The 57,671-nt window shown below is 56.0% G+C and carries 46 protein-coding genes, 4 tRNA genes and 1 riboswitch (1 of these 51 running past the window's edge); of the genes, 47 read left to right on the top strand and 3 right to left on the bottom strand.

What is annotated here, in order from left to right:
* The 15 genes from ACE418_RS03615 to ACE418_RS03545 all read left to right on the top strand — a co-directional run.
* On the top strand, positions 1-1,461 hold the 3' portion of the coding sequence (locus ACE418_RS03615; RefSeq protein ID WP_416449362.1) for a sensor domain-containing diguanylate cyclase. It extends 189 nt beyond the left edge of the window; only the last 1,461 of its 1,650 coding nucleotides appear in the window; the start codon falls outside the window, past its left edge; it ends in the stop codon at positions 1,459-1,461.
* A 77-nt stretch (positions 1,462-1,538) separates the two neighbouring features.
* The gene (locus ACE418_RS03610) at positions 1,539-2,576 is read left to right on the top strand and encodes a DUF2399 domain-containing protein (protein ID WP_416449361.1); all 1,038 of its coding nucleotides are present in this window, start codon (positions 1,539-1,541) and stop codon (positions 2,574-2,576) included.
* Positions 2,554-4,032, top strand: a complete 1,479-nt coding sequence (locus ACE418_RS03605; RefSeq protein ID WP_416449360.1) for a hypothetical protein — start codon at positions 2,554-2,556, stop codon at positions 4,030-4,032. The genes ACE418_RS03610 and ACE418_RS03605 overlap by 23 nt, the downstream gene beginning before the upstream one ends.
* A complete protein-coding gene (locus tag ACE418_RS03600) occupies positions 4,022-4,768 on the top strand; it encodes a DUF6063 family protein (RefSeq protein WP_298590905.1) in 747 nt (248 codons plus the stop codon). Before ACE418_RS03605 ends, ACE418_RS03600 begins: the two co-directional genes overlap by 11 nt.
* Positions 4,752-9,203, top strand: a complete 4,452-nt coding sequence (locus tag ACE418_RS03595; RefSeq protein WP_416449359.1) for a hypothetical protein — start codon at positions 4,752-4,754, stop codon at positions 9,201-9,203. Before ACE418_RS03600 ends, ACE418_RS03595 begins: the two co-directional genes overlap by 17 nt.
* Before the next feature lie 223 nt (positions 9,204-9,426).
* Positions 9,427-10,773 carry a Trk system potassium transporter TrkA gene (gene trkA / locus ACE418_RS03590; protein WP_298590901.1) on the top strand — a complete coding sequence of 449 codons (1,347 nt, stop codon included), beginning with the start codon at positions 9,427-9,429 and terminating at the stop codon, positions 10,771-10,773.
* 3 nt (positions 10,774-10,776) lie between these two features.
* Positions 10,777-12,231 carry a TrkH family potassium uptake protein gene (locus tag ACE418_RS03585; protein ID WP_416449358.1) on the top strand — a complete coding sequence of 485 codons (1,455 nt, stop codon included), beginning with the start codon at positions 10,777-10,779 and terminating at the stop codon, positions 12,229-12,231.
* 10 nt (positions 12,232-12,241) lie between these two features.
* The gene (locus ACE418_RS03580) at positions 12,242-13,696 is read left to right on the top strand and encodes a TrkH family potassium uptake protein (protein WP_416449357.1); all 1,455 of its coding nucleotides are present in this window, start codon (positions 12,242-12,244) and stop codon (positions 13,694-13,696) included.
* A gap of 92 nt (positions 13,697-13,788) precedes the next feature.
* On the top strand, positions 13,789-13,938 hold the full coding sequence (locus ACE418_RS03575) for a hypothetical protein (RefSeq protein WP_298590894.1): 150 nt from the start codon (positions 13,789-13,791) through the stop codon (positions 13,936-13,938).
* Between the two features lie 110 nt (positions 13,939-14,048).
* Complete coding sequence (locus ACE418_RS03570; RefSeq protein WP_416449356.1) at positions 14,049-15,092, top strand: GspE/PulE family protein; 1,044 nt, start codon at positions 14,049-14,051, stop codon at positions 15,090-15,092.
* Complete coding sequence (locus ACE418_RS03565; RefSeq protein WP_416449355.1) at positions 15,086-16,051, top strand: type IV pilus twitching motility protein PilT; 966 nt, start codon at positions 15,086-15,088, stop codon at positions 16,049-16,051. The genes ACE418_RS03570 and ACE418_RS03565 overlap by 7 nt, the downstream gene beginning before the upstream one ends.
* Positions 16,048-17,097 carry a type II secretion system F family protein gene (locus tag ACE418_RS03560; protein WP_416449354.1) on the top strand — a complete coding sequence of 350 codons (1,050 nt, stop codon included), beginning with the start codon at positions 16,048-16,050 and terminating at the stop codon, positions 17,095-17,097. The genes ACE418_RS03565 and ACE418_RS03560 overlap by 4 nt, the downstream gene beginning before the upstream one ends.
* A 17-nt stretch (positions 17,098-17,114) precedes the next feature.
* Positions 17,115-17,480 carry a competence type IV pilus major pilin ComGC gene (locus ACE418_RS03555; protein ID WP_416449353.1) on the top strand — a complete coding sequence of 122 codons (366 nt, stop codon included), beginning with the start codon at positions 17,115-17,117 and terminating at the stop codon, positions 17,478-17,480.
* Between the two features lie 4 nt (positions 17,481-17,484).
* On the top strand, positions 17,485-17,937 hold the full coding sequence (locus ACE418_RS03550) for a prepilin peptidase (protein WP_416449352.1): 453 nt from the start codon (positions 17,485-17,487) through the stop codon (positions 17,935-17,937).
* Positions 17,931-18,356: a hypothetical protein gene (locus ACE418_RS03545; protein WP_416449351.1), complete on the top strand. Its 426-nt coding sequence runs from the start codon at positions 17,931-17,933 to the stop codon at positions 18,354-18,356. The genes ACE418_RS03550 and ACE418_RS03545 overlap by 7 nt, the downstream gene beginning before the upstream one ends.
* On the opposite strand, the gene ACE418_RS03540 is transcribed toward ACE418_RS03545, so the two are convergent.
* Entirely contained in the window at positions 18,313-18,645 is a 333-nt protein-coding gene (locus ACE418_RS03540; protein ID WP_416449350.1) for a hypothetical protein, read from the bottom strand. The genes ACE418_RS03545 and ACE418_RS03540 overlap by 44 nt on opposite strands.
* Between ACE418_RS03540 and ACE418_RS03535 the strand changes: the two genes are divergently transcribed.
* The 24 genes from ACE418_RS03535 to gatB all read left to right on the top strand — a co-directional run bounded on the left by ACE418_RS03535 (position 18,644) and on the right by gatB (position 49,494).
* Positions 18,644-19,177, top strand: a complete 534-nt coding sequence (locus ACE418_RS03535) for a hypothetical protein (protein ID WP_416449349.1) — start codon at positions 18,644-18,646, stop codon at positions 19,175-19,177. The genes ACE418_RS03540 and ACE418_RS03535 overlap by 2 nt on opposite strands.
* Positions 19,174-19,608: a hypothetical protein gene (locus ACE418_RS03530; RefSeq protein WP_416449348.1), complete on the top strand. Its 435-nt coding sequence runs from the start codon at positions 19,174-19,176 to the stop codon at positions 19,606-19,608. Before ACE418_RS03535 ends, ACE418_RS03530 begins: the two co-directional genes overlap by 4 nt.
* 15 nt (positions 19,609-19,623) lie before the next feature.
* Positions 19,624-20,379: a hypothetical protein gene (locus ACE418_RS03525; RefSeq protein ID WP_416449347.1), complete on the top strand. Its 756-nt coding sequence runs from the start codon at positions 19,624-19,626 to the stop codon at positions 20,377-20,379.
* 12 nt (positions 20,380-20,391) lie between these two features.
* Positions 20,392-20,910: a hypothetical protein gene (locus ACE418_RS03520; RefSeq protein ID WP_416449346.1), complete on the top strand. Its 519-nt coding sequence runs from the start codon at positions 20,392-20,394 to the stop codon at positions 20,908-20,910.
* Positions 20,885-21,334, top strand: coding sequence for a hypothetical protein (locus ACE418_RS03515; protein ID WP_416449345.1), 450 nt, complete (start codon positions 20,885-20,887; stop codon positions 21,332-21,334). The genes ACE418_RS03520 and ACE418_RS03515 overlap by 26 nt, the downstream gene beginning before the upstream one ends.
* 53 nt (positions 21,335-21,387) lie before the next feature.
* A riboswitch (cobalamin riboswitch) is annotated at positions 21,388-21,565 on the top strand.
* 123 nt (positions 21,566-21,688) lie between these two features.
* On the top strand, positions 21,689-22,303 hold the full coding sequence (locus ACE418_RS03510) for a MotA/TolQ/ExbB proton channel family protein (RefSeq protein ID WP_416449344.1): 615 nt from the start codon (positions 21,689-21,691) through the stop codon (positions 22,301-22,303).
* A 2-nt stretch (positions 22,304-22,305) separates the two neighbouring features.
* The gene (locus tag ACE418_RS03505; protein WP_416449343.1) at positions 22,306-22,719 is read left to right on the top strand and encodes an ExbD/TolR family protein; all 414 of its coding nucleotides are present in this window, start codon (positions 22,306-22,308) and stop codon (positions 22,717-22,719) included.
* The gene (locus ACE418_RS03500; RefSeq protein ID WP_416449342.1) at positions 22,716-25,061 is read left to right on the top strand and encodes a TonB-dependent receptor domain-containing protein; all 2,346 of its coding nucleotides are present in this window, start codon (positions 22,716-22,718) and stop codon (positions 25,059-25,061) included. Before ACE418_RS03505 ends, ACE418_RS03500 begins: the two co-directional genes overlap by 4 nt.
* A 12-nt stretch (positions 25,062-25,073) precedes the next feature.
* Complete coding sequence (locus ACE418_RS03495; protein WP_416449341.1) at positions 25,074-26,030, top strand: ABC transporter substrate-binding protein; 957 nt, start codon at positions 25,074-25,076, stop codon at positions 26,028-26,030.
* The gene (locus ACE418_RS03490) at positions 26,023-27,018 is read left to right on the top strand and encodes a FecCD family ABC transporter permease (protein ID WP_416449340.1); all 996 of its coding nucleotides are present in this window, start codon (positions 26,023-26,025) and stop codon (positions 27,016-27,018) included. Before ACE418_RS03495 ends, ACE418_RS03490 begins: the two co-directional genes overlap by 8 nt.
* Before the next feature lie 3 nt (positions 27,019-27,021).
* Positions 27,022-27,798: an ABC transporter ATP-binding protein gene (locus ACE418_RS03485; protein ID WP_416449339.1), complete on the top strand. Its 777-nt coding sequence runs from the start codon at positions 27,022-27,024 to the stop codon at positions 27,796-27,798.
* A 112-nt stretch (positions 27,799-27,910) separates the two neighbouring features.
* Positions 27,911-29,047, top strand: coding sequence for a cobalt-precorrin-5B (C(1))-methyltransferase CbiD (gene cbiD, locus ACE418_RS03480; protein WP_416449338.1), 1,137 nt, complete (start codon positions 27,911-27,913; stop codon positions 29,045-29,047).
* Positions 29,044-29,844: a precorrin-4 C(11)-methyltransferase gene (gene cobM, locus ACE418_RS03475; RefSeq protein WP_416449337.1), complete on the top strand. Its 801-nt coding sequence runs from the start codon at positions 29,044-29,046 to the stop codon at positions 29,842-29,844. The genes cbiD and cobM overlap by 4 nt, the downstream gene beginning before the upstream one ends.
* Complete coding sequence (locus ACE418_RS03470) at positions 29,841-30,887, top strand: cobalt-precorrin 5A hydrolase (RefSeq protein ID WP_416449336.1); 1,047 nt, start codon at positions 29,841-29,843, stop codon at positions 30,885-30,887. The genes cobM and ACE418_RS03470 overlap by 4 nt, the downstream gene beginning before the upstream one ends.
* Positions 30,888-30,900: 13 nt before the next feature.
* Positions 30,901-31,629: a precorrin-3B C(17)-methyltransferase gene (gene cobJ / locus ACE418_RS03465; RefSeq protein WP_416449335.1), complete on the top strand. Its 729-nt coding sequence runs from the start codon at positions 30,901-30,903 to the stop codon at positions 31,627-31,629.
* On the top strand, positions 31,626-32,330 hold the full coding sequence (gene cobK, locus ACE418_RS03460) for a precorrin-6A reductase (protein ID WP_416449334.1): 705 nt from the start codon (positions 31,626-31,628) through the stop codon (positions 32,328-32,330). The genes cobJ and cobK overlap by 4 nt, the downstream gene beginning before the upstream one ends.
* Positions 32,331-32,471: 141 nt before the next feature.
* Positions 32,472-33,692: a precorrin-6y C5,15-methyltransferase (decarboxylating) subunit CbiE gene (cbiE, locus tag ACE418_RS03455; RefSeq protein ID WP_416449333.1), complete on the top strand. Its 1,221-nt coding sequence runs from the start codon at positions 32,472-32,474 to the stop codon at positions 33,690-33,692.
* Between the two features lie 213 nt (positions 33,693-33,905).
* Entirely contained in the window at positions 33,906-35,312 is a 1,407-nt protein-coding gene (locus ACE418_RS03450; protein ID WP_416449332.1) for a cobyrinate a,c-diamide synthase, read from the top strand.
* Positions 35,302-35,931, top strand: a complete 630-nt coding sequence (locus ACE418_RS03445) for a precorrin-8X methylmutase (protein WP_416449331.1) — start codon at positions 35,302-35,304, stop codon at positions 35,929-35,931. The genes ACE418_RS03450 and ACE418_RS03445 overlap by 11 nt, the downstream gene beginning before the upstream one ends.
* A gap of 417 nt (positions 35,932-36,348) precedes the next feature.
* Complete coding sequence (locus ACE418_RS03440; RefSeq protein WP_416449330.1) at positions 36,349-38,163, top strand: ShlB/FhaC/HecB family hemolysin secretion/activation protein; 1,815 nt, start codon at positions 36,349-36,351, stop codon at positions 38,161-38,163.
* A gap of 72 nt (positions 38,164-38,235) precedes the next feature.
* Positions 38,236-45,993 (top strand): two-partner secretion domain-containing protein, encoded by a 7,758-nt coding sequence (locus ACE418_RS03435; protein WP_416449328.1) that lies wholly within the window; start codon positions 38,236-38,238, stop codon positions 45,991-45,993.
* Positions 45,994-46,290: 297 nt separating this feature from the next.
* Entirely contained in the window at positions 46,291-46,581 is a 291-nt protein-coding gene (gene gatC, locus ACE418_RS03430; RefSeq protein ID WP_416449326.1) for an Asp-tRNA(Asn)/Glu-tRNA(Gln) amidotransferase subunit GatC, read from the top strand.
* A gap of 15 nt (positions 46,582-46,596) precedes the next feature.
* Entirely contained in the window at positions 46,597-48,054 is a 1,458-nt protein-coding gene (gene gatA, locus ACE418_RS03425) for an Asp-tRNA(Asn)/Glu-tRNA(Gln) amidotransferase subunit GatA (RefSeq protein ID WP_416449324.1), read from the top strand.
* Positions 48,055-49,494: an Asp-tRNA(Asn)/Glu-tRNA(Gln) amidotransferase subunit GatB gene (gatB, locus tag ACE418_RS03420; RefSeq protein ID WP_298677117.1), complete on the top strand. Its 1,440-nt coding sequence runs from the start codon at positions 48,055-48,057 to the stop codon at positions 49,492-49,494. It abuts the gene before it with no gap.
* A gap of 185 nt (positions 49,495-49,679) precedes the next feature.
* On the opposite strand, the gene ACE418_RS03415 is transcribed toward gatB, so the two are convergent.
* Positions 49,680-50,417, bottom strand: coding sequence for a type I 3-dehydroquinate dehydratase (locus ACE418_RS03415; RefSeq protein ID WP_416449322.1), 738 nt, complete (start codon positions 50,415-50,417; stop codon positions 49,680-49,682).
* 120 nt (positions 50,418-50,537) lie between these two features.
* On the opposite strand from ACE418_RS03415, the gene ACE418_RS03410 reads away from it, so the two are divergent.
* The 5 genes from ACE418_RS03410 to ACE418_RS03390 all read left to right on the top strand — a co-directional run bounded on the left by ACE418_RS03410 (position 50,538) and on the right by ACE418_RS03390 (position 52,324).
* Positions 50,538-50,614: transfer RNA gene (locus tag ACE418_RS03410), tRNA-Pro, on the top strand.
* Between the two features lie 12 nt (positions 50,615-50,626).
* Positions 50,627-50,700: transfer RNA gene (locus ACE418_RS03405), tRNA-Gly, on the top strand.
* Between the two features lie 8 nt (positions 50,701-50,708).
* Positions 50,709-50,785 (top strand) — tRNA-Arg (locus tag ACE418_RS03400).
* Between the two features lie 7 nt (positions 50,786-50,792).
* Positions 50,793-50,867 (top strand) — tRNA-Arg (locus tag ACE418_RS03395).
* Between the two features lie 230 nt (positions 50,868-51,097).
* Positions 51,098-52,324 carry a Zn-dependent hydrolase gene (locus ACE418_RS03390; RefSeq protein WP_416449320.1) on the top strand — a complete coding sequence of 409 codons (1,227 nt, stop codon included), beginning with the start codon at positions 51,098-51,100 and terminating at the stop codon, positions 52,322-52,324.
* 100 nt (positions 52,325-52,424) lie between these two features.
* On the opposite strand, the gene ACE418_RS03385 is transcribed toward ACE418_RS03390, so the two are convergent.
* The gene (locus ACE418_RS03385) at positions 52,425-53,333 is read right to left on the bottom strand and encodes an AraC family transcriptional regulator (RefSeq protein WP_416449319.1); all 909 of its coding nucleotides are present in this window, start codon (positions 53,331-53,333) and stop codon (positions 52,425-52,427) included.
* A gap of 194 nt (positions 53,334-53,527) precedes the next feature.
* On the opposite strand from ACE418_RS03385, the gene ACE418_RS03380 reads away from it, so the two are divergent.
* The 3 genes from ACE418_RS03380 (at position 53,528) to ACE418_RS03370 (ending at position 57,538) form a co-directional block, all read left to right on the top strand.
* Positions 53,528-54,688, top strand: a complete 1,161-nt coding sequence (locus tag ACE418_RS03380; RefSeq protein ID WP_416449317.1) for a M20 aminoacylase family protein — start codon at positions 53,528-53,530, stop codon at positions 54,686-54,688.
* Between the two features lie 12 nt (positions 54,689-54,700).
* Positions 54,701-55,903 (top strand): diaminopropionate ammonia-lyase, encoded by a 1,203-nt coding sequence (gene dpaL / locus ACE418_RS03375; RefSeq protein WP_416449315.1) that lies wholly within the window; start codon positions 54,701-54,703, stop codon positions 55,901-55,903.
* A gap of 228 nt (positions 55,904-56,131) precedes the next feature.
* A complete protein-coding gene (locus ACE418_RS03370; protein ID WP_416449313.1) occupies positions 56,132-57,538 on the top strand; it encodes an alanine/glycine:cation symporter family protein in 1,407 nt (468 codons plus the stop codon).
* The last annotated feature ends 133 nt before the right edge of the window (positions 57,539-57,671 follow it).

The following is a 57,671-nucleotide window of genomic DNA, read 5'->3' as shown; positions in this document are numbered from 1 at the left end:
GACATTGTCCATTACATCGGCCATACCATTGAACACGAAGTCAAGGACCCGCAGGATTTGCGTGACGAGGCGAACCGCGACCGGCTGGAAGCTTTGATCCGTCGGTCTTTTTATAATGCCGCGTCTGGCATCGACGGCGTCCAGGGCTATTATCTCCATTATAATGAATACCTGGCCGGCGGCCCGGACGGTTTCTGGTATGCCCGCCGCGATGCACGCCATGACTTCACGCCCCAGCCCATTACGCCTGTCACCTATTATGGCGACGCTGACAGAAATCGGACAAACTGGTATTACCAGCCCTTGTATGAGAAAAAAGCCTTGTGGACGGCGCCTTACGTCAATGGCAATAATGGCATGCGCATGATTAGCTACGTCATGCCTATCTTCGTCCAAGGCCAGTTCGTCGCTGTCGTCGGCGTCGATATCGACTTCAACATGCTCTGTGATATCGTCGGCAATATGAAGGTCTATGACAGCGGCTACGGCTTCCTCTTCAAGGACTGGCAGACCTTCTATTTCCATCCCGACGGGAAGAATGCCGTCTATGATTTCAAGCCACGCTTCGACATCGTCCGCTATGGGGACCTGCTGACACAGTCGGCGACGGATGTCCGCCTGATCCATTACTATTATCAGGGGATTCCCATGGCCCTGGGCTTTACGACTTTGAAAAATGGCATGAAACTAGCCGTGACGGCACCGGAACGGGAAATCTACGCCGGCCGCCAGTTCCTGGTTTTCCTGGTTTTAGCCGTGACTGTTGTCGTCGGCCTGTTGTCGACGCTCCTGGCCATCCGGGCGGCAGACCGCATCGTCCGGCCCCTGCAGGATATCGGGGAAGCGGCCCGGCGCCTGGGCCGCGGCGAATATGACCAGCCTCTGGACAGTACAGCTCAAGACGAAATCGGGAAGCTCGCCGGCCATATGAACGATACGATGGAACGGATGCGCAAATACGTCGGCGCCATGCAGAAACAGGCCTATCAGGATGAACTGACGGCTGTCAAGAACGTCGCTGCCTACGACAAGAAAGTATATGATCTCAACCAGAAAATCGCTGCCGGCCAGGCGGCCTTTGCCGTGGTCATGGTCGATTTGAACCAGCTCAAAGACGTCAACGACCGCTTCGGCCACGAAAAGGGGAACATCGCCCTGCAGTGCCTGTGCCAGGCCGTCTGCCACATCTACAAGCACAGTCCCGTCTACCGCATCGGCGGCGACGAATTCGTCGTCATCCTCGAAGGCGAAGACTATGAACGTCGGGATGCCTTGTTCCAGCAGGTCCGTGCCTTTGAACGCATCCGCGACCTAAATGCCGCCCAGCCGTGGACGCAGCTCGCCGCCTCTGTAGGCATGGCCGTCTACGATAAGACACGGGATGCCACGTACCAGGCCGTCTTCAACCGGGCCGACACGAAGATGTACGAACAGAAACAGCACCTGGCGCCGCGGACGTGATTTGGCAAAACAGTAGTATTGGCTGTCAGAACTATGCTATAATAGAATACAATAATCATGGCAAAGGGGAGAGGATTGTGGATGATACAGATGTAGCGGCTGTGCGCCGGTTCTTACAGGATTATCCGAAAAAGACGGTAGACCTCGATATCCTGCAGGCCGCTTTTGCCTCTTGGGATTATGACCGCTTCCGCCAGGCTGTAGCCGCTCTGTTGGAAGACGGCAGCTTGATGGCTGTCCGTGCTGGCGGCGTCGATTTCAGCGGCCTGCCGCGGCGGCTCAAGCGAGTGCTATCCAGGCTCTTTGCCTCGGTATCAGTGATCCAGGCCGAAGCTATCCGCCTGGCCTTGTCGGAAAAGCTCGATTTTTCTTTCTACTACGAACAGCCTTTGAAAGTTTGGCAGGCCGATTTGCCGTATATCGAAAAGCTGAGTGCCTGGCTGGCTCAGGGCATAGGGGAAATGACATCGCTCCAGCAGCGTTCGTGGGATATTTTTGCCGATGAGAAATATCTCCTCGGACCGGGAGCGGCTTTGTTGAAACGAGTGGGCTTGACGGCGGCTGACTTAGGCATCTGTGACCAGCCGGATCCTCTTATGATGGCTGTCCATCCCGGCCATTTACAGCAGCCCGTCTGCCACCATCTGGTCGTCGAGAATAAGGCCCCTTATGGCCGTCTCTTGCCGCATCTGGCAGAGAGCCGGCTGACGTCGCTTATCTTTGGCGGTGGCTGGAAGATTGCTGCCAATCTGGACCTGCTCCCCCAGCAGTGCGGCTGTCCCAATGCCCATCACGTTGTCTGGTATTTCGGTGATTTCGACTGGGAAGGACTGCGTATCTGGCAGGCTGCAGCCAGCTCGAAGACGGTGGAAGTCCGCCTGGCCGTCCCTTTTTATGAAGCCTTCCTGGCTTATGAGTCCCCGCAGGGGAAAGAAAATCAGCAGCGCGAAGAATCGGTGTGGCCGCCCTTTGCCGCGGCCGTCGGCGAAAGCCAGGCCCGTATATTCCGGGACATCTTGGACAGGGGCTGTTATTATCCCCAGGAAGCCCTGACCGAAAGCGACCTCATCAGGGCATTAAAGGAGACATTACATGGAATTAGAACATTTTTCTGAACGAATGCAGCGCATCTTGCTCATGGCCCCTTTGTACCGCCTGGGCCGGCGTCGTTTCAAGGACGCCCAGGGCCAGGAACGGTCGGGCATGGAACTGGGCCTGATGACGCTGCTTTTTTTCTTTGAACAGATGCTCGATGGTAAGAAAGATGCGGGCATCCGCAATCTGTCGGCTTTCCTGGCCGACCAGACGAAGGGCCTCCTCTTTGACGATGCCAAGGGCTATGAACAGCTGGCCCGGGACATCGTTGCCGTCTTCCGGCCGCCGACGGGCAAGCGCAACGAAGAAGTCTTTTTCGACTGGGACCAGGGAAAGGAAGTGCGGGCCCGCTATTCGTATCTGAAAGCCGACCGGGCCGACATCCACTCGAACGAGCAGTATTACGTCCTCGATGAACAGGGGCTGGAGCTCATTTTTGCGACGAAAGAATATTTCAACGAATATCAGTTGTCCATCAATCAGCTCATCCTGCGCAAACAGCTGGAAAAAGGCCAGTTCGTCCTGGCACTGCGGCAGATCGAGGAAATGCGCCTGGACGTCGAGACCCTGCGCAGCCGTATGGCCCGTATCCGTCAGGAAATCCATCGCAACATCGTTTCTGAAGAGACGCTGGCGCGGTACCGGAAAATCGTCGATGACCTCAACCAGCGCCTGAAAAGCGAAGAAGACGCATTCAAAGAGCTGAAGGCCTTCGTCATCGAGACGCGGGACCGGATACGCAACAATGCCGACAAGGACCCGGAACGGCGGGCTTATGACAATATCCTGGAAGTCGAACGGCGCCTGGAATACGTCCACAGTCTGCACCGCAGCCTGCTCAAGGCCGGCATCGACCTGGGGACATCGGCCCTGGAAGCTGCCGAAGAGTCCTTGTATTTTACCGGCATCGACAGTTTCAATTACGAACAGGAAATCACGAGCCGCCTCTTTTCGTCGCCCTTGCCGGTGACGGCGGCCCGGCGCCTGGTCGAGCCCTTCCTGGAACTGCAGCAGTGCCGCGTCTGGTCGCTCCTGGACGTCTTCATGCCCCAGCGGCTGGAACGGCTGGAACGGGAGAGCCGGCAGGAAGATTTCCCCGACGTCGACGATACGGAAGTGAGCGGCGAGAAGCTGGTCAACATCCAGAGCCATTATGCCGCCATCGTCCAGGCCCTGCTGGCCTTCCTCGGCGGCCGGACGGCGACGACCCTGGAGGCATTCTGCCAGTACCTGGAAGACGAAGCCCCTGAGTTATGCCGGAAAAAGCAGTTCTATATCTTCTGGATGCTCATCCACCGCCGCCAGGTCCTCCATGTGAGCGCTGACCTGGCCGGTACGGAATCGGTCTATGCCGCCATTCCCGAAAAGTGTCCGCAGCTGGAAAGCCTGCAGGCCGTCGAAATAGACGGGACCGTGGATATCCTGGATTATACGATCAGTAATATGGAAATAGAGGTGACAGTCCATGCTGGATAACAAGAAAATGATGGCCGCCTTCGATATTTATGCCCGCCTGGCCGCGAACGGTGAAGTCCATAAACTCGATGTGCCCTTGTATTGGGAAGACGAAGACATTGCCGGCCAGGTAGAAATCTATGCCCGCCACGTCAAATGCGTCCTCGTGACCGATGCCGATACGCTGTATCTCCTGCCGGCGGCTGTCGATTCGCCCTTCCACATCAGCAACGATCAGTTCAAGAAGAAATATATGACCGCCAAGTCGGTCAATATGGATATTTATCTTATGTATATGGCCATCATCGTTCTTTTCGGCTGTTTCTACGACAGCTATCAGTCCGATGAGCCCAACGATTTCGTCACCATGCCGCTCTGGCTGGAAGCCATGGACAGCCGCATCGAATCCCTGCGCCACCACGACGAAGCGGTCCTGCGCGAAGCCGAGGGAGACTGCAATTTCAACTGGCTGGCCCTGATGCAGAAGTGGAGCGACATGGACAGCCTCAAGGAGACGGCGAAGAAACAGGATGCCCGGACGAACAGCCGCCTGAGTTTCCTCAACATGACCAAGGCCTTCCTCGTCCATCAGCACCTGGTCCGGGAAATCGGCGAAGGTGAAATGGAACTGACCACCAAGGCCCGGGCCATTTTTGCCCATTATTTCATGGAATCGGCCTATAATCACGGTATCCTCGATTTCATGTATGACTTAGAACAGCGGAAAGGAGATAATCCCCATGCCCTCCATCAGTAGAATCCGTTTCACCAATGTCGTCTATGACAACGGCCACAAACGCTATATCGACACGACCTTCCGCTTCGACGGCTATAATGGCATCTTGCTCCTGGAAAATGGCGCCGGCAAGACGGTCTTCGTCCAGACCCTGATCCAGGCTGTCCTGCCGCGCAAGACTGTGGCCCAGCGCAAAATCCAGGAAACGCTGCAGCTGAACAATGCCATCGCCCACATTGCCGTCGAATGGATCCTCGAAGACCAGCCGCGGCGCTATGCCCTGACGGCCGTATCCCTTTTCATAAACAGCAAGGAACAGCTGGCCAGTCAGGAGTTCGCCCTGGAATATACGCCGTCATCCCAGGTCCGCCTGGATACGCTGCCCTTTGTGCGCCGCGAGAAGGGCAAGGCCCGGCCGGCGACGAAAGAAGAAATGGCGTCGTATTTCCGCGGCGTCGCCGAACACACCATGGCAGCCCGTTTCTTTTCTGAGAACGATACGCTTACGGCTTATGGCCAGTACCTGGAAGAGCACTTCAAGATTATCCCATCGGAATGGAACAAGATTGCCGCCATCAATGAAACGGAAGGCGGCGTCGAAGGCTATTTTGAGAATTGCCGCACGACGAGCGAACTCGTAGACCGGCTGCTCATCCCGACGGTCGAAGAAGGCTGCCTGGCCGCTTCCGGCTCCCAGACGGGCAATGGCTTCGCCGAACTCTTTGAAAGCCAGCGGGACCATGTGAAGCAGCAGCTGCGCCTGGAAAAGCGCATTGATGAAATGCAGGGTGTCCTGAAACAGCTCGAAGCCTATACGGCTGTACAGAAGACCTGTTTCGATGCCGAAGAAGGCCTGCGCGCGCTGAACAGCCGCTTGCGGACCTATTATGGCCGCGTCTGCCGGGACGAAACGGCGCGGCACGATGAAGAAGGGGCCTTGAAGGAAGAACAGGCCGCCCTGGCCGCCCGCCAGGCCGAAACAGAACGCCTCCTGGCCGCCTGTGATGTCGTCGAAGCCAAGGAAAACTGTGATGCAGCCCGCACAGCCAGCGACAGTGCCGAACAGCACTTCCAGCAGGCCGAGACGGAACGCCTGGCCAATATCCGGGAAGGGCAGAATCTGACCTTGAGCCGTTATAAGCGGGACCAGGCTAAGAATGAGGCCCTCCTGGCCGACCGGCAGCAGGCCCTGGCCAGTCTGGAAGCCGATGCGGCTACGCAGCAGCTGCTGGCTGACCTGAAACAGAACAGTGCCGCCCTTCACGGCTGGTTCTGCCAGGCCGAAGCGAAGGAGCAGGAAAACCTGAAGCAGACGGCCGAAGCCATGGAACACGTGCGCCAGCAGCAAGACAGTGTCAAGGCGGAACAGGAAAAGCAGGAAGAAGCTTACCACCGTATCCTCAGTGACGTCAAAAGCGGCGAAGGCCAGATTCGGGAACTCCTGCGGCAGCAAGAAAAAATGGAAAAGGAACTCTTTGCCGATTCGGTCCATCAAGAAGCAGCCGACGTCCAGCGGCGCTGGCAGCGGGACCTGGCCCAGGTCCGCCAGGAAGCGGCGGGCTACGAAAAGAACCAGGCCTTTTATGAAGAAGAAGGTCGTAAGGCCGCCGCTTTCATCGCACCGGCCGAAAAGGAAGAGGCGGCACGACAGCAGGAATTGTGGCAGCTGGGCCTGGCCTTGAGCCAGACCGACACGCTGGCCAGGAATCTCCTGGACCGGCTGCAGCAGTGGCCGCACTGTGCCAATATCGCCGACGATACGGCCAGCCTCTACCGCCGCTCCGATGCCCTTTGCCAGCAGGCCGGTGATGATTTGGTCACGCTGGAAGCGCGGCGCCGTGACTTGGACCTGGCCCGCCGCCGGGCGCACCGCTGGCTCGATATTTATGGCAGTCAGGACCAGTTCCTGGCCGACCCGGTCCTGGCCGATAAAATCGATGCCTGGAGCGGTGATTTCCTCTATCTCAAGAGCGGTGCCGAACTGTTCCGCACGTACAGCGAAACGGCAGAAGGCGGCGCCGAAGGCCTGTACAGCCGGTATCCCTTCTGGGCGGCGTCCGTCGTGACGACGACCGATGAACTGCCGCAGCTTTTGAGCCGATTGGAAAAAGCAGGACGTGACTTTTTCCAGCCCGTCTTCGTCCTGACGGAAGTCGAAGTGCGCCGTCTCGTCGCTGGCCAGAGCCAGCCCTTGCCGACGCGCCAGGTCGTGCCGGCGTATTGGCAGAATATACTGCCTGAAGCCTTCGCGTCGTGGTTGGAAGCCCTGCGGGCCGGTGCCAGTCATGCCGATGCCGCTATGGCCGACAACGACCGGGACTTGACGGCCTTGCGGCCGCTCCTCAGCGATTTGCAGGCCTTTTATGAAAACCAGCCTTTCAGCCAGTACCGCGACCGCCTGGGAAGACAGGGCCAGCTCCAGGAAGACAGTGAGCGCTGCCAGCGGCGCCTGGATGAAGCCCGCCAGACTGTGGAACAATGCCGCCAGAGCGTCGAACTCTACCGCAGCCGCCTGGCTGCGGCCCGCCAGCAGGAAGCTAAGCTTGACACTGCTCTCCGGCGGTTGGGCGATTATTTAGAATTACAGCAGCAGCATCGGGCCATATTGGAAAAGAACGGCCAGCTCATGAAAGAGGCCGACGAACGGCAGCATACGCTCGGCGGGCTGGCCCAGGAAGCCGACCGCCTGCAGGCCCAGTATGAAGAAAGACTGCGCCAGTACAGCCGCATCGAAACGCGTTGCAGCCAGCTGAAACAGCGGTTATATTGGGCGGAAGTCCAAGATGCCGAACCGGTTCCGGATGGACGGGACTATGATGTCCTGGCCGAAGAACGGCGCCGCCTCAAGAGCCGCCTCGACGGAGCCAATGAGAACCGGGGCCGCCTGGAAGCCCAAATCGAAGGGGCCCGCCAGGCAGCGGCCAAGCTGGCAGCCGATATGGAACGATTGCGCCAGTCGGCGGAGCTGCCTTTGGATGAGCACTTCGTTTATCCCGATGATGGCGATGAGCGGGAAGCCGTCCTCCTGCGGGAACGGCCGGGCCTGGTCCAGGCTTGCCGGCTGGCCGATAAAGCCTGGCGGGCGGCCCGCTCGCAGTACGACCAGGCCGCAGGCCGTCTGAAGACGGAAGAAAACCGTTACCAGTCCCGCTATGAAGCCATGCCGGCCCTGGATGCCCCTGTCGCTATTGTCCGGGCCCAGGCCCGGGACCTGGCGAAGTCCCTGAAAGAAGCCATGGCCGCTGCCGTCCGGAAACAGCAGGCGGCCCAGGCTGAAGCCAAAAAATTAGCGGCCCTGCACCAGCAGCTGGCGGTGAAGAACGAACGCCTCCTCTTTGCCGCCGATGACGTGCCCGAAGGGCTCGTCGAAGGGTTGGAAGCCCTGCATACGGTCAAAGAACTGACTCAAGCCGTCATGCCTGTCCTGGAACAGGCCGAAGGCCTCCGCCAGGAAGTGGACGAACGGCGGAGCGCCTGCGACAAACAGCGGGAAACATTCCGGTCGTATTGTGAAACGGCCGTCGCCGATGTCAAGCTGCGCAGCAGTATCGTCGACGGTATCCGCTACAAGCGCGAATATGCGGCATACCTGGAATGGCAGGACAAGAGCCGGGCCCGCCTGGAACGGGTCATTTCCGTTTCCGAAGAAGAAAGGAAGGGGCATTTTGCTCATTTGGAACACATGATCAACCACATGATCCTGCACTTGCAGGACGTCTGCAACGGCCTGGGTGAACTGGCAGCCAAGACGCGCATCAAAATCGGCGAGACGACGAAGGATATTTTCCAGATTCAGGTACCGCCCTGGCAGGAGGCGGCGGCCCGCACGTCGATCCGCACGTATCTCAACGATTTGACGGCCGAGCTCGACCAGGCTGACGACGAAGAAGAAGGGCAGGAAACGAAAGTCCGGGCCCTCTTGGAAAAGAAACTGCGGACCCAGCAGGTACTGCGCTGCATTTTCGGCCATCAGGCCATCAAAGTCCGCTGCCGCAAGGCGACGAGCGGCAATACCTTCTCGGAACGGCCTTTTTCCTGGGAAGAATCGAATAAGTGGTCCGGCGGTGAAATGTGGAGCAAGAACATGGCCCTCTTCCTGGGCTGTCTCAATTATTTGTCAGAAAAGCGCTGCCATCTGCGCCGGGCCAAGTATAATACGCGCGTCGTCATCGCCGACAATCCCTTTGGCAAGGCGTCGAGCGACCACGTCCTCAGTCCGGTCTTCTTTATCGCCAAGCAGCTGGGCTTCCAGATCATCGCCTTGACGGCCCACCAGGAAGGCAGTTTCATCCGCAAGTATTTCCCCGTCGTCTACAGCTGCCGCTTCGCCGATATGGCCAATAAGAAGGGGAAAGTCCTGGTGCCGGACAAAGAAATCAAGACGGCCTTCTTTGAAGAACATCATCCCGAAAGCCTGGCCCGCCTCGACGAATACGAACAACTGGGACTTTTCTAAAGTCTGGCAGCGAAAAGGGAAGATGTACAAAAACGACAAAATGTGATACTATTTGTAGGGCTTGTCACATGAAGGTTTCAGCCGTTATGTGCGGCCTGGTTATTTCAAAAGTTTTTCGTTCGTCGTTCGTTGTTCGTCGTAATGGCTCGTTATTTTTTAGTCTTTGCGACCTACGATGAACGATCTGCGATGAACGTAAAAAGCTCACGAGGAGGTCTTTCCTTTGCGTATCGTTGTCGTAGGCGCCGGCAAGCTGGGGTACAGTATTGCCGAGCTGTTATCGAATGAACAATTCGACGTCGTCGTCGTCGATCATAATGAAGAACGGCTGGAAGTCGTCAAGAATAATCTCGATGTATTGACGGTCCTGGCCAACGGGGCCAGCCCGATTACCATGAACGATCCCGATATCCGCGGTGCCGACATCCTCGTCGCCTGTACGGCTGTCGATGAAGTCAATATGGTCGCCTGTATCATGGCCAAGAAACACGGCATCAAATACACGGCGGCCCGCATCCGGGACATGCAGTTCCTGTCGGAAGCCAAGGATTATCTGAAGCAGAATTTCGACATCGACCTCATGCTCAATCCGGAAATGATTACGGCCCGTGAAATCAACCGCATCCTCATGACGCCGGCAGCGCTCAACGTCGAAGATTTCGCCAATGGCAAGGTCCGGCTCTTTGAAACGAAGGTCCGCCGCCATTCGCCGCTCATCAACATTCCTTTCAAGGATATGAACATGCCGCCGTCCATCCTGGCCGGCATGATTTTCCGCGATCACCGCATGATCATCCCTCATGGCGATGACTGCCTGTTCCCGCACGACAATGCTTATTTCATCGGCGACCCCAAGGCCATCGAGAAATTCAGCGAGAACTTCGTCCCCAGCGACACTAAGATGGTCGAACGGGTCATCATCATCGGCGCCGGCCGGTCCGGCCGCTTTTTGGCTCCCATGCTCGACAAGGAAGGCATCAAGGTCAAGATTTTCGATAAAGACCGCGAACGCTGCCGCCAGGTGGCAGAACTCCTGGACAATGGCCTGGCTATCTACGGCGACGGCACGGATATCGACCTCCTGGAACAGGAAGGCATTGCCGATGCCGACGTCGTCATCTGCCTGACCGATGACGACCGCCTGAACCTCATGCTGGCCCTCATCGCCAAGCACCTGGGCGCCAAGAAGACCATCGTCCGCGTGTCGCGCATCGAATACGGCGACCTCATGGAAAAAGTCGGCGTCGACATCGTCTTGTCGACGCGCCTCTTGTCGGCCAGCGAAGTCCTGGCCTTTGCCCGCCGCGGCGGCGTCGTCTCAGTCTCCCTCCTGGAAGGGGCCAAGGCCGAAGCCGTGGAAGTCATCGTCCAGGACGGCGCTCCCGTAGCCGGCAAGCGCCTCATGGATGTCCGCCTGCCCAAGGAATGTCTGGTCTGCGCCTATGTCCGCGACGGCGAAGCCTATATCCCGAACGGCCAGTCGGTCCTCATGGCCGGCGACCGGATCATCCTCTTCATCCAGACGGAATATTCCAAGAAGGTCATGAAGTACTTCAAAGGCAGGGAATAGATCATGAACCGCAGTATCGTTTTTTATCTCGTCAGCCGTCTGGCCCTGATCAACGGCCTGGTCTTGATCATTCCGCTGCTGACTGCCTTGTGGTGGGGCGAAGAGGGCTTCGTCTATTTTGCGCCGCCTCTGGCAGCCGCCCTGCTTACGGCGGCATTTTGCCGTTACCGCGGCCGCCATCACAAGCGCCATCTGGGACCGGGCGAAGGGGCGTGGTATATGGTATCGGCCTGGTTCCTCCTGGGCCTCCTGGGCATGATCCCCTACGTCATGGCCGGTACCTTCGCATCGCCTGTCGATGCCTTTTTTGAAAGCGTCTCGGCGTTTACGACGACCGGGACGTCGTGCCTAGCTGACGGCGGGGCCGCCCTGCCGCAGTCGCTCTTGTTGTGGCACAGCCTCATGGAATGGCTCGGCGGCCTCAATTTCATCCTTCTCCTGGTATCGGTCATGCCTCAGGTCAGCGGCTGTTTCGGCCTGACCTTGTCCGTCCATCAGAGTGTATCCTTCAGCCCCATGGTGGCCCGCATGCAGGAAGCGGCCCGTCAGGCCGGCCTCATCTACCTGGCCATTACGGTCTTTTCCATGGTCCTCTATGTCCTGGCCGGTCTGCCTTTGGGCATGGCCGTCAATCAGGGCCTCATGACCATGTCCACCAGCGGCGGCGATTCGCTCTTCGATTTTTCCCGCTATGACAGTCTGGCCCTGGAAGCGGCCGGTGCCGTATCCATGCTCCTGGCCAGCGGCAATTTCCTCCTCTATTGGAAGAGCTGGGAACGGCGCGACTTCCAGAGCCTTTTCCGCGATGCCGAATGGCGGACCTTTTTGACCGTCGTCGTCGTTGCGGGCTGCCTCGTATCCTTCCATTTGTGGCGCTTCGGCGTCTACGACGGCTGGGATAACCTGCGCTACGGCTTTTTCCAGGTCCTGTCCTTCATCAGCACCAGCGGTTTTTCATCGGCTGCCTACAGCACCTGGCCGGAATTCGACAAGTACGTCCTCTTTGCCCTGGCCTTCGTCGGCGGCTGTATCGGCTCGGCTACGGGCGGCCTCAAGGTCATGCGCTTCATGGTCCTCTTCAAGATGGCTGCCCAGGAAATGCGCCGGACTTTGCATCCGCACATGGTCATTTCCCTGAAAATCGACGACGTCCCTGTCGACATGAAGATCATCAGCCGTGTCCTCAGTTATTTCTTCCTCTTCATGGCGACGTTCTTCGTCTCCATGCTGATCATTTCCTTGTCCGGCGTCACGCCCATGCAGGCTATGGGCATGGCCGTCGGCTGCCTGTCCAGTGTCGGGTCGACGATGGACCTCTTCGGCGTAGCCGATGTCTCCGTTCTGCCGGCATGGACTAAGCTGTATTGCAGTTTCCTCATGATTTTAGGACGCGTCGAAATCTTTTCCTTCCTCGTCGTCATCCAGACCGCATTCGGGTATCTGCGGCGGCGCTGGTAGGAGGTGCTTTATGAGTATACGAATCGTTTTATTCGTCTTGGGTAAATTGGCTCAGGCTTGCGGGCTGGCCTTGATGATTCCCTTTGGCGTCGCCCTTTTCTATGGGGAAAGCAGCATCGTCCCTTTCCTGGCAGCCATCGTCGTCAGCCTCCTCGCAGGACGCCTGCTCCTGTGGCAGGGCCATCGGCCGACGGACAGCCTGACCGTCCGCGAAGGCGTGGCCATTACGGCCCTGGGATGGATCATGGTCACCCTGCTGGGCATGATTCCCTATGCCGCCGGCGGCTATTTGTCCGTCCTGGACGGCATTTTTGAATGTGTTTCCGGTCTGTCCGGCACGGGGGCGACGGTCATCGACGATATCGAAGCCATGCCGGCCAGCCTGGTCCTCTGGCGGGCCCTGACTCACTGGTTCGGCGGCTTGGGCATCATCGTCATTTTTATCGCCGTCTTTCCCCAGTTCGGCAAGGGTATCGTCCACATGTTCAATGCCGAAAGCACTGGGCCCCGGTCGGACCGTGCCCTGCCGCGCATTAAAGAGATGGCCAAGGCCCTGTTCACGGTGTACGTCGTCTTTACGGTCGCCTCGACGGTCGTCTTCATGCTCTGCGGCATGTCCTTCCTCATCGCGGCCGACCACGCCTTTGCCACTATCGCCACGGGCGGATTCTCGCCGTACAATAACAGCGTGGCCCATTTCGACAGCCCTGTCGTCGAATGCTGCCTGTCCTTTTTCATGCTCATCAGCAGTGCCAACTTCGGTATGTACGTCGCGGCCTGGAAGAAGGGGGTCAAAGTCATCTTCGGCGACACGGAGTTCCGCGTCTATTTGTCCATCGTCGCCATCTCGACGGCGGCTATGGCCCTCAACCTGGTCCTGGCCCAGCAGTGGAACGGCGTCGAAGCCCTGCGCCAGGCCTTTTTCCAGTCTGTATCCATTTCGTCGTCGACGGGTTTCGTTTCCAACGATTTTGAACAATGGCCGGTCTTTTCTAAATTCATTCTCCTGGTCCTGATGTTCATCGGCGGCTGTGCCGGTTCGACGACAGGCGGCCTGAAAGTCACGCGTGTCATGCTGCTGGTCAAGACCATTGCCGCCATTATCCGCCGGAAGATACACCCCAATATGGTCCTGCACATCCGCTCCAATGGCGAAGATTTCTCGATGGACCTCATTTACGGCGTGGCCAAATTCTTCTTCATCTACACCATGCTCGGCGTCCTCTGGACGTTCATCCTGGTCTTTGACGGCGTGGCCATTTTCGATGCCATCGGCCTCAGCGTCTCGACCATGGGCAGCTGCGGGCCGGGCTTTGGCCAGTTCGGTGCGACCGCTACTTGTTCGGCCCTGCCTCCGCTCAGTAAGGCCGCCCTCTGCCTGTCCATGCTCATGGGGCGCCTGGAAGCCCTGCCGGTCCTGGCCATCCTCATGCCGTCCTTCTGGCGCCACCGCAACAGCTGGTAGCTGGGAAAAATACCTTGCATGAAGCTATCCCTTTGCCGTATAATAAAGACAATCTTAACGTTACTCTATCTTTTATCAAAGGGGGATTACCTATGAGTTTTTGGGAACAAATGGCTAAGACCATCGACGCAAGCGAAGAAAAACAGAAAAAGGAAGATCTCTACCAGAAGACCTTCCACGAATTAGCTGAAAAATTGAGCGAGATCCGCAATAAAGAAACGGTGGACAAGACGGAAGATTAAAGGATTCTTAAGTTTTTTTCAATTTCCTGATTTTTCATTAAAAGACAATTAAATTTTGTCAGGACATCTCCTTTCCATGCTATGCTAGCTATGGAAAGGAGATTTTTTTTATGGACGTAACCCAATTACTGCAAGAGGCGCTGGCTGCCGGGGCCAGCGACATCCACATCGAACCCCTGGACGACGCCGTCCGCATCCGCTGGCGCCGGGACGGGGTCCTCTGTCAGGCCGGGAGGCTCCACAAAGGCGGCCTGGAGAAACTGGTGAGCCGCATCAAGGTCCTGGCTGGCCTGGACATCGCCAACCGCCGCCTGCCCCAGGACGGGCGCATCGTCTGGAAGGAAGGGGAGCGCCGCCTGGACCTGCGGGTCAGCACGCTGCCGACGGTGCGCGGTGAAAAAGTCGTCATCCGCATCCTCGACGGCCAGCGCATCCCCCTGGAACTCTCGGCCCTGGGCATGGATGACCAGGCCTTGCGCTGTCTGGAAAAGCTTATCCGCTGCCGCCAGGGGCTCATCCTCATCTGCGGACCGACGGGCAGCGGCAAGACGACGACGCTCTATGCGGCAATCCACGAGATCCAGGATGATTCGGTCAGCATTGCGACCCTGGAAGACCCGGTGGAAATCCTCATGGAGGGCATTTCCCAGAGCCAGGTCCAGGCCAAAGGGGGCATGATGTTCCAGGACGGCCTGCGGGCCCTGCTGCGCCAGGACCCGGATATCCTCGTCGTCGGCGAGATCCGAGATGGCGAAACGGCGCGCATCGCCGTGCGGGCCGCCCTGACGGGGCACGTCATCTTCAGTACCCTCCATGCGCCGAGTGCCGTCGAAGCCGTGATCCGTCTGACCGATATGGGTGTCGCCCCTTATCTGGCAGCTGATGCCCTGGCCGGCGTCGTATCGCAACGCCTGGTCCGCTGCCGCAGGAGCGACGGGACGTATCGGGGCCGCTTCTGTCTTTGTGAAGTCGTGCCGGCTGGCCGCCATCTCCGCGATGCCATCCGCCGCTGCGCCGGCGTCCGGGAGCTGACGGACGCGGCCCGGTCCGACGGCGCCGTCCTCCTGCCCGACGTCATCGCCCGGACCCTGGCGGCTGGCCGGACCGATGAAAGGGAGATACGCCGCGTCTGTGAAGGGGGAGACTCATGGTGAAGGTAAGGGAACTGATGGAAGCTGCCATCGGTCAGCAGGCGGCAGACCTTCATCTGCAGACGGGCCGGCCGCCCATGCTGCGCCTGGCCCAGGGCCTCTCTGAGTTTCCCGGGCCGTCCTTGACGGAAGCAGACCTGCGCCAGGTCCTGCAGGCCGTCGGCTGGCGCGGCGGGAATCAGGGCGACGGGGCTTTTTCCTGGCACGATGCCCTGCGCTGCCGCCTCCACGTCTGTCAGGAGTACGCCGGCCTCCATGTGACCATCCGTTTCCTCTATCCGCTGGCGTCGCTGCCGCCGGACGGAGACGGGCCGCTGCTGCAGCGCCTCAGCCGGCTGACTAGCGGCCTGGTCCTGGTCTGCGGGCCGACGGGCAGCGGCAAGACGACGGCTTTATGGCGCATCCTCCAGGCCATCAATGAACGGCGGCCCTGTCATATCGTCACCCTGGAAGACCCGATTGAATACGTCGAGACAGGGAAGGCCGCTTTGATTACGCAGCGCGAACTGGGGACGCATTTTGCGACCTTTGCCGAAGGCATCCGCCAGGCCCTGCGCCAGGATCCGGACGTCATCCTCATCGGTGAGATGCGCGACCGGGCGGCCATGGATGCGGCTTTGACGGCGGCGGAGACAGGCCACTTCGTCTTGTCGACGCTGCATACGCCGTCGGCGGCGCAGGCCGTGAGCCGCCTGGCCGGTGCCTATAGCGGCAAGGCCCAGCAGGAAGTCCGCTGCCGCCTGGCCATGGTACTGCAGGCTATCCTGGCCCAGCGCCGCCTGGAACGGCAGGGGCGGATCGACATTGTCCGGGAAGTCCTCGTCCGCACGCCGGCCGTGGTCCAGCTCATCCGCAGCGGCAAGGAATACCAGCTGCCGACGATCATGCAGACCGGAGCGGCCCTGGGGATGCGGACCATGGAACAGGCCCTGCGCCGCTGCGGCCAGGGAGGAAAACCGTGATCCGCCGGCCGCATCGGCTGTCGGCAGCCAGGCTGGCCTTTTTCTTCCGCCAGCTCGCCGTCCTCATCGGCAGCGGTATCCCCCTGGTCCAGGCCTGGAGGCTGCTCATGACAGATATGCCCGGACGCTGCCGCCAGCCCCTGCACCTGGCGGCTCTGCAGATGGAGCAGGGCGTCTGCCCGTCCCAGGCCATGTGGCAGAGCCGGGCTTTCCCCGATTTGGCCTGCCGCATCATCCGGGCCGGCGAACAGACAGGGAACCTCGAAGGGCTCTGCCAGGTCCTGGCCGATTTTTATGAAGCAAAGGGGAAGGAACGGCGCCTATTGGTCCAGGCCGTGGCTTATCCGGCCTTTCTCCTGGTCTGCCTGATGGCCCTGACAGCCGGTACGTGCCTCTTCATCATTCCCGTCTTTACCGATATGATGGCCCAGATGGCCGTGCCCCTGCCGGCGGGGACGCAGTACGTGCTGACCCTTTTCGACGGCCTGCGGCAGTACGGACTCTATGGTTTGGCCGGACTGTGTTGCGCCCTGGCTGCCCTGCGCTGGGCCTGGCAGCGGGAGACATGGCGGATTAGGCTGGAACGGCAGGCTTTCCGCCTTCCCGGGATAACGTCGTGGCTACTCATCTGGGCCTGGCAGCGTTTCAGCCAGATCCTGGCCGTCCAGCTGGCCGGCGGCATCCCCTTGCTGGACAGCCTGCCCGAAGCGGCCGCTGTCGTGCCGTCGCGCCTCTTCCGGCAGTATGTATGGCAGGCCCGGCTGCTGCTGGAACGGGGCTGTACCTTCAGCCAAGCCGTCCATGCCGGCCGCTTCGGGACGCCCTATGTCGAGACCATGCTGGCCGTCGGGGAAATGACCGGGACCTACGACGAGGCCCTGGCGGCGGTTGCCGCCTATTATGGCAGCCGTCTCCAGCAGCTGGCCGGCCGGATACAGCGCTGGCTGGGACCGGTCGTCCTCTTATTGACCGGCGCCTTGATGGGCGTCTTGATCCTTTGTTTCCTCTTACCGTTACTGGACATGGCATCCCGTATCGTGACTTGATGAAAGGAGTTTTTCTTATGCAGACTCGCAATGGTTTTTCCCTGTTAGAAATGTTGATTTGTGTGTCCCTTATCCTGATTTTCGCCTCCTTTGCCGTACCCCGTTTCTCATCGGCCACCAAGACGGCGCAAGAAGCCAAAGTACAGGCCGATATCCGGACCATCAGCAATGCTGCGGCCCTCTATGAAATCGACCACGGCGTCTTTCCGGCCAGTGTCGATGATTTGGTGACTAAAGACAGTGACGGCAAACAGTACCTGCAGTTCAAGCCGCTCACGCCGGACAAAGGGGAATATCAGATCGCCGATGGTGTCGTTTCGGCCGACTACAACAACAAGCACTTCTCGTCCGACGCGGCATCGCCCCAGGATGGGGAGGCCTGATGGGATGGTCTGCTCGGCTGTATCTCTCTGGTACGGTGCGGCAGCGGGCTGTACAGCCTGGATCTGCTACACCGATATCCGGCGCTGCTGGATTGCGGACGCGCCCGTCCTGGCCCTGGCTGTGGGCAACGGCGCTGCCAGTTATGCCGGCCTGGTCCGGCCTTTTTGGCCGGTCTCCCTGGGCGTCGCCGCTCTGTTCCTGTTCCTCTATGTCCTCTGGCCCGGTTCCATCGGCAGCGGCGACATCAAGCTGGCCCTGGCTTTGGCTCCGGGCTGTCCGGACTGGGGGGCCTGGACCATGGTGGTCACTTCCTTTAGCCTGGCGGCCCTGGTGGCTTTACTCTACCGCTTGGGGACCGGCAAGACGATCATTCCCTTCGGCCCGTTCCTCCTGGCCGGCTGGTGGCTGGCCCAAGAGCCGTTCCAGCGTGCCTGGCCGGGAGGCTGGCTATGGTGAGGCGGAACGGATTCATCAGCCTGACCGGCTTAGTGCTGGCCCTGAGCCTGCTGCTCTTATATCTGGGCCTCTGCCTGGCTTCTGGCCAGCGCAGCCGCAGCTATCAGGCCGTCGATGGCCTGGCGCGGGAAATGGCCCTGGATATGCAGCAGGTCCGCCAGCGCTGTGTCGGCAACAACCAAAGCCAGGGGCGATGGAAACTGGTCCTGGAAGAAGAACGCTATGTCCTCCAGGAGGGCTACCTCCGGGTCAAAGAACGGCCCTATCCGCCAGGCCTGCGCGTAACGAAAGGAGATGTCTGCTTTGCTGTCGATGGCCGTCCGCAGCATACGATGGCTGTGGTCATTACTTCGCCTGACGGGGCCTATACGCGTTCTATCGTCGTGGCGGCCCAGACAGGGCGCATCCGCATCGAATAAGGCCAATGGCTTCTTTTTCCTGGCCGATGGCCTGGCGGCCCTGGTCGTGGGATCCTGTCTGTTCACGGCGGCCCTGGGCCTTTCCCTCCAGGCCGTCAGGCTGCATCATCAGGCCAGGCAGCGGCAGCTGGCAGCCATGTTCTGCCGGCAGGTCATGGAAAGCTGGAAAGGCGGCTGTCCGCCATCGGGGCGCATCGTCGTCCAAGGGCGGACCTATGACGTGGCCTGTGAGCAGACCGCTCTCGATAAAGACTATGTCTTTTGGCAGGCAGAGGCAGGTGATGACCATGGCCCCCGTGTTTCCTGCCGGCTCCTGGTGCCGGCAGGGCCGGAAGAAGAACGGCTGGATCCTTCTGGACGTACTCCTGGCCCTGAGCCTGTCGGCACTGACCCTGACAGCCCTGCTGCCCCTGGCCGGGCAGACAGCCCGCCTGGACCGGCGCTGTCAGATTGAAGAAGGCCTGCTGCGGCAGCACGTCAGTGTCGAAGAGACGCTGTTCCAATCGCTGCGCTATGGCCGGAATATCGAAGTCCGGCCCGATGAAGTCCGCTTCCGCACGGCCAAAGGGGCGGTGAAGGGCTTTGCCGTCCGCCATCAAGGCCTGTATGTCCGCCTCAGCGATGGCAACTATCAGCCCCTGACTGGCGGCGGCAGTACCGTCCAGGGCCGGCCCCTGGTCATCCAGCCCCTGGACGAGCGGCCCTTTTTCTCCCGGACCGGCCAGGCCATACAGGTCGCCTTTCTCCTGACAGAACGGCGGAGCGGTCTGGCCCGGCCCGTACAATTTGCCGTATGGCCCTTGAACGAAGGTGAATCATGAAACGACGCAATGGCTTTTTTTCTTTTTCTATTATGACCGTCGCCGTGCTGACTCTGAGCCTGGCCCTGACGGCGGCATCCCTGGCGTGGCAGCATTTCCAGATGGCCCGGACCTATGAAGAGACGGTGCGGCTGACGTATTTGGCAGAGAGTGCGCTCTGTGAGGGCTGGAACCAGCTCCGGCAGCATCCGGACACTTTCCTCGCCGGCCAGGCCATGGCCGTGCCCCAGGCGGAAAGGCTGGCAGACCACGGGGAAATCCTGTCCGTCCGCTGTCATTACCAGCCGGCGGATCCGTTGCCTGGCGGCTACTTGCAGGCCCGGGCTGCCTCGGCGGAAATGGGGGTCCAGCAGACGTGCGGCCTGCACTTTGACGTGACGACGGATGAACAGGGCCGGACCGTGCTGAACGGAGTGCAGTATGTCAATTAGTAGAGAGGTGAGCTTATGTGGTGGCAACAAAATGCCTGTTTATGGCTGAATGGACAGTCTGTCCATCTTTTGAAGACGAAACGGACCTGGTATGGGCGCGTGGCTTTCCGCCAGGGCCATCGGGACTATGAAGCCCGGCGGGACCCGGACTGGATGGGCCAGGAAGAGTTGGTGCGATCCTGCCTGCCGGATCTTTTGCAGCGCTATGGCCTGGCTGGCTGGCGCCTGCGCATCCTCGTCGGCGGTCCCAGCGTCCTTTGGAAACGGCTGGCCCTGGGGACGACAGACCGGCAGGAAGCGGATGCCCTCATTGCCGGAGCCGGCCTGGTCAGTGAAGAAGGGCGGCCTTATGATTTCGAAGCGGCCTGTCCGCCACCAGGCGATGACGGAGACTGCGATTGGACGGTCGGTGCCTATCCGGCGGAATGTGTCGCTGCCATCTGCCGGGCTGCCAGTGCTGCCGGAGCCGTCGTCCAGTCCATCGACTTGCTGCCCGCTTTTTTGGGCCGCCTTTGGCCATCCGGTACAGGGACCCTGGTCTTTCAGGAGAGCCGTGATGACCGGCAGCACCGGGTCCGCCTGCGTGACGGCCTGCCCCTGGCTTATGACGTACAGCCTGCTGTACCGCCTGCGGATGGCCCGTCTTTCCGCTGGCTCCCGGACGGGACGGACGAGGCAGACTGGCAGCCTGCCGGGCCGAGCGAAGCCGTGCGCCGTCTGATGGATGCCTACCAGTTGTCCCAGGCCACGGCCGTGCTGGCTTTTTTGTGAGGAGGGAATATCATGAAATGCAACCTCGTACCCGCCAGTTACCGCCAGCATCATCGCCGCTGGCAGCGGCCGGCCTGTCTGGCCCTGCTGCTGATAATGACGGCCTGTGCCGGGGCCGGTCTCTTTTTTCAGTATCAGATCCAAGGGGAAAAAGCCTATTATACAGATTGTCTCTATCCCGTGCAGCAGCAGATACAGCAGCGCAATGATAGCCTCCGGCACGGCCAGGCCCTGGTCGACCGCGCTGGGAAAGGGCAGCATGATCGGCCTTTGCTGACGCCTTCCCTGATGGTGGCTCTGGCAGCGTCCAAGCCGGACGGGCTCGTCGTCGAAACCGTGAGCAGCCGGGCCGGCCGGGTCGTCGTCCAAGGCAGGGCGGCCTCACCGGACACGCCGCAGCAGTGGCAGCGGACTTTGCAGCAGCAAGGGCTGGGCCAGGCCGCCGTAGCCAAGATGCAGCCGGACCGGGGAGAGGGGATCCCTTTTTCCCTGGAGGTGAGCCGTCATGAAGGGGTGGCGAAACAAGATTGACTGGCAGCGGGCCTTTCCCGTCCTGGCCGTGCTGACTGCCATCGCCATCTGCTTTGCCATTTCATCGTATCGCACCTGGCAGGGCTGGCAGTGCGTCCACAGCCAGTTAGCCCCTTATGTCCACATCGTCCAGCCTCGGAAGCAGCGGGAAACGGTTAGGCCTGAGGTTATGCCCGATGTCACGGCCTCGCTGGCAACCCGCGGCCTCCAGCTCTTGTCGTGGCAGCAGTCAGGCCGCGAAGCCGGCAGGCAGACGCTGGTCCTGTCCGGGACCTTTGAGGACCTTTTGGCCTGGATCAATGACTGGCCCGCCTCCTGTCCCCAAGGGACCTGCCAGATCCTTCAGTGGGAGCAGGGCGAAGGGGGATGCGTCGTGACCGTCGAGCTCTCGATGGACGGAAAAGCCGGGCCGGCCCTTCATTGACAGTCTGACGCTGGACATGATATAGTTATAAAGGTGCCAGCCTGTGGGCTGCCATCGAAATGAATAGGTCAGGTGTCACAGACTCAATAGAGAAGCCGGTCCAATGCCGGCGCGGTCCCGCCGCTGTAGGGTGGAGCCAGGCTGCAATGATGTCACTGTACGAACGTATGGGAAGGCGCAGCTATGGCCATGAAGCCAAGCCAGAAGAACTGCCTGACGGATAATCACCGATAGACCTGCGAGCGATGGGAAGGAGATTGTAAAAAAGATACGTAAGGGAGCTGTCGCTATGAGACGGCTCCTTTTTGTTCATACCTTCATTCGACACGTCAGCAGGCCGGACAGGAGGGTATTTTGGAAGCGATTGTACAAGGTTTTCAGTTATTTCAGGCAGGCGGGCCGGTCATGTACCTGCTCTTGGCCTGCTCTCTCTTTGTCGGCTATATTGGCATCGAACGGGCGATTTTCTATGGGGACATGGACGCTGGGAAAGCCTTTGCCGAACAATTTTATACGCAGATGAAACTGCGCCGCTATGACCAGGCGCGGACGCTGGCCGCAGACAGCCACGGCGGGCTGCCGCTCATCTTGCAGGATGTCTTTCAGGATCAGGCCGGGCCGGATGTCAAGGCCTTCGTGGAAATGCAATCGGGCATTTTCGTAGCGAAACTGCGCCGCCGCCTCTATTATTTGAGCGTCATTGTCACCATGGCCCCGCTCTTGGGGCTGTTGGGGACCATCAGCGGTATGATCCGTTCGTTCAGTATCCTCAATATCCAGTCCGGTCAGGCAGCTGCCATTACGGGCGGCGTCGGCGAAGCGCTCATTGCCACGGCTTTCGGCTTGTGCGTCGCCATCCTGGCCCTGGCGGTCCATTCTTATTTCACCCAGCGCCTGGACCGCATCATTACGGATATGGAAATGTGTTTTTCGGCTCTGGAAACGATGCCGGCGAAAGCGGGGCAGTGACCATGCGCCTCCGCAATCTTCGCGATTTTGAACGGCCGTCGATTATGATCATCCCCATGATTGACATCATGTTTTTCCTGCTGGTCTTTTTTATGATGACGTCTTTGTCCATGGTCGACCTGCACAGCCTGGGCGTTCAGCTGCCCAAGGCTTCGGCCGCTCAGGCCCAGCCGTCGGCCCAGTATGTCGTGACCTTGAAGCAGGATGGCTCCCTGTGGCTCAATGGCCAGCTGATACAGGCCGATGAACTGCTGGCTTCGGCCCGGGCTCAGCAGGCCCAGAACAGTGCCTTCAGCGTCGTCCTCTGTGCCGACCGGGGCATTGACTACGGTCAGGTGGCCGACGTCCTCAATGCCTTGAAACAGGCTGGTATCGCCCATATCGGGCTGGCCGCCGACAAGGGGGGACTGCCGTGAAGAAAAAATGGGAAAAACGGCGGGGCCGCGTTGCTGCCGGTGTTTCCGTCTCGCTCCATGCCGCCGTGTATCTGGCTTTGGCCGCTGGCGGTTTTTTTACACTGATCCACCAGTATACGCGGCAGGATGGCGTCACAGATGTCATGGTCTATGATGCCGACGACTTGGCCGGCGCCGGCGGCCGTGATGCTGCGGGTACCGATGCAGACCAGGGCGGTGCTGCGGATAGGGATGCCGGGGAAGGGCTGCCGGAAGACTTGGCGCCAGACACCAGCCCGATGGCAGCGGGGGATGATTCATCGCCCAGCCCGTCCGATACGGAGGCAGCTGCCGACGGGATGACCTATGCGTCCAAGACGGAAGGCGGCGAAAGGGAGTCTACAGCCAAGGGCACGGCAACTGGTTCACTGCCGTCTGTTCAGGCTGGGACAGGCCGCCCCAGTGGCCATGCGGGTCCGGATGCAGGCGGCAGCGGCCGGGCAGCCGGGCCGGGAACGGATGAAGCATCAGCCCCTTCCGGGAACCTGAAGGTACCCGATGCAATCGCCGATGTCCTCGATGCGATCCGGGAAAAACTGCCTGATAAGTTATCGGAAGCAAGTACTCCTCCCATCACCCCGCGCCAATCCAACACGACCATCATCACTGCCCAGGAAATAGAAAGCCATCATGATACGACGGTCCAACAGGCCTTACAGCGCGTCACCGGCGTGACGGTCAACGAAATGGTGCCCGGTATCTCCTCTTATGTCAAACTCAATGGCGACGACCGGGTCCTGATTCTCGTCGATGGCCAGAGCCTGGCTAATGCACAGGGGTCCGGCTATGGCCGGGGCAGCGTCGATTTGACCAGCCTGCCCGGCGTCGGGGCCATCGACCATATTGAAGTCACCAAGGGCAGCGGCTCTGTCCGCTATGGCAGCGGGGCCGTCGGCGGGGTCATCAATATCGTCACCAAGAAAGGGGACCATAACGGGGCGTCTCTCGATGCGTATACGGGTTCCTGGGGGATGCACGGCTATACCCTGACAGACAGCGGCCGGGCCGGTGTGACGAGCTGGCTCCTCAGCGGTGATTGGGAACAGCGCCGCTATTATGCGTTTCCGCAGGGAGCCAATACGGACCATTCCCGCGGAGATATCGCCAAGAAAACATTGTCCCTGCGGCTGAATCAGGATTTGACGGACCATACGTCGCTGACGGTCAAAGCCTATCACCAGGATTATCACGGACACGGTTCGACGTATAAGGCGGATCCGGCCGGCTGGTATTTGACGGCGAATAAGCCCATCGACAGGCTGGTCAACGACTACAGTTTGACGTATAATTTTAAGAAACAGACCGCCCAGCCCGGATTCTTGCGATACTTCAATGATTACCAGCGGACGTATTGGTCCAATCATTATTTCACCCGTACCCAGGGCCTGGAATGGCAGGATAACTGGCGGCTTGGCCCGCACCAGCACCTGACGGCCGGTGCCGAATGGACAGAAGATATGGGGACCAACTATGAAGCCCATTATATCGACAAGAAACGGCACAACCAGGCTTTCTATGCAGAAGATGCCCTGACGTTCGGCAAGTTCACGGTGACGCCGGGCCTGCGCTGGGACCGTAACAGCACGTTCGGGACGCATCAGACGCCGCGCCTGGCCATGAACTACCAGGCCAATAAAGCCTTCAATGTCTATGCCTCGTGGGGCCGCGTCTTTTCACCGCCCCGCCTGAATGACCAGTTCTATGTGACGACATCCCATGGTAAAGTCACGTCACAGGGCAATGAAAATCTCCAGCCTGAAGAAGGGTACACCCAGACCTTAGGATTCCAGTATCAGATAGGCCCCAAGAGCCAGCTGGAAGGCAGTATCTTCCACAGCGATTTGCAGCACGTTATCCGCTGGAACCGCGCGGTCACACCGCATGAAGCGGAAAACCTCGATGAAGAAGATAAGCGTGGCTTCGAGCTGACGTGGAAACAGAAAATCAACGATACCTGGGACTATGAAGCGGGCTATTCCCACATCCGCACGAAAGTGGATCAGGGGGAAGGCCTGGCTTTCGATACGACCTATAACCAGCCGAACGGTTATCATGCCGGCCTCCATTACCACAGCGGCAAATGGCAGGCCGGAGCCGATATGACGGCTGGGACCGGGCGAAACGATACGTATTACCGCACTCGTTCCTATGTCGTCTGGAATGTCAACGCATCTTATTCTCCCGATGCGACGACGACGATTTATGCCAAAGTCAATAACCTCAACGACGAGGCCTATGATTTGTACCATAATTATCCGGCTGCCGGACGTAACTGGCAGGTCGGCGTGAAGAAAAAGTTTTAGGAGGTCCTCTAAGTGAAAAAAATTTGTCTGCTTATCCTCGCACTTTGTATGCTCGCCGTTACCGGCTGTGCGCCACAGAACGACGCTACCCAGGGCAGTCGTTCGTCCGGAAACTATGCCGTCCTGACCGATGACCGGGGGACGGTCGTCACGCTGGCCCAGAAGCCGCAGCGCGTCGTCGTCTTATCGACGTCGCTCCTCAACTTTGCCGCCGCTGTCGACGGTGACCTGGTCGGCCGGGCGACGGTCAAGTCGGAAGATGCGGCGCTGCCGGAAAAATATCAGGCTGTGCCCGATGTCGGTCCGGTTTATAATGTCAGCCTGGAAAAAGTCCTGGCCTGCCAGCCGGATCTGGTCATTGCCAGTGCCGACCATCATGAAAAATTAGCGGCCCAGCTGGAAGAAAGCCATATCCCGGTCCTGGTCCTCAAGACCAAGACCTATGATGATGTCAAGCGCAACCTCGATATCATCGGTAAGGTCTACGGCAAAGAAGACGCAGCGAAAGCGAAAGAAGCCGAATTGGATCAGGCCATCCACGCTGTCACCGATGCCGTACCGGCTCAGGGGAAGCGGGTCGCCATTATCCACGCAACGCCCAGCTCGGTCAGTGTCGAACTGCCGTCGAGCATTGCCGGCGATATGGCCCAGCTCCTGCATTTACAGAATATCGCCGCCGGGGCAGCTTCCGATGACCAGACAACGCGGATCCCGTACAGTATGGAAAGTCTGGTCCAGGCCGACCCGGATGTCATTTTCCTGACGTCCATGGGTTCGTCCGATAAGATTGAAAAACGCATCCACGAAGATATCGAAGGCAATCCGGCCTGGGCATCCCTGACGGCCGTCAAGGCGGGTCGGGTCTATGTCCTGCCGGAAAAATACTTCCTCCTCAATCCGGGACTGGACTATCCGAAAGCCGTGGCTTACATGGCCAATCTGGTCTATCCGGGAGCCGCTCATGAATAGGGAGGGGAGCTACCGGACCCGCTGGCGCTGGTTCATGCTGCTTCTCTTTGTCATGCTGGCCCTGGGCGGCTGCCTGCTGTCTATCATGCAGGGCGTGGCCGCTATGACGCCGGCCGACGTCCTGCATATCCTCTGGCAGCCGTCGGCCCGGACGGCGGACCAGATTATCTGGAATATCCGCCTGCCCCGGACGCTGACCGGCGCCCTGGTCGGGGCCAATTTGGCCTTATCCGGTGCCATTCTCCAGGCCGTCATGCGCAATCCCCTGGCCGACCCGCATATCATCGGCATTTCTGCCGGTGCCGGCCTGGCCGGCATCGTCGTCCTCATCGTCTGGCCATCCTATCTCTTGTGGATGACGCCAGTGGCCTTCCTCGGCGCCATGGCAGCAGCCATCGTCATTTATCTCCTGGCCTGGAAGGACGGCATCGTGCCGGTTCGCATCATCCTGGCCGGCGTCGCCGTATCGGCCTTCCTGGGAGCTATCATTTCGGGTATCCTCATTTTTTACAGCGACCGCGTCCACGGGGCCCTGCTGTGGATGGTCGGCGGTCTGGCTGCCAGCAGCTGGAAAGACGTGACGGCCATCGCGCCTTATACGGTCATCGGACTAGTCCTGTCTGCCATCGGGGCGTATTACCTCAACCTGCTCCAGCTCGGCGATGATATGGCCCGCAGCCTGGGCCTTTCCGTAGAAGGGGCCCGGCTGGGCCTGACAGCCGTCGCGGCCCTGCTGGCAGCCAGTGCCGTCAGTGTCGCCGGCCTTTTGGGCTTCGTCGGCCTCATCGTACCGCATATCGTGCGCCTTTTGGTTGGTTCGGATTATCGCTATATCATTCCCGGTTCGGCCATCCTGGGCATGGCGACGGTCACCCTGAGTGATACGGCGGCCCGGCTGATTTTGGCGCCGGCAGAATTGCCCGTAGGCATCATCATGGCCTTTATCGGGGCGCCCTTTTTCTTATTTCTCCTGCGGAAGGAAGTGTAAGCCATGGCCGATGCCATTACCGTCCGCAACCTCGTCGTCCGGCGGGGCCAGCGGACGATTCTCCACGATTTCAGCGTAGCCCTGCCTCAGGGAAAGGTGACGGCCATCATCGGTCCCAACGGCTGTGGCAAGAGTACCTTCCTCAAGGCCGTAAACTGTATGATTCCTTTGGCCGGCGGCTCCATCTGCCTGGGCCATCGCGATGTCCATACGTTTTCCCGCAAAGCCTTGTCGCGGGAAATGGCCTTCCTGACCCAGACCCATGATGTGCCGCCTGATGTGACCGTTTGGGATCTGGTTGCCATGGGGCGTTTTCCCTACCGCCGCCTTTGGAGCGGCCAGAATCGGGCAGACCGGGATGCCATCGCACAGGCTATCCAGGCCGTCGGGCTGGAAGCCTATGCAGGGGACGCCATGCAGCACCTCTCTGGCGGCGAACAGCAGCGGGCCTGGCTTGCCGTCCTCCTGGCACAGGATGCGCCGATCCTCTTGCTGGATGAACCGACGACGTATCTTGATATACACCATCAGCTGCGCATCCTCAATCTCCTGCGCCGCATCAATGAACGCTGGCAGAAGACCATCGTCGTCGTCCTCCATGACATGAACCAGGCTTGGCAGTATGCCGACGAAGTCGTCATCATGAAAGACGGGGGACTCGTCTGCACCGGTCCGCCCCAGGCTGTCCTCACGCCGGAACGGCTTTGGGATGTCTTCTCCGTTCACGTCGATATCGTCACTACGAGCGACGGCCGCTCGGCCATCGTCGTATTGCAATGACACGTCAGATGATACGCTATATTATCAGTGAATTTTCATTAAATACGTTCGTAGGCCGTTCATCGTTTGTTGTAAGGCTTAGAACGAAAAACGATAAGAGGAGCCATATATTATGTCACTATTTACGGTCAAAGAGGGCAAGAAAATGCGCTGCGGTTACACGACGGGAACCTGTGCGGCCGCTGCGGCCAAAGCGGCTGCCGTCATGGTCCTGACCGGCCGCCGTGTCGATGCTGTGTCCTTGCAGACGCCGCAGGGGACGATTCTCCGGCTCATCCCGGAGGATGTTTCCTTTGGGCCTCAGTTGGCGACCTGTGCTATCCGTAAGGACAGCGGCGATGACCCGGATATCACCGACGGCATGCTCGTCTACGGGACCGTCGAAAAGACGCCTTCCGGCCTTTCCATTGCCGGCGGCACTGGCATCGGCAGGGTGACAAAGCCCGGCCTGGCCTGCGCCGTCGGCGATTGGGCCATCAATCCCGTGCCGCGCCGCATGATTACTGAAGCCCTGCAGGCGGTTTGCCGTCAGTTCGGCTACACGGGAGGACTGCGCCTGACCCTGTCCATCCCCGATGGCCAGCGCCTGGCTCAGAAGACCTTCAACCCGCGCCTGGGCATCGTTGGCGGGCTATCCATCCTGGGAACGTCGGGCATCGTCGACCCCATGAGTGAACAGGCCCTGGTTGATACGATTCACACGGAAATGGATTCCCGCCGCGCTGCCGGTCAGACGCATCTATTGGCTTTTTTTGGCAATTACGGAGTCGATTTCAGCCGTGACCACCTGGGCATCGACGTCAGTCAGCGCGTGACCATCAGCAACTACGTCGGCGAGACCCTCGATTATGCAGCTTATAAAGGCTTTTCCGACGTGCTGCTCATCGGCCACATCGGCAAGCTGGTCAAAGTCGCCCAAGGTATCATGAATACCCATTCGCGCTATGCCGACGGCCGCACGACCCTCTTGGCCCTGGAAGCGTCTTTAGCCGGCGCCTCCCGGCAGCTGGCCCGTCAGATTTACGAGAGCCTGACGACGGATGAAGCCGTCCGCCTGCTGACAGAACATCAGCTGCTGGAACCGGTCATGGCTGCTGTCTGTGATAAAATAGAAAGCTATATGGACCAGCGGACGCATGGCGAAGTCCCGACGGCTGCTGTCGTCTTTTCCAATGCCTATGGCGTCCTGGGCCAGACGTCGCGGGCTAAAGCATTTCTTGCATTACACCCAAAGGGGGAACTACGATGATACATTTTGTCGGCGCCGGTCCCGGTGCTGTCGACCTCATTACCGTCCGCGGTCAGAAATTACTGGAAAGAGCGGACCAGATTATTTACGCCGGCTCGCTGGTCAATCCGCAGCTGCTGGCCTGTGCGAAACCGGATTGCCGCATCCTCGACAGCGCCGGCATGACGTTGGAAGCGGTCATCGCGGCCATGGAAGAGGGGGAACGCCTGGGCTGGACGACGGTCCGCCTGCATACGGGCGACCCGTCGGTTTACGGTGCCATCCGAGAACAGATGGATATTCTCAGTCAGAAGGGCATCGCGTACGACGTTGTTCCCGGTGTCAGTTCCTTCTGTGCCGCCGCAGCGGCCCTCCAGGCGGAATATACCCTGCCGGGCGTCAGCCAGTCCGTCATCATTACCCGCATGGAAGGGCGGACGCCCGTGCCGGATAAGCAGAAAATCGCCGATTACGCCGCCCATCAGGCGACGATGGTCATTTTCCTCAGCGCATCCCTCTTAGACGGCCTCCAGGCCGAGCTCCTGCGCGGCGGCTATCCGGCCGATACGCCGGCGGCTATCGTCTATAAGGCATCGTGGCCGGAAGAACGGACTTATACCTGCACGGTCGGCACGCTGGCCGAAACGGCACGGCGCCATGCCATTTCCAAGACGGCCCTCATTGTCGTCGGCCGCGTATTGGGCGATGCCTATGACCGCAGCCTCCTGTATCATCCGGCCTTTACCCACGGCTGCCGCCAGGCCGCGCCTGAAGACCAGCAGTACGGCGACCACATCGGCAAGGAGCCGGAACCATGAAAGCCGTCGTCTTGTCTTTCACTCAGGCCGGGACGGCGTTAGGCTGCCGCGTCGCAGCTCATCTGCGGGAAGCCGGCTGGGCCGTCCGTCAGGCTTCGCTGAAGAAATTCGCCGTCGTCCAGGAAGGCGTCCTGCCGTTTACGCCGAACCTCCACGATGAAGCAGCACGGGCTTTTGAAGCGGCACGGCTCGTCGTCTTCATCGGCGCAGCCGGCATTGCCGTCCGGACCATTGCGCCCTTTATCCGCCATAAAGACCTGGACCCGGCCGTCCTGGTCATCGATGAGAAGGGCCAGTTCGTCATTCCCATCCTGTCCGGTCATATCGGCGGTGCCAATGCCATCGCCCGCAGGCTGGCTGAAGCACTAGGGGGCCAGGCCGTCGTGACCACGGCGACCGATGTCAACGCCTTGTTTGCTGTCGATGAATGGGCTGCCCGTCAGGGCCTGCGCCTGTCGTCCCTAAGCGATGCCAAGGCTTTTGCGGCGGCCATGCTGGAAAAGGGAGCCGCCGGGGTGTACAGTGATTTTCCCTTGCAGGGACCCTTGCCGCCAGGACTGGTCTATGCCTTTCATGGCGATGCCGGTCTGGTGATTACGACCAAAGCCCACGTACCCGTATTCCGTACGACTGTCGTCGCCCGACCCGTCATCGTCCACATCGGCATCGGCTGCCGCAAGGGGACACCGGCCAAGGACATCGCCTATTGGGTCAACGCCGTCCTGCAGCGGGCCAATCTGTCGCCCGACGCTATCGCCGACATCAGCTCCATCGACGTCAAGCAGGATGAAGCCGGCCTCCGGGCCTTTGCCCAAGCCCAGCATTGGCCGCTGCACTTCTTTACGGCTGACGAGCTCAATGCCGTGCCAGGCGACTTTACGGCATCGGATTTCGTCAAACAGACCGTTGGTACGGACAACGTCTGCGAACGGGCCGCCGTCCTGGCCAGCCATCAGGGCACCCTTATCGTCACCAAACAGAGCCGCCACGGCATCACCGTGGCCGTCGCCTGTGAACGCTACCAGGTCCGGTTTGAATGTTAAAAGGAGAAATGTTATGAAACATCGTATTTATGTCGTCGGCATCGGGCCGGGATCCCTGCAGGGCATGACATTGCAGGCACGGGAAATCCTCGATGGCTGCGACTGCATCGTCGGTTACGACACATACATTGACTTAATACGCCATTATTTCCCAGGCAAAGAATTCGTTACGACAGGCATGACCAAGGAAGTCGAACGCTGCCGGATGGTCCGGGACCGGGCCCTGAAAGGGCAGACCGTGGCCATTGTGTCCAGCGGCGACGCCGGGATTTATGGCATGGCCGGTATCATGCACGAAGTGGCTGCCGATGACGACGTCGACATCGTCGTCATTCCCGGCGTGACCGCTGCCAGCGCCGGTGCGGCCCTGCTCGGTGCGCCGCTGGTCGCCGATACGTGCCTCATTTCTCTCAGCGATTTGCTGACGCCGTGGGAAAAAATCGCCAACCGCCTCGACTGCGCCGCTGCCGGCGACTTCGTCATCTGCCTGTACAATCCGGCCAGCCGCAAACGGGCGGACTATCTGGAAAAAGCCTGTGATATCATTTTGCGCCATCAGCCGGCCGATACGCCGGCCGGCATCGTCCGCAACATCGGCCGCGAAGGACAGGAAGTGACGGTCCTGACCCTGGGCGAATTGCGCAAGATGCGCCTGGACATGTTCTGTACCGTCTTCATCGGCAACAGCCAGACGAAGAACATCCATGGCAAGCTGGTCACACCGCGGGGATACCATTTATGAGAAGCCCTGTCTGGATCGCCGGCGGCACGACGGAAGGGCGGAAACTGGCCCATTATGCCGCCTGCTGTCATATCCGGGCTTACGTGTCCGTCGCCACCGATTATGGCGCTTCGCTGGTACCGGACAGCCCTTTCGTGACTGTCGTGACAGGCCGCATGGAGGAAGGGGAGATGGAAGCCTTCCTCCAGGAACAGGCCATTGCCCAGGTCATCGACGCGACCCATCCCTATGCGACGGCTGTGACGGCCAATATCCGTCGGGCCTGCGCTGCCGTCGGCGTCCCGTACCGCCGCATCCAGCGCCGGCGCGGCCGCTATGAGGGCCAGGCCGGCTGCATCGCCGTCCATTCCGTCGGCGAAGCTGTCGAAGTCCTGAGCCACACGACGGGAGCTGTTTTCCTGACGACAGGCAGTAAAGACTTAGATTCCTTTGCCCAGATTCCCGATTACACCCAGCGCCTTTACGCCCGCATCCTGCCCGTCCGGGCTTCTTTGGACCGGGCCCTGACCCTGGGCTATCTGCCGGCGCATCTCATCTGTATGCAAGGGCCGTTTACGACGGAACTCAATGCCGCCATGTTCCGCCAGACCGGCGCCCGCTACGTCGTCACCAAAAACTCCGGCCGCACCGGCGGTTTTCAGGAAAAATTAGAAGCTGCCAGACAAACAGGCGCCAAGGTCATCGTCATTGAACGGAGTTGAGAGGCGCAGGTCGCAGTTCGCGAAAAACAGCCCCATTTGGGGGATTTTTACGAGCGAGGGTTACTCGAAGTGATGTTGTCCGTTTTGGCCTGCGTGCGCCCAACGAGGGCGCCCTCTACAACCCATGAAAGGAGACATAGCATGCACGTATACATTATCGGTACGGGTCCCGGCCATCCGTCTTTGTTGACAGAACAGGCGAAAGCGGCCATCGCAGCCTCGCCGGTCCTTGTCGGCGACAAGCGGATGCTGGCACCTTTTGCCTCATCCGGAAAGCGTCTGGTCGCGACGTACCGGCGCGACGATATTTGCCGTCTTGCCGCTTCTTTGTCCGATGAGGAAGGGCCCATGGCCGTCCTCGTATCCGGCGACGTCGGCTTTTTCAGCCTGGCCGCCCTGCTCAAAGACATACCCGGCTGTACGGTGACCCGCATCGCCGGTATCAGCAGCTTCGTCTATTTTGCCGCTGCCTTGCAGACGACGTGGAACGACGCCTTCATCGTCAGCCGCCACGGCCGCCGGGAATCCCTGGTCGCCGCCGTCCACCAGCACCCGAAAGTCTTCGTCCTGACCGGCGGGGCTGACTCGCCGGCAGCCCTCTGCCGGGAACTCTGCCAGGCTGGGCTGGACCGCGTGTCCGTCGCCATCGGCTGTGATTTGTCTTATGATACGGAAACCATCCTCCGCGGGACGGCGGCCGATTTCACCGACCGTCCGAACGATGCCCTGGCCGTCATGATGATTGAAAATGCGGACGCTCGCCCGTGGATGCGGCCTGTCCACGGCTTGCCGGACGAAGCCTTCCTGCGCGGCAGGGCTCCCATGACCAAGCAGGAAGTCCGCAGCGTTGCTTTGTCCAAACTGGCTCCCAAGGCGGACGCCGTCCTCTGTGACATCGGTGCCGGCACGGGATCGTGCACCGTCGAACTGGCTTTACAGGCGCCTTTTGGCCATGTCTACGCCTTTGAAATCGATGACCAGGCCCTGGACGTATTGCAGCAGAATATCCGCCATTTCAATTTGCCCAATGTCACGGTCGTCGCCGGCGATGCCAGCCAGACTTTGAAGCGCCTGGACATCGTACCGGACTATGCCTTCATCGGTGGGACCAAAGGCAATCTGGCAGCTATTCTGGACGACCTTTATCATAAAAATAAGGACTGTCGTATCGTCATCACGGCCATTACCCTGGAAACCCTGGCCGCCGTCACGGCCTATTATGCGGCTCATGGCGAATACCGGCTGGACATCACCCAGGTCAGCACGGCCCGCAGTAAGCAAGCCGGTCAGCATCACCTCATGATAGCCCAGAACCCAGTGTATATCCTGACAGCCGTCCGTCAGGATGCAGCGGAGGCTTAGCCCCCGATAAGGGTTTACGTAGGGGCCGACCTAAAGCCTTTTGGGCCCGTCAGGTGCTGACCAACGGTAGGTGCAAGACGGTTGCCAAAACGGACAGCGGTGGCTTGCGGCTTGCGGCCTGCGATCTGCGCCTTGCGGCCTGCGACCTGCGGCCTGCGACCTGCGACCTGCGGCCTGCGGCCTGCGACCCTACATTCACGAAAGGAGATTCTCATGTCCTCATCGATACAAGGAACGCCGGTTCCACGCCTGATGCTGGCAGCCCCTAGCAGCGGCAGCGGCAAGACGACGGTAGTCTGTGCCTTATTGCAGGCGCTTAAACATCGCGGCCTGTCGCCGGCAGCATTCAAGAGCGGTCCCGATTATATCGACCCCATGTTTCACCGCCAGGTCCTGGATACGCCGTCGTATAACCTGGACCTCTTTCTTTTCGGCCGTCAGGAAACCGGGGCGGACGCCGCCCGGTACAGCTTGGCGCGCCATGGCGCAGCTGCTGATATTTCTATCCTGGAGGGGGCCATGGGCTATTATGACGGTGTCGGTACGGGATGTGAAGCCAGTGCCTATGACTTGGCCGTTGCGACCGATACGCCCGTCGTCCTCGTCGTCGATGGCCGCGGCGCCGGTTTGTCGCTGGCCGCCGTCGTAAAAGGGCTGGCCGATTTCCGGGCCGACAGCCATGTCGTTGGCTTCATCGTCAACCGCATCAAGCCCATGGTCTATGACCATTTCAAGGCAGCCTGGGAAGCGGCATCGGGCCTGAAAGCTTTGGGCTGTTTCCCCGATATGCCGGACTGCACCTTTTCCAGCCGTCATCTGGGACTGGTTACGGCCGGAGAAATCGCAGATCTCCAGGAGACGATGGGAAAACTGGCGGTTCAGGCGGAAAAAAGCCTGGCCATCGACGAGCTTCTGGACTGCGCCTGCCAGGCCCGCCCTGTGCCCGATAGGCGCGGCCTGTTTCCCGTTTCGTCTCCCGGACGAGCCGTCGTAGCCGTCGCCAGGGACGAAGCTTTCTGCTTCTATTATGAAGACAGCCTCCAGGTCCTGCAGCAGGCCGGCGCAGACCTCGTTTTTTTCAGCCCCATCCACGACAGGGAACTGCCACCCTGTGACGGCCTCTATCTCGGCGGCGGCTATCCCGAACTCTACGCCCAGGCATTGAGCCGGAACACGTCGATGCGGACGTCCCTGCGCCATGCCATAGCCAGCGGGCTGCCGTGCATCGCCGAGTGTGGGGGATTCATGTACCTCCATCAGGCCTTTCGCGACAACCAGGATTACCGCTGGCCCTGGGTCGGCGCCGTACCTGGCGAAACTTTCATGACTTCATCTTTGAAGCGCTTTGGTTACGTCACGCTCAGGGCTGAAAAAGATAACCTGCTCTGCTGTGCTGGCGATACGGTGACGGCTCACGAATTCCACTATTCCGACAGTACCTGCAATGGCCGTGATTTCACGGCATATAAAGCCGGGAGCCAGCGCCATTGGTCCTGCATCGTGGCCCATGATCATTTCGTCGGCGGCTATCCCCACATCCATTTCTTAGGGAAACCGGCCTGGGCCGCCCGCTTTGTCGCAGCCTGCATCCATCGAAAGGAAGAAAACCATGAAAATTGAACACATTTTACCGGCCGACATCGAACGGCGCAGTATGGAAATCATTGAAGATGAATTGGGCGACATCATCCTGCCGCCTGACGAAAAGGATATCATCAAGCGCGTCGTTCACACCAGCGCCGATTTTGACTATGTCCGCAACCTGCGTTTCAGCCCCGGCGCCGTCGATCAGGCGCTAGCGGCCTTGAAAGCCGGCTGCACTATCGTGACCGATACCAACATGGCCTGCATGGGCATCAGCCAGCCGGGCCTGAAGAAACTGGGCTGCCGTAAAGTCTGCTTCATGGCCGATGAAGATGTGGCTGCGGCGGCAAAGAAACAGGGGACGACGCGGGCCCAGGCCTCCATGGATAAAGCCGCAGCGCTCGAAGGACCGGTCATCGTCGCCGTCGGCAACGCGCCGACGGCTCTCCTGCGCCTGCGGGACCTCATCGATGCTGGCAAAATGAAACCGGCCCTGGTCATCGGCGTTCCCGTAGGCTTCGTCAACGTCGTCTATGCCAAAGAAGTCATCATGGAAGCCGGCGTTCCCTACATCGTCGCCAAAGGCCGGAAAGGGGGCAGTACCATCGCGGCTGCCATCTGCAACGCCCTCATTTATCGTTTGACGAGGTCGTAGGGGTTGTCGCACGATGGCTTTAAATTTAAAAACATCCACATCCAACATCAAACTTTCAACTTCAAACTCCCAAAGAGGCTGTCTTCATGCGACAGCCCTTTTTTATTAAAACGTATATTCATGAGTAATTTAGTAAATATCCTATAAGTAAATGATTTCTGCTCTGGAATGTTATATCTTTTGATATAACTATTTTTTTTGACACTTTTACCTCTTTTTCTTAAAACTTTTCTATAAATTTCAAAGCAAAGTGTAGCCATTTAGCTATGATTTGTATATAATATAGCATAGACACAAAGTAAAACGATGTGTCATCGCAATTTAATCGTTTACTATCAAATTATGTATCATCGAGTGCTTATATCTTGTATACTGGATAAAACTGATGAAATATGGGGAACTAGGGGGTTATTGTGGATGAAAAATAGCCAAAATAAGAGAATTTGTAAAGTGATGGCTTTGGCTGCTTTAGGGGTAGCCCAGGCGGCCTGTATCAGCGCAGCTGGGACAGAACAGCTGCCGACGGATGCACAGCGGACGGCTTTGCAGGAAATGACTCAGCGTAAACCGGACGCCGGGATGCTCCAGAACGAATGGCGCGACCGCCAGCGATTGACGGCTTCGCAGATGGCCAATGGCAGCGGCTCCGTACAGATCCAGGAAGGGCAGAAGCCGGCTTTGAATAGGGATACGACGACGAAAGTCAGGGTCAAGGAATTCAAGATTACCGGTCAGGACGTCGTCGAAGACCAGAAATTACAAGACCTCTTGGCCGATAAGAAGGGCAAGGACCTGACCTTTGCCGATTTACAGCAAGGAGCTGATACGCTGACCAACTACTTCCGCAGCCGCGGCTACCTCATTGCCAAGGCTTACCTGCCGGCACAGGATGTCACCGACGGCGTCGTCACGTATGATGTTGTCATCGGCCGCATCGACGATGTGACCATCCAGAACCATACCGGCCAGAAGAGCCAGGATGGGCAGCATCACACCGAACATATCAGCAATAAAGCGTTGTATCGGCAGACGAAATTCATGAAGCCCGGTGATTATGTAACCCGGACTAACCTGGAACGCGCCGTTTGGCTCCTGTCGGATTTAGCCGAAGCCGATGCCAAAGTCACACTCAGCCCCGGATCGGAACCGGGGACGGTCCACGTCCTGCTCGACGTCGAACCGTATCAGAGCAAACACGGCCTCGTTTCAGGGGACAATTACGGCAGCCGCTCCATGGGTTATAACGAATACGGTATCGACTACGATTTCCGTAACCTGGCCCATGAAGGCGACCATTTAATAGCCGGGATTTCCACTTCAGGCCGTCACATGTTTGACTGGGGAGCTAATTACACGATTCCCGTCATTCAGGATGGCCTGAAGATGACTGTCGGCTATAACGTTCTCAGCTACGATTTGGGTGACGAATATTCTTATTTAGACGGTGTCGGCCAGTCTCGTGTCGCATCCCTTGGCTTTGATTATGCCATCGACCGCGGACGCCGTCATAATTTATATACCGGCGTCCGTTATGAACACAGCCAGATCAAGGACGAATACCGTCGCTTTGGTGCAACCTATGGCGATAAGACTGGCAATGCCATCGTTTTCTCCTTGTATGGCGATGACCAGGATACGGCAGGCGCGACGAATTGGCGCGTCGATTACAAATGGGGGCATATTACCAATAAATCCCTCTATTCGTCTAATCCCTATGACCAGTGGCTGGCAGACAGCTCACGCACGGCCGGGACCTATGAAAAGCTGCGGGGCTATATCGAACGCCATCAGGATATCAACGAACGGCTCTATTTACTCTTGACAGCACAGGGCCAATATGCCTTTTCCAACCTCGATTCGTCGGAACACTTCTCCCTGGGCGGTCCCTATGGCGTCAAAGCCTACCCGACTAGCGAAGCGTCCGGCGATACGGGTTATTTGACAAGAGCTGAACTGCGCTGGCTCCTGCCGCTGAAGAAACACGAACAGCAGCTCCAGCTGGCTGCCTACCTCGAACACGGCGGCATCTGGATCAATAAGGACAGCAGCATCAATCCCGGAGCCAAGAACCACCGTAACCTCCAGGGTATCGGCGTCGGCCTCATCTGGAAGCGTTATGATGACTGGTTCGTCCGCATGGACTATGCATGGCCCCTGGGCGCTGAAGAACCGCTCAGCGACCGCAGCCACACGAACGGCCACTTCTGGATCCGCACGGGCTTCTATTTCTAAAAGATAGTTTATAGTACAAAATATACACTCGTTTTTTTTGACTTATATAAGAAAGGAACGAAATTGATATATATGAAATACTACAGCAAAAAACAATGGACACAAAAACTGACGGTCATGGTCTTCTTGGCCATGGCTTTAGGCGGCACGGCTGTCCAGGCGATGCCCTCCGGTGCTGACATCCGTTCCGGTCAGGGCTCTATCAGCCAGGATGGCAAAAATATGACGATTCAGCAGAATAGCCAGCGCATGGCTATTGACTGGACGAAATTCGATATCGACAAGGACGAAACGGTCCGCTATGCCCAGCCTGACCGTAATGCCATTTCCCTGAACCGCGTCACTGGCGGCCAGCAGTCGGTCATTGCCGGCAATCTCAATGCCAATGGCAACGTCGTCCTGGTCAATCCGAACGGCGTCGTCTTTACCAAAAATTCCAGCGTCGACGTCGGCGGCCTGGTCGCATCGACGGCCCGCCTCAATGATGAAGCCATGAAGAACTTTGGCAATGGGAAAGACAGCCTGGGCCTGAGCTTGGATAAGGACTCGACGGCGTCTGTCATCAATGAAGGCCAGATCAAAGCCCAAGGCGGCCTCGTGGCCCTTCATGCAGCCAACGTCGAAAACAAAGGCAACATTACCAATGAAGGCGGCACCATCGCCATGGCGGCAGCCAAGAACCTGACTCTTTCCGCAGCAGATGACGACAAACTCAATTTCACCGTCGACGGCGAACTGGCTAAATCCCAGGCTCTCAACAGCGGCAGCCTCAAAGCGGACGGCGGCTACGTCGTCATGACGGCCAAGAGCGCTGGCGACGTCCTCAGCACGGTCGTCAACAACAACGGCACTATCGAAGCCAAGACCCTGCGTAAAAACGAAAATGGCCAGATCCTCCTCGACGGTGGCGATAACGGCCAGGTGGAAGTGAGCGGTACCCTGGACGCCTCCGGCACCGAAGCAGGCCAGGATGCAGGAAATATCAAAGTCATCGGTCAAAAGACCATCGTCCATGACAATACCAATCTGCTGGCACGCGGTGACGTCGATGGCGGTAAGATTGAAACCTCTGGCGACGTGCTGAGTTTGGGGGACAACCTCCATATCGACGCTAAAGGCGTCAATGGCAAAGCCGGCGAATGGCTGCTGGACCCGCTGGATGTCATCATTGCCGACAGCGACCCGACGGGAACAAATAATTACAGTGGCGCCGAAAAGAAAACTGCTGCAGATTCTGATTTCACCAGCGGCAGTGCTTCCATCGACTACAACGACCCCGATGCCACCACCGCCAATGCCTCTTCCGTGAACAGCGCCGTGACCTGGATTTCTACCGATATGGTGGAAAAAATGCTGAATGCTGGTACCAATGTGACCATCCAGGCAGCAGCCACCAATGGATCGGCTAATATCATCGTCAAAAATGATATTGATAAGACCGCAGGCGATGATGCCACTTTTACCCTGGACGCGATGCGGAATATTACTATCAATGGGAATATCACATCCAAGTCCAACAAGTTGAATGTAGTATTGAATGGAGACAGCGACGGGGATCAGATTGGGGCAGTAATCATCAATGCGGACATAAAGACCAATGGAGGGTATTTCACCTCCGCTTCCGGCGGGACGGTGAAATATACCAGCGATACAGCAAAGACCAAGGGATATGGCAAAGGAACTCTTACTGGCACTGCTGATCCTGCAGGCCATACGGTCGGTACCTATTTTGGTCATGTGGATAGCAGTGGTACAGCAGATGGGGCAAAGGATGACCGGCTGATCCAGACCAATGGCGGAAAAATAACGCTTAATGGGGAAGTGGCCATCGGCCTTAACGGTGGCACCTTGACCCTTGATTCCAGTAATACAAATGGGACTAAAGGTGATATTACTGTTACGGGAATCATAAACTCCGGTAACAGCTATGGTGCCTATGTCTATGGCACTACTACCTGGGATGAGCTCACAGCTGATAAAGTCAATGAATATCTGACTTCTGATACGGTTCCGGCTTATCATTACCAAGGTGTTAACTATGTGAAAAATTCAGATGGCACCTATGCGAAGAATGAAGATGGCAGCTATAAAACGACAACGGATACAGCGGACTTTTCCAATGGAGAGCCTCATTACATCTTTGACAAGGAAACAGATACCCAGAATATTCGCTGGCTGGGAGACGGCAGTTCGACAGCTGTCAGTGTAACAAAGGGAAAGGGATATTCTTCTGTAATTATTACAGAAGGGAAAATGTCTACGAAAGAATACTTACAGTATGTGGCCGTTTCAGATCCGGCTGGCTTTTTAAGCAGATATATGACATCCAACCCGACTGTTACAGTTGGGAGTACTTCCTATACATTGACGGTAGCTTCTGTTAAAGTTAATGGAGTAGATAATAACGCGTTAGGTTATAACGTGGGAGGCAAATTTACTGCTTTAACACAAGCACAGATCCAAAGCTTGGCGGACAGTGTCCTTATATTGGCGAAAAACAGTGCGGATACTACGACAATGAGTAATGGCAGTACCGCTTATACGAATTTAACCAATGACATCAAGCAACTTATTGCCAGCAATTGGTTTGTGTCCGAAGACCTGGCCAAGTACGACCCGCAAACGAAAACGTATAATAACGGTAAATCGGCTGTGGGAGATTCCTATCTGGCTACTATTACAACGGTGCTGGAAAACTCTTTGACCACACCAAACGGACAGCAGTATCTCTGGGTTGGCGGTCGTGGATCCGGTGTATTGCATAAAACGGGATCCACAAACAACGATAAACTGTATCCCTACTCTTACTGGGGAATGCCCGATGACCCAACCTATCAGGATGGGATGTACTGGGTTACCGGGCCCGAAGGGGAAGCCAATAATGGAAAGGGAACCCAGTTCTACAGCAATGCCGGTTCTGACTGGAGTACGGTATCATTAGACAGTGATGGAAAGACCTATACGTATAACAAGGGAAGCAACGTCTATGGCTTTGTGAACTGGGATACCTGGTCTGAAAAGGTAAAGGCTACGGATGGGAACCGTGTTGATGTTACCCGTTCTCAGCCGGATAACAGTTCTCCATTCCTGACCGTAGGGTATGGTACTCATGGCAAATGGGATGATGGAGCCATGGGCGGGGCTACTACTGTTGGCTTTGTAAAGGAAACCAACCTGGCTAATTCTAGTTTGAATATCAAAGCCGGCAGTGGTGAAGTCAAACTCCAGGGAGACATTGGTAAGGCCAAGGCCCTGGATACGGTGAATATCGAAAGCACCGGGGCTGTGACTGTAGGAACTGACAATAACAACGTTACTGATTATTATCATGGTACTGTATATGTAGACCATGGGCTGTACATTTCCGGAAATGGTGTCACCGTAGGCGGCGAAATCCATTCCGGCGAAAGCGAAGAAACGGATACTTCTACTACCCTGGATGATAAATACAAGGATAGCGTAACTATTGAGTCTGCCGGTAATATCGAAGTCCATGGGATTACATCCAATACCTATACAGTCTCTAATACTGATGGAACAACAACTACCCGCGGCGGCAAAATCAGCCTTACTTCTACGGGAGACAAAGGTAGAATCACACTGGGTGCCGGTGTGGACTATAATGGGAATGCTACCGCTGGCACCCTGGCTGCTGCCAGCGCTGATAAGGGTGCTGTCGTTATCGATGCTCAGGGCAGCCAGGGGTCCCTGGTAAACAGCACCACCGGCACATCTGCCATCACCACTGGCACCGGCAGCACCTGGCAGGTCTATGTGAATTCCCCCAGCGACTATGGTACCAGCCTGGGTAGCAATCTGATTAGCGGCACCAATGCCCAGTGGACGGCCAAATCCGATGCCAACAGCACGGTGACTGCCAACAGTTCCAATAAAACGCTGACGGACTATACGGATACCAGCAGCAACAAGTTCATCTTCCAGATGACTCCGGTGATTACTATTTCCGGGGGCTATGCTTCCAAGACCTATGGAGATACCTTGTCTGAAGAAACGATGGCGGACACGCTGACCTCTAAGGCTACCTATAAGGATTCCAGCGGGAATGACATCGATGTAACCAGCTTCAAAAACTTCGATGAATCCAGTTATCTGACTTATGTGACCAGTTCGGACGGAACGAAGACGGGCCTCTCTACGGTCAGCGTATCCAGTGATGGCGCTGCCGCAACGGCTACCCGGACCAACGGTAATGAAAAAGTAGAAGGGTCAGATGCATACAAGACTGCTACCGATGGTAACAGAGCCTTTTATGTGATGGATGTGGCCTATCAGGATGGGGTCAAGACCCTAAACGGGTATGACAAGGATGCCAATGCTGGGGAAGTGGAAATCACCCGGAAAACATTGAATATCAGCACCGATGCTACCCAGACCTATGGCAATACCACTGTGAAGAGCGGGACGCCTTCTTATGACAAGAACCAGCTGGTAAACGGAGATACTCTGGCTGATAGCGATATCAAGTATACCATTTCCACTGATGGCACTTATGCCACGAGCAAAGGCAGCAACGATACGGCCCATGTAGGCAAATATGAAGACCAATATCTGACTTCCAGTGCAGAGGTAAAGTCCAGCGACGGCAGCGATGCTTCCGCCAACTATGAGGTCACCGGCAGCGGCACTATTACCGTGGACAAGGCCCCACTGGTGTTGAATGTGGGGGATGTATCCACTACTTACGGCACGGCCTTTGATCCCAATACTTACAGCTATACCATCGATTCCGCCAACGGGCTGGTGAACGGGGATACTCGGTCTACCGTATTGGGAGACAGCTTCCTCAGCTACACCAACACCGGAGATGCCACCGATGCGGACAAGATTGCCAAAGGGGCCGTGACTCAGAATGCTGGGACCTATGCCCTTGAGGGAACGCCCAGCAGTACACTCAGCGACTACAATGTTACCGTCAACAACGGTACTTCCACGGTGGAAAAGGCGAAACTGACTCTCACTGTAGGGGACACCAGTGCCACTTACGGTTCTGATACCTGGACTCCTTACACCTATACCCTGGAAGGCAACGTCAACGGGGATACGGTGGACGATGTGGAAAACAACCGGATTTCCGTCACCTACACCAACGGTGGGATGAAAACCGATGCCAACAATCCCGGCGTAAAGACCCAGGATGTGGGCAGTTATGATTTGACGGGAGAATTCACTCTCAGCGGAGATACGGCTGTCAACTACGAAATCGATAAGGTCAACTCTAAGCTGACAGGCACGGCAAAGGTCAATCAGGCAGAAATCCATCTGAAGTTCAACGACGTATCCACCACGTATGGTACGGCTTTCGATACCAGTGAATACGGTTACGATGTCAGCAAGCTGACCATGGCCAACGGGGACAGCACAGATGTAGTGACCAAGGCTATCACCAATGGAGACATCACTTACACCAATACCGGGGCTGAAACCGATGCTGCCAATATAGCACAAGGAATCGTCACCAAGGATGCTGGAAATTACACTCTCAGTGGGACTACGGATAAGACCTTGACTAACTACCAGATTGTCGTAGATGGTGCAGCGTCTGTCGTCCATAAAGCTAAACTGACGGTAGAAGCTGGCAGCTCTGACATTACTTATGGGGATGTCAGTCGATATGGTCAGTACGATTCGACTGTATCGGGTGCTGTAAATGGCAATACGAATGACGATTTGAAAAATCAATTGCAGCTCCAGTATAGTACGGATGCTTATGCCGATGAAGGAACGAAGACAAACCATGTACGCTATGATGACAATGGCCATATCATCGGCTATGATTTGACAGTTGGGTCTTCTGTTACGGATCCGCAAGGCAGCTTGAAGAATTACGATGTGTCTTATACGCCGGGAACGATTACGGTCAATAAAGCGAAGGCTGAGGTCACGACAGCAGAAAAAACGACGGAATATGGCACTGTCGATACGAACTATCAATCGACCTTTACTGGTGCCGTCAATGGAGATGATGCGGATACTTTACTGAATCATTTGAAATTATCCTACACGACAGGGGCCTATACCGATAAAGATGGCGACGGTTTGTATGACCATACCGCAGACGTCATCCGCAACGATGATGGTACGTATGGCAGTTATGCTTTGGATGTTGCCAATCAGGCTGTCCTTGGTGATTACGATGTTACTATCCATGATTCGGATGTAGTGTTGACCCCGAAGGCCATTACGGTCACCAATGAAATGACGCAGACGTATGGCGATAGTACGCAGCATTTTGCGGAGATTTCGACGCCAGTCCTTGTCAATGGGGATTCTATCGATACCGATGGCTTTAAAATAGCTGTCACAGAAGGCGATACGCCGTATCAGACGAACCGCAATGGCCGGACCACAGCCGATGTCGGTGAATACGATAATTCCTTGAGTTATAGTGGCGGCGGTATCCAGCACGAAGATGGTACCGATGCTTATAATAACTATGATGTTACAATTACTGGGAAAATCATCATCAATCCAGCTACGTTGTACATTGATACGACTGGCAATAGCAGAACTTATGGCGACGTAGCCGGAGTCATTGCCGATTTGACCCAGGCTTCTCAAGTCCGAGACTTGAAGACGGCCGCTGTCAATGGCGATGACCCGGAACAGATTTTGAAGGATTTGAATATTCAGGATACGTCGGATGCACTGGTAGATAATCAGTCGCGGACCAATGATGTTGGTTCTTATGACATCACGACGACGTATAATACGGCTGAAACAAGTCCTGACACTACACTGAAGAATTATACCATCGTCCATAACGCCGGGAAAGAAACGATTACGAAAGCACCGCTCACGATTACGACGGGCGATGTGACCACTGATTATGGTACAGTCAAGGAAACGACATCGACTGTTTCCGGCTTGACGAATGGGGATACCGACACGAACCTGGTCTATGACTACGGTAACTACGGTGGCGGTTATTTGGATGACAATACGCGGACTAATCATGTCGGCGATTACGATTTCACGACGAATGTCAGTGGCAGCGATTTCCTCAAGAACTATGACATCACCGGCGGCAATGCCAAGCTGACCATTACGCCGAAAGACGTCTATTTCCACGTCGACGGCAGTGGTTCTACCTTTGATGACATCATCTATACGGTGACGGACCCGAATCATCCGGGCAGCAGCGAGGCTATCAACAGCCAGCTGCCTTATGGGGAAACTGTTACCGGTGGCTATGGCATCGGTCAGGCCCTGCCGGATACGCCGGGCTCGAAAGACCATTACTATACGGTCGATTCGACCATCAATGGGACGCCTGTCTACGATAATAACGGGCAGGGGACTCAGGTCGGCAACTACGTCTTCCATCCGACCGGCCAGGCGGTCATCCACTTTGACCAGCCTCAGAAGCCGGACCAGACGACGCGTTACGTCGAAGGCGCCCGCCGTCCGCAGGACAAGATGGAATCGGCCCTGCCAGTCTTCCGCGTCGATGGAGAAGGGCAAGTCAAACAGTATGGGACGTATGGCATTGAAAGCAGGACTCAGACGGTCATCTTGTCGCCGACAGGCATGCGTATGCCGGAACCGAATCAGACTTCGACACAGGACCGCAAGTATATGACGTCCCTCAAGACGCCCGATGGACAAGGTACATTCCGTTTGGAATACAACGGCGTCGTCCTCCGCGTCATCCCCGTCGACCCGGCAGCGGAACAAGTCGTTGAAGCCGGTGATAAATTGAAGAACGTCGCCCTCTCGGAACAGGCACTCCACGTCGCCTATACCCAGATGGGCCTCGACCTGGTCAACCTCAAAGGGGTCTACATCTATATGACGCCGATGAGTGTATGATCTTAGCGGTTAGCCGTTAGCGGCCAGTAACTACAAACTGCAAACTTAATACTCAAACAGAGGCTGTCTTCATGCGACAGCCTCTGTTCACATCCTGTAGTCTGCGCCGTCCGTCATAAATCCCGACTATGCACCGGATTCGCTGACGGGCTCGCCACGTGCGAGCCCCTACGGTATCGCATATACAGGCGATGAGGCTTGCAAAATATGGCAAAAGGTGATTAAATTATATATGTGTTGAATTTTGACAAACAGTTACGATTTGTCACGCTAAAAATTTCTGCAAGGAGTGTCAGTATGAAAATCAGTGCCGAAGAAATAAAGAAAATCGCACTGTTGTCCCGCCTGGAAGTCAAGGAAGACCAGATGGAAACGGTCGGGAAACAGCTGAACGACATTTTATCGTACATGGATCTCTTGAGCCAGGTCAATGTGACCGATGTCAAACCGACGGCCCATGCCGTATCCATGTCCAACGTCATGCGCGACGACGTTCCCCAGCCGTCGCTGGCCAATGAAAAAGCGCTTCAGAATGCGCCGGAACAGGCTGATGGCTATTTTAAAGTTCCGAAAGTCATCCAGGATTAACAGGGAGGCGTATGTATGTTAACTATCCATGAACTGCATGAAAAACTGGTCAACGGCGACGTATCGGCTGTTGAATTGACCAAGGCTTTTCTTGCACATAAAGATACAGTAGAACCGAAAGTACAGGCATTTTTGTCGGATAACCGCGACTATGCCCTGGAAGCGGCTGCCGCTGTCGATGCCAAAATCGCAGCTGGCGAAACCATCAGTGACCTTGCCGGGATTCCCGGTGCCATCAAGGACAACATCTGCATCAAAGGCCAGAAGGCTACGTGTGCATCGAAGATGCTGGAAAACTTTACATCGCCGTACAATGCGACGGTCATCGAAAAATTGATGGCTGCTGATTATGTCAGCCTGGGCAAGACCAATATGGACGAATTCGCCATGGGCAGTTCGACAGAAAACTCGGCTTTCCAGCTGACTCATAACCCGTGGAACCTCGATTGCGTCCCCGGCGGTTCGTCGGGCGGTTCGGCTGCCGCTGTCGCTTCGGGCGAAACAGTCTGGGCCCTCGGCTCGGATACGGGCGGATCCGTTCGTCAGCCGGCTTCGTACTGCGGTGTCGTTGGCCTTAAACCGACGTACGGCCTCATTTCCCGTTATGGCCTCATCGCTTTTGCTTCGTCGCTGGACCAGATCGGTACCTTTACCAATGACGTAGCCGACTGCGCCATCGTCCTCAACGCCATTGCCGGCCACGATGCCAAGGATTCGACGTCTATCCCGCAGGCCGAAAAAGATTATAAACAGGCTTTGGTCAATGACGTCAAGGGCATGAAAATCGGCGTCCCTGCTGAATTCTTTGGCGAAGGCCTCGATGATACCTGCCGCAAGGCCCTGGAAGACGCTATCGAAACGTATAAGAAACTCGGTGCTGAAATCGTACCGGTCAGCATGCCGCACATGAAATACGGCATTGCCGCTTACTATATCATCGCGCCGGCCGAAGCCAGCTCCAACCTGGCCCGTTATGACGGCGTCGGTTTTGGCATGCGCGTCGACGGCAAGGATATCGTTGACATGTACATCAAGACCCGTACGGAAGGCTTCGGCGATGAAGTCAAACGCCGTATCCTCCTCGGTACGTACGTCCTCAGTTCCGGTTATTACGATGCCTATTACCTGCGGGCTATGAAAGTCCGTACCCTGATTAAACAGGACTACGACGAAGCCCTGAAGAAATGCGACGTCCTGCTGACGCCGACGGCGCCGGATACGGCCTTCAAGATTGGCCAGAACAGCGGTAATCCGCTGGCTATGTATCTCGGTGACGTCTGCACGGTCACGTTGAACCTGGCCGGCCTGCCGGGCCTCAGCATTCCCTGCGGCTATAAAGACGGCCTGCCCATCGGCATGCAGCTCATCGGCAAGGCCCTGGACGAAGCCACACTGCTTCGCGTAGCCTATACGTTTGAACAGAATCGGACGGACCTTCGCAAGCCGTCGCCCATGGGGGAGGTTGAAATTTAGATGAAATACGAATCCGTTATCGGCTTGGAAGTCCATGTCGAATTAAAAACGAAAACTAAGATTTTCTGCGGCTGCAGCACTGAATTCGGCGCCGAACCGAATACCCACGTCTGCCCGGTCTGCCTGGGCCTGCCCGGTGTCCTGCCCGTACTCAATAAAGAAGTTTTGCATTATGCTGTCAAAGCCGGCCTGGCCTTGCACTGCGACATCCTGCCGTTCAGCAAATTCGACCGCAAGAACTATTACTATCCCGATTTGCCGAAGAACTTCCAGACGTCCCAGTTTGACCTGCCGATTTGTAAAGGCGGCTATATCGACATCGACGTCGACGGCAAACAGCGCCGCATCCACCTGACCCGTATCCACATGGAAGAAGACGCAGGCAAACTCGTCCACAGCGGCGGCAGCATTGCGAACTCTGATTCGACCAGCGTCGACTATAACCGTACAGGCGTACCGCTCCTGGAAATCGTCGGTGAACCGGAACTGCGCAGCGGTGCCGAAGCCAGAGCCTATCTGGAAAAACTGCGTTCCATCATGCAGTATCTCGGCGTTTCCGACTGCCGCCTCGAAGAAGGCAGTATGCGCTGTGACGCCAATATCTCCGTTCGTCCCGTCGGTTCGGATAAATTAGGGACCAAGACGGAAATCAAGAACATCAACTCCTTCAGCGCCGTTCAGAAGGGGATTGAATACGAAGCCGTCCGTCAGGCTCAGATCCTCGACGAAGGCGGTACCATCCAGCAGGCTACGCGCGGCTGGGATGAAGCCAAGGGCATTACCATCCTCCAGCGTGTCAAAGAAGGGGACAGCGACTATCGTTACTTCCCGGAACCGGACCTCATTCCTATCGAAGTGTCGCCGGAATATATTGAACAGGTCCGCCAGGAACTGCCGGAAATGCCCGATGCACGCTGCCAGCGCTTCCAGGATGAATTGGGCTTGTCCGAATACGACGCCAACTTGCTGACCCTGGAAAAACAGACGGCCGATTACTTTGAAGCCGTCGTCAAAGAAGGCGTCGATGCCAAAGAAGCCGCCAACTGGATGCTCGGTGAATTCGCCAAGAAACTGAACGAAGAAAACATCGACATTTCCGCTTCGCCGGTTAAACCGGCTGATTTGGCCGGCCTGTTGAAACTCATCGCCAAAGGGACCATCTCCGGCAAGATTGCCAAGAAAGTCCTGCCGGAAATGTGGAAATCCGGCAAAACGGCGGATGTCGTCGTCAAAGAACAGGGCCTGGTCCAGATTACCGATACCGGTGCCCTGGAAGACATGGTCAAGAAAGTCATCGCTGCCAACCCGCAGTCTGTCGCTGACTACAAAGCCGGCAAGAAGAAAGCCATCGGCTTCCTCGTCGGCCAGATCATGAAAGAAACAAAAGGCCGGGCTAACCCCGGCGTCGTCAACCAGCTGTTGACCAAGAATTTGCAGTAGGAAAAAGAGGCTGTCGCATTAAGACAGCCTCTTTTTACGTTGATCGTAGGTCGTTCATCGTTTGTCGTATGGGATTAAAAATATCAATCCATCGCGATGAACGATGAACTACGAACGAAAAACTTTTAAGTTGAAGGGGCCTCGCATGATGGCAAAAACCTTCGTGCGACAGCCCCTTTTTTCTATTATTCTTCCGGATGGAGCAGTTTATGGATAGCCGTGCTGGTCGGCAGGGTTTCCGTTTCTTCGCCGTCTGTCGTGTAGAGCAGGGGCGCGCCGAAGGTCTGGCCCTGGAGCATCGCTTCTTTGGCGATTTTGCCGATGGGATGCGGAATGACCGTTGCGTCGTGGTGGGCTTCATGGAAGGCTTTAGCCGCATCTTCCAGAGCCTGGATATCTTCCTGCGTTTTAACGGGGACAGCCAGTTCAAAGGTCTTGGCTTCCAGGTCCCAGCGGCTTTCCATTTTCTGGACTAATTCGTCCGCCTTGGCACCCTGGTCGGCGCGGATGACGATGATAGGGACGCTGCCCAGGTCGACGGCCTGGCCGGCGATATCATCGATGTCATCTTCGTCGAGGCTGCCTTCGATTTTGACGGCATCGATGAGGGCCGAGCGGATGGCAAAGCGCAGGATCGTCGCGTAGTCGTTGTCGGTCTGATACATTTCCGGCAATTTGCTCTTATCGCACGAGAAGAGGACCGACGGCTGTTCGGCATCACGGGCGATGAACAGCAGGGCATTCCAGAGCTGGGACAAATTGATGGTGCCATTGAAACAGCCGGCATCAAAGGCAATCATATCATAAGGTTTCTTTAAGATTTCGTCGATCCGGTCCTGCAAATCTTCGATAGTTTCACATTCCAAGGGAACGGCGATGAAAGGATGATCCGATTCAAAATGAATACTCATTGCACTAGGCATACATTATTACCTCCTAATAAGTCGTATTACCTTTATTGTACTCGGAATATGACTTGTTGGCAATGGTTACAAAAAAACGTTGACAAATCATCTCGTTTCTTGTATAATATTTTTTGTTGGCGGGGCATAGCGCAGTTTGGTAGCGCACCTGGCTTGGGACCAGGGGGTCGCAGGTTCAAATCCTGCTGCTCCGACCATTACCGACCGATGCGGGTGTAGCTCAGTGGTAGAGCGCCAGCCTTCCAAGCTGGTTATGTGGGTTCGATTCCCATCACCCGCTCCATTTTTTGAGACTCAGTAGCTCAGCTGGATAGAGCAACAGCCTTCTAAGCTGTGGGTCTAGGGTTCGAATCCCTACTGGGTCACCACTTACTTGCGCCTATAGCTCAGGGGATAGAGCACCGGTCTCCGGAACCGGGTGCGAAGGTTCGAATCCTTCTAGGCGCACCATATTGAATTTAACCGAACCCTCGGTTTCTCCCGTCAGCGGCAGGCTGACGGGATTTTTTTTTTTGAAGATACGGTATCTGACAGATGAAGGGCCGACCGTGAGCCGTTGATGGTTTCTCAATATAATGATATTTTTGTCCTTCTTTCGTATATCTCCGGCTCCTATTTTTTTTTATAATTAAGCCATCAAAAGGAATTGCAAAGAGTTGGTTCAGAGAGGAGCAGATATCATGCAGATACAAGTTAATGGACAAAAGATTATCAGCCGTATCCACGAATTAGGCCAGGTAGGCATTGATGAACAGGGACGGCGTACTCGCTTGGCCGCTTCGGATACGGAAAAACAGGGACGCGATTTGGTCGTCAGCTGGATGAAGGAAGCAGGCCTTAAGGTCGTCGTCGACTATATCGGCAATATTTTTGGCATTTGGGAAACCGAAGAAAATAAAAATGAAAAGCCCGTTATGACGGGGTCCCATATTGATACCGTCATCAATGCCGGCCGATACGATGGCTGCCTCGGCGTCATTTCCGGCATCGAAGTCATCCAGGCGATGAAAGAAGCCGGCGTAAAGACGAAACATCCCCTGGTAGTAGGTGCTTTTACCAATGAAGAAGGGGTCCGTTATTCTCCCGATATGATGGGCTCTCTGGTCTATGCCGGAGGCATGTCGACAAAAGATGCCTTAGCGTCGGTCGGTACTGACGGGACGATACTGGGGGAAGAATTAAAACGCATCGGCTATGCCGGTACCGTAGAACCGGGATTTCTGAAGCCCGAAGCGTTTGTAGAACTTCACGTAGAACAAGGCCCTATCATGGATATAGAAGGCATCAGCATCGGTGCCGTAGAAAATTTACAGGGCATCCATTGGCAGCGCGTAACCATTGAAGGGATGGCCAACCATGCGGGTACCACTCCGACGAAGCTCCGTGCCGACGCCGGTCTGGCCGCTGCCCGTATCAATGTATTTGCGCGGGAACTGGTAGAAAAGTCTGGCGGCATGGCTACCGTAGGGACTATGGAATTCAAACCGAATGCCGTCAATGTCATTCCGTCTAAAGCCGTCTTTACCGTAGATCTGCGCAATCCGAATAAAGAAAAACTCGATAGCGATGAAAAGAAACTGGCAGATTATATCAAACAGGTCGCTAGCGAAGACCATGTCCAGATTACGACACAGCAGATGACCTGTTTTGATCCGGTAGATTTTGATGAAACGATTTGCCGGCTCATAGAAAAAGTAGCTGAAAATCATGGCTTTTCTGTCAAACGCATGACTTCAGGAGCAGGGCAGGATGCACAGATGATTGCTCGCATTTGCCCGACGGCCATGATTTTTGTTCCCAGTGTCCATGGCATCAGCCATAACCCGGACGAATTCACGAAGGATGAAGATATCTGCCATGGGGCGGCTGTATTACTGGACGTCCTGGCAGAACTGGCTGCGAAATAAGGTGAAACCTTCCTCAAAGTGTATAGTAGAATAATAGAGTAGAAACGAAAAGACTGCCGACGCAGGAACGAATGGGTTATGCGACGGCAGCCTTTTCGCGTTATAGGTAATAGCCCTTGTTATGATTTTTACGAAATTCCAACGGAGTGCGGCCTGTTTTTTTATGGAATTTGTCGATAAAATAACTGGTTGAACTAAAACCGTTGTCATACGCCACTTCACTGATCGATTTAGTGGTTGAAAGTAGCGTGGAGATGCTCTGCTCGATGCGATAGTTGGTGAGGTACGTAAAAATAGTGCAATTCATGGAACGCTTGAAAAAACGGCAACATTCACTGGTACAAAGGCCAATCGAGTTGGCACATTCTTGTAAAGTCAATTTTTCCTTATAATGTTCCTGGATATAGGAGAGCAATGTTTTCAGGCGCTCATTATCGGTACTGGAAACGGGACTGGTGTCGACTTCGGGAACGGAAAGGTGAATCAATTCCCACCAGATGATGAGGAGATGGACATAGATTTTATATTCATAGCCGCGTTCCTGGCGAGAGTATTCTTTAAATATTTCCTGCAGGTGTTCCAGCAGTTTTCGTTCATCCGGCTGAGCATCCTGAAATACGCAGTACGTAAACTGTTCATTTTTTAGGTAGGGCCGGATGTATTTCTGGTCAACGGCATTTCCCGGATAACCTCGTAATAATGTGGGATGGACATCGATGCATACATAGGTGGAATCGGGACGGCCTGCCGCCTTGGCCATGTGTAAGACGCCGCTGTTAATAAAAATACCTTGCCCTTGTTTTAAAGTTATTTTAGTCCGGTTGACATAGAAAGAAACCGTTCCTACCGTGACATAAGCATATTGCATTTCATCATGCCAGTGCCAATTGACGTAGCCGAGTACATTCAAATCCAGCTGTGTTTCATAGATGCCGACAGGAAAAGTGAAACTGCCATGGCGGGTAGCTTCTTTTTGTGTCTTATCAATCGGAATATCAAATATTTGCATAACTTTCCCTTCACTTCCTGTATATAAACCAACGATTATAATCCATTATAAGAGGATAATATAGAAAAGACAAGAAAATCCATCAAAATAGCGATATTTTTGTCTTATATATTCGTATATTGACGACGTGAATATCAATATAATGTAATTGACAACAGATTATACTATCATCTGGGACACAGGGGAGTGATAGGATGAATAGAAAGAATTTTGAACAACAACTCGTAATTTGGCGGCACCATTTCCATCAATATCCAGAAACGGCATTTAACGAAACACAAACGGCGGCATTTATTGCTGACCAATTGGAACAGATGGGGATAGACGTTGCCACTCATATTGGCAAGACCGGCGTGGTCGGCACTTTAAAGGCCGGGAATGGGGGACGTTGTATTGGCCTGCGCAGCGATATGGATGCGAATCCTATCGAAGAACAGGGGGAATCGGATTGGAAATCCCGGCATCCCGGCTGTATGCACGCTTGTGGTCACGATGGCCATATGACGCAGCTGTTAGGGGCAGCCTGGCTGTTGTCACAAGCTAACGATTTCAATGGGACCGTCCGGTTTGTCTTCCAACCGGCAGAAGAACCGGGCAAGGGGGCTCAGGCCATGTTAAACGACGGATTGCTGGAACATTTTCCCATGGACGAAATCTATGGACTACATAATATGCCGGCAATCCAGGCCGGTAAAGTACACGTCCGGGCCGGGGGTATCATGGCCAGTGAAGATAACTTTACCATACAGATTCACGGCAAGGGGGCCCATGCTTCGAGCCCGCATATGGGCATCGACCCGTTAGTCACGGCAGCAGAAATCATTATGCAGCTCCAGACGATTGCCTCCCGATCCGCCGATCCCCTGCAGCCGGTCGTCGTATCGTGTACCGAATTGTTTACCGATGGCGCTCATAATGCCATTCCGTCTCATGTAACCCTTCTGGGGGATACCCGCAGCTATTCGCCGGCGATGCAGCAACTCATCGAAGACAGGATGCGGGTGATTTGCGAAAAGACTTGTGAATTGAATGGCGCCGGTTGTGATTTCTCATATACCCATGAATTTGCACCTACGCTGAATACGGCTGAACAAGCGGACATCGTCGCGCAGGCAGCCCGCCGCATCGTAGGGGCAGAAAATGTCGATGCTTCGTGTGAGCCATCGACGATTTCTGAAGATTTTGCCCATTTCCTGGAACATATTCCAGGGGCCTATTTCTTCCTCGGCAGTGGTCCCTCTGCCGTTCCTTCGGAAAATACGATGCTTCACAATCCCAACTTCAACTATAATGATTCGATTTTGACGACCGGTGCCGCCATCTTGGCAGAAATCGTCAAAATCCGTTTGCAATAGGAGGATATCATCATGCAGGAAACGATTAAAGCGGTTCATCTCGATCATCAAGGTACCTTGTCGGATACCTCGTCATTCAGCCTGGCCGTGGCTCAAAAAGTACAGGCATTTCATCAAAGTTTTCCCGATTATCAGGAAACGCCGCTGGCTGATTTAAAAAATCTGGCAGCCTGTTTGGGCGTCCAGCGTATTCATGTCAAAGACGAAAGTTATCGTTTTGGCCTGAATGCTTTTAAGGGTTTGGGGGGCAGTTTTTGCATCGCCAGTTATATTGCCAAAAAATTAGGCGTTGACATCAGCGAACTGTCCTATGAAAAAATTACTTCGCCTGCCATTAAAGAAAAATTAGGACCCTTGACGTTTGTTACGGCGACCGATGGCAACCATGGGCGCGGCATTGCCTGGACGGCGAATCGTCTGGGGCAGAAGGCCGTCATCTATATGCCGAAAGGCAGTGCCGAAGAGCGGCTTCATAATATCCAGAAACTGGGCGCTGAAGCTTCGATTACGGACCTTAACTACGATGATACCGTGCGTTTTGCAGCCAAACAGGCGGAAGCCAACGGCTGGGTATTTGTTCAGGATACGGCCTGGGACGGGTATACAGAAATCCCGGGGTGGATTATGCAAGGCTATATGACGATGGCCTACGAAGCCTATCAGCAATTGCGGCACGAGCCCCTTACCCATATTTTCCTTCAAGCCGGCGTAGGTGCGATGTCCGGTGCGCTTACTGGTTTTTTCTCTTCCGTATATGGCGATGACAAGCGGCCTATCATAACGATTGTCGAACCCAATAAGGCCGATTGCATTTATCGTACGGCAGCGGCTAATGACGGTACACTCCATGTCGTCAAAGGGGATATGGATTCTATTATGGCCGGTCTCTGCTGTGGTGAGCCGTGTACGATTGGCTGGGATATCTTAAAAGACCATGCCGATCACTTCGTTTCTGTCCCGGATTGGGTTGCCGCTAAGGGGATGCGCGTCTTAGGCAACCCCATGGGGGATGATCCGAGAGTCATCTCCGGCGAAAGCGGGGCCGTTACGACGGGTTTTGTGGCCGAACTGTTGCAAAATCCCAGCCTTCGCGAATTACGGGAACAACTCCAGATCACGGAACAGTCGGACATACTTTGTTTCTCTACAGAAGGCGATACGGATAAAGAAAATTATCGTCGCATCGTTTGGGACGGGTTGTTTCCCAGCTTTTAATATAATTATATTTTCTTCTATCATTTAACACACTCCTTTTTGGCTTAAAATAGCGTTGCTAATGTATTTTCATTGGCAACGCTATCTTTATTTATATTAGGAAATAAATCAATATAGTTATATTTTTGGCCATTTATTATATATTTTATGACTGCCTGAAATACTATAATTGCATTAAAGATATTCACGTTGAGAATTTTTAAATAGCTAAAGAAAGGTGTGTGTATTATGGAATTCATTGCCATTATTAAGAGTATCAATGCTATCTTTTGGGGTTGGCTGGTGGCCGGAATTTTATTAGGCTTCGGCGTTTTTATCACCATACGATTGAAAATGCCGCAAATCCGCTATTTTCCTAAATTGATTTCTAATTTGAGCAGCAAGAATTCAGGGAAAAATGGGGTTTCTGGATTTGGCGCACTCTGTGCGGCAGTCGGTTCGGAAGTGGGTACAGGCAGCCTGGTCGGCGTTGCAACGGCCTTGGCTTCCGGTGGCCCAGGGGCAATCTTCTGGATGTGGGTTACTTCAGTCTTCGGCATGCCGATTATCTTTAGTGAAGCCGTCCTGGGGCAGGTATTCCGCGAGAAGAATGAAGATGGTACCTATCGTGGCGGTCCGGCCTATTATATAGAAAAAGGCCTGCACAGCAAATGGCTGGCTGCGTTGTTTTCTATTTCTCTCATCGTAGGTATCGGCTGTATTTACGTCATGATTCAGAGCAATTCTATTTCGGTCTCTGTTACAGGTATCCTTCCCGTGCATCCTGGCATGGCCGGTGCTTGTGTCATGGTATTAGTCGCAGCCGTTATCTTTGGTGGTATCAAGCGCTTATCGGAGGTAGCGTCGTACATTGTGCCGTTCATGGCCTTTCTCTACCTGGTGCTGGCATTGTTCGTGATTGTTACGCACTTTGATTACTTCTTTACCGTTCTCCGATTAATTATTGATTCGGCGTTTGGCATCGGTCAAGTTGGCGGTGGGGTAGCTGGTTTCACGGTACAGCAGGCTTTTCGCTATGGGGTGGCCCGCGGCCTGTTCAGCAATGATGCCGGCAATGGTACGACGCCGAGCATGCATGCTGCTGCCAATGTAAAACATCCGGTTAATCAGGGGTTGAACGGGATGCTGGGATGCTTTACGACGACCATCGTTGTCTGTAGTTGTACGGCTTTTTGCATCTTGATTTCTGACCAATTAGGCTTGGGTTTCACCGGTATCCAGCTTACGCAGGCTGCCTTTGCCGCATCCTTTGGCGATTGGGGACGATGGATCGTATTCTTTGCCATGTTCTTGTTTGGCTATACGACACTGCTGGCCGACATCTATTATGGCGAAGTCAATTTGAGCTGGCTGTTCCCGAAAGGCGGCAAAAAGATGATTAACGGCTGGCGTATTTTCAGTTGTTTCCTTATTGTTTTCGGAGCCATCATGCCCGTACCGTCGCTCTGGGAATTAGCCGATTTCGCCACTGCGTTTATGGTATTTTTCAATATCATTGCCTTAGTCTGTCTTTCTAAATATGTGGCGTTTGTATTGCAAGACTATGAAGAAAAAAGAAAAACGAATCCGCATCCAGAATGGAACTACGATATCAGCGTCATTGATCAGTATAATGCCAAGAAATGCAGCCACTAACTGCTAGCCACTTAAAAAGGGACTGTCGCATGAAGGCTTCTGCCATCATGCGCGGTCCCTTTAACTTAAAAGTTTTTCGTTCGTAGTTCATCGTTCATCGCGATGGATTGATATTTTTAATCCCATACGACAA

The sequence above is a fragment of the Megasphaera jansseni genome (genome assembly GCF_047974155.1).
GTDB lineage: Bacteria > Bacillota > Negativicutes > Veillonellales > Megasphaeraceae > Megasphaera.
The sequence above is the reverse complement of the archived record's forward strand: the minus strand, read 5'-3'. Positions and strand labels throughout refer to the sequence as shown.

Coding starts and splice junctions, on each gene's coding strand:
- ACE418_RS03605 (WP_416449360.1), top strand. CDS start 2,554: ATGGAATTAGAACATTTTTCTGAACGAATGCAGCGCATCTTGCTCATG.
- ACE418_RS03600 (WP_298590905.1), top strand. CDS start 4,022: ATGCTGGATAACAAGAAAATGATGGCCGCCTTCGATATTTATGCCCGC.
- ACE418_RS03595 (WP_416449359.1), top strand. CDS start 4,752: ATGCCCTCCATCAGTAGAATCCGTTTCACCAATGTCGTCTATGACAAC.
- ACE418_RS03585 (WP_416449358.1), top strand. CDS start 10,777: ATGAACCGCAGTATCGTTTTTTATCTCGTCAGCCGTCTGGCCCTGATC.
- ACE418_RS03580 (WP_416449357.1), top strand. CDS start 12,242: ATGAGTATACGAATCGTTTTATTCGTCTTGGGTAAATTGGCTCAGGCT.
- ACE418_RS03575 (WP_298590894.1), top strand. CDS start 13,789: ATGAGTTTTTGGGAACAAATGGCTAAGACCATCGACGCAAGCGAAGAA.
- ACE418_RS03570 (WP_416449356.1), top strand. CDS start 14,049: ATGGACGTAACCCAATTACTGCAAGAGGCGCTGGCTGCCGGGGCCAGC.
- ACE418_RS03565 (WP_416449355.1), top strand. CDS start 15,086: ATGGTGAAGGTAAGGGAACTGATGGAAGCTGCCATCGGTCAGCAGGCG.
- ACE418_RS03555 (WP_416449353.1), top strand. CDS start 17,115: ATGCAGACTCGCAATGGTTTTTCCCTGTTAGAAATGTTGATTTGTGTG.
- ACE418_RS03550 (WP_416449352.1), top strand. CDS start 17,485: ATGGTCTGCTCGGCTGTATCTCTCTGGTACGGTGCGGCAGCGGGCTGT.
- ACE418_RS03545 (WP_416449351.1), top strand. CDS start 17,931: ATGGTGAGGCGGAACGGATTCATCAGCCTGACCGGCTTAGTGCTGGCC.
- ACE418_RS03535 (WP_416449349.1), top strand. CDS start 18,644: ATGGCCCCCGTGTTTCCTGCCGGCTCCTGGTGCCGGCAGGGCCGGAAG.
- ACE418_RS03540 (WP_416449350.1), bottom strand. CDS start 18,645: ATGGTCATCACCTGCCTCTGCCTGCCAAAAGACATAGTCTTTATCGAG.
- ACE418_RS03530 (WP_416449348.1), top strand. CDS start 19,174: ATGAAACGACGCAATGGCTTTTTTTCTTTTTCTATTATGACCGTCGCC.
- ACE418_RS03525 (WP_416449347.1), top strand. CDS start 19,624: ATGTGGTGGCAACAAAATGCCTGTTTATGGCTGAATGGACAGTCTGTC.
- ACE418_RS03520 (WP_416449346.1), top strand. CDS start 20,392: ATGAAATGCAACCTCGTACCCGCCAGTTACCGCCAGCATCATCGCCGC.
- ACE418_RS03515 (WP_416449345.1), top strand. CDS start 20,885: ATGAAGGGGTGGCGAAACAAGATTGACTGGCAGCGGGCCTTTCCCGTC.
- ACE418_RS03505 (WP_416449343.1), top strand. CDS start 22,306: ATGCGCCTCCGCAATCTTCGCGATTTTGAACGGCCGTCGATTATGATC.
- ACE418_RS03490 (WP_416449340.1), top strand. CDS start 26,023: ATGAATAGGGAGGGGAGCTACCGGACCCGCTGGCGCTGGTTCATGCTG.
- ACE418_RS03485 (WP_416449339.1), top strand. CDS start 27,022: ATGGCCGATGCCATTACCGTCCGCAACCTCGTCGTCCGGCGGGGCCAG.
- cbiD (WP_416449338.1), top strand. CDS start 27,911: ATGTCACTATTTACGGTCAAAGAGGGCAAGAAAATGCGCTGCGGTTAC.
- cobM (WP_416449337.1), top strand. CDS start 29,044: ATGATACATTTTGTCGGCGCCGGTCCCGGTGCTGTCGACCTCATTACC.
- ACE418_RS03470 (WP_416449336.1), top strand. CDS start 29,841: ATGAAAGCCGTCGTCTTGTCTTTCACTCAGGCCGGGACGGCGTTAGGC.
- cobJ (WP_416449335.1), top strand. CDS start 30,901: ATGAAACATCGTATTTATGTCGTCGGCATCGGGCCGGGATCCCTGCAG.
- cobK (WP_416449334.1), top strand. CDS start 31,626: ATGAGAAGCCCTGTCTGGATCGCCGGCGGCACGACGGAAGGGCGGAAA.
- cbiE (WP_416449333.1), top strand. CDS start 32,472: ATGCACGTATACATTATCGGTACGGGTCCCGGCCATCCGTCTTTGTTG.
- ACE418_RS03450 (WP_416449332.1), top strand. CDS start 33,906: ATGTCCTCATCGATACAAGGAACGCCGGTTCCACGCCTGATGCTGGCA.
- ACE418_RS03445 (WP_416449331.1), top strand. CDS start 35,302: ATGAAAATTGAACACATTTTACCGGCCGACATCGAACGGCGCAGTATG.
- ACE418_RS03440 (WP_416449330.1), top strand. CDS start 36,349: ATGAAAAATAGCCAAAATAAGAGAATTTGTAAAGTGATGGCTTTGGCT.
- ACE418_RS03435 (WP_416449328.1), top strand. CDS start 38,236: ATGAAATACTACAGCAAAAAACAATGGACACAAAAACTGACGGTCATG.
- gatC (WP_416449326.1), top strand. CDS start 46,291: ATGAAAATCAGTGCCGAAGAAATAAAGAAAATCGCACTGTTGTCCCGC.
- gatA (WP_416449324.1), top strand. CDS start 46,597: ATGTTAACTATCCATGAACTGCATGAAAAACTGGTCAACGGCGACGTA.
- gatB (WP_298677117.1), top strand. CDS start 48,055: ATGAAATACGAATCCGTTATCGGCTTGGAAGTCCATGTCGAATTAAAA.
- ACE418_RS03415 (WP_416449322.1), bottom strand. CDS start 50,417: ATGCCTAGTGCAATGAGTATTCATTTTGAATCGGATCATCCTTTCATC.
- ACE418_RS03390 (WP_416449320.1), top strand. CDS start 51,098: ATGCAGATACAAGTTAATGGACAAAAGATTATCAGCCGTATCCACGAA.
- ACE418_RS03385 (WP_416449319.1), bottom strand. CDS start 53,333: ATGCAAATATTTGATATTCCGATTGATAAGACACAAAAAGAAGCTACC.
- ACE418_RS03380 (WP_416449317.1), top strand. CDS start 53,528: ATGAATAGAAAGAATTTTGAACAACAACTCGTAATTTGGCGGCACCAT.
- dpaL (WP_416449315.1), top strand. CDS start 54,701: ATGCAGGAAACGATTAAAGCGGTTCATCTCGATCATCAAGGTACCTTG.
- ACE418_RS03370 (WP_416449313.1), top strand. CDS start 56,132: ATGGAATTCATTGCCATTATTAAGAGTATCAATGCTATCTTTTGGGGT.